A 57671-nucleotide genomic window follows, 5' to 3' on the forward strand; every position below is an offset into this window, starting at 1 on the left:
GCGCTTCGACCTGTCCGTCCCGTCCAACCGCGCCCGGCTCGACGCCGTCGAGCGGCTGGCGAAGGTCGCCGACGAGGCCGGGCTGACGATGATCCAGCTCGCGCTCGGTTTCGTGACCGCGCATCCCGCGGTGACCAGCGCGATCATCGGTCCCCGGACGCTGGACCACGTGCACTCGCAGCTCGCCGCCGCGGACACCGTGCTTCCCGCCGACGTCCTGGATGCCATCGACGCGATCGTCGCGCCCGGCGTCGACCTGGCCGCACACGAGAAGTTCGACACTCCGCCCGCCCTGCTCGACCCGGCGCTGCGCCGCCGCTGATCGCTCCTCCGAGAACGGCGAGGCCCTCCGGGTCCGGAGGGCCTCGCCGTCCGTCCGGAGGTCAGGGCGTCAGGGCCCCGATGGCGTCGTACACGCCCTCGACGACCGATCCGAACTGCGGGCCCATCACGTACAGCCCACTGGTGCCCAGGGGCTCCTTGAAGGAGATGACCGAGATCTGGGTGCCGGTCCCGGTCGACGAGTCGTAGTCGTACAGCATCGGCCCGCCGCTCGCCCCCTCCGTCAGCGTGCACCACAGACCGTGGTCCTGCAGGCCGGGAACGCCGCCCGCACCCGTGCTGCCGGTGCCGGCCACGTCGCCGAAGCTGGAGCCGGCGCACACCGCCGGGGAACGGCCGCCGTAGTACTGACCGAACTGGGGGTTCGGCCCCTGCGGGTAGCCGAACGCGGTGATGTTCTGGTTCGCCGGCGCGTTGAACGCCACGTGCTGGGATCCGACGACGTCGGCGAGCCTGCTGCCCGGGTGCTGCGGATCGGCGACGGTCATGGCCGCGACGTCATAGCCGAACGCGTTGAGATCCAGGCTCTCGGTGTCCCGCCCGGCCTGACCGCGCGCCCAGTCGTCCCAGTACGGGGTGGTGTAGACGTGGCCGGCCACCCAGACGCCGTACGGCGCCGCCTGCGACAGCGACGTGTCGGTACCGGTGGCGCCGTGGTCCGTGATGCCGACGTAGCCCGGGATGAAGATCCACTTGGACATCTGGACGCTCGTGTACGAGGGATCGCCGGTCTTGGAGAGGACGTGCGACGCCTCGGTGCAGTGGCCGGCGGACATGATCGTGCTCCGGTTAGCGCTGTCCACCGAATCGGCCGAGCAGACGCCGGTCCAGCTGTCGGTGGTGGTTCCGCCGCTCACCGTACGGGTGAAGGCGGTGACATCGACCCAGGGGTCGTCCGGGTCGGCCGGCTGGGGCAGCTTTTGGCCCAGATAATTGTAGTCGCCGGGCTTGTCGTTGGAATCGCTCTGGGTGGGCGCCGTGCCGGTCTCCACATAGAAGAGCTTGCCGGCGGTCTTGGCGATCGCGCCCGTACCGGTGTAGAGCTTTCCGGCGTCCCCGGCGTCGGGCACGTTCTCCCGCTTGTTCGGCACCTTTCCCGCGTAGTCGGTGTGCTCCTTCGTGTCGTTGTTGGCCGTGTACGCGGCGGCGCCGAAGGGCCGCTGGAGTTTCGCGGCGCTGTCGAGATTCGGGCCCAGCCAGAATCGCAGCGTCGCCAACTGGTCGTCGGTGGTGGTCGCCGCGCCGTCCAGCGCCCGGTAGACGGAATTGTCGTCGGCGTGTGCGGGTGGCGTGGCGAGGGTGAGTGTCGTCAGGCCGGTGGTCATGAGCAGGGCGGCGATCCGAGGGATCCTTCTCATTCTGCGCTCCCATCTCCTGGTGGGGCGCACGCTAATCACCGTACGGCGGGCCGGTAATGGATCCGCGCCCAACAGCGCGTGGGGCATCTTGTCCGATTTACCAGTCCCCGGAACGTATCCGGTATGTCACCGCAGGTGGAATGTTTGGTATTGGAGATAAATGTCCAGCATCATCGATGCATGACGCGGGCCTCCCGGCTGGTACCTCTCGACGAACTCGCGGCGCTCAGCCGTACGACGCTCCGCCGCGTTCGCATCCCGGATCCGTATCTCCCCGTCCGGGGAGTGGTGCTGCACACGGTCGGCGACCCGCCTCCGGAAGGGGATCTGCTGGTGCTCTGCGCGACCCCGGAGGCCGGGCTTCCCGGCTGCGCCGGGGTCGTGGTCCGCGAGTCCGCGGTGAACGCGGCGCTGGCGCACGCCTCGGGGAGCTGTGCCGTCTTCGCCGTGGCCGACAGCGCCCGCTGGAGCGACGTCTATGACCGCGTGCGGTGGGCGGTCGGCGAGTCGTTCGGCAAGCTCGCCGAGCACGACGCGTTCCACCTCGCCGACGCGCTGGCCACGGCTCTGGGCGGGGCGGTGGCGATCGAGGACGCGCGCCGCCGGGTGGTGGCGTTCAGCACCGTGCCCGGTCAGCCGGTCGACGAGGTACGGCGCAAGGGCATCCTCGGCCGGCAGGTGCCCGAACACGTGGAGCGGGAGAAGTGGTACGCGCGGCTGTGGCGCAGCTCCGGCGTCTGCGAGTTCACCGACGGTACGGAGAGCGCGGCCCGGCTGGCGATCGCGGTACGGGCCGGCACCGAACCGCTCGGCTCGATCTGGGCGGTGGGCAACCGGCAGGTGCTCTGCGCGGACGCCGACGACGTCCTGACCGCCTCGGTCGACGCGGTCGCGGCCTGCCTCATGCACCAGGACCACTTCGCCGACCGGGGCCGGGAGACCCGGGCGTGGCTGCTCGGCCGGCTGCTCGGCTCGGACGCGTCCGAGCTCGACTTCACCCTCCCCGGGCCCTCCGTGCTCGTCGTGCTGACGAGCGACGACGAGGTGGGCGAACGGGAGCTCCTCGACACCCGGCTCGCGGACGTGCTGAGCCTGACGGCTCACCGCTTCCGCGGCGTCGGGCTCGCCGCCGTCCTCGACGGCCGGGTGTACGGCCTGCTGCCGGTCACCGAACGGGACCGGCTGGAGTCCTACCTGAACGGCGTCATCTCGCGGGTGACCCTGCCCTCCGGCCGCGTCGGCGTCAGCGACCCCATCGAGCGGGCCGACGAGCTCGCCGTCGCCCGCCGCCGCGTCGACCGGCTGCTGACCCTGCGGCACCGGCCGAGACAGAGCGGCGTGGAGATCATCCACGCGAGCGCCGAACGGGACAGCCTCGTGCTGGCCGAGCTGGCCGACGCCGTACGCGGGCTGGAGGCGCTGCGGGGCGGTGTGATGGGCCGGGTGATCGCGCACGACGGCGAGCACGGCACCGCGTACCTGCCGACGCTACGGGCCTGGTTCGAGACGTCCGGTGACGTGCCGGCCGCCGCGGCGCGGCTGCACATCCACCCGAACACCTTCCGGTACCGGATGACCCGCGCGGCCGAGCTGTTCGGCCTGCGGCTGGATCGCCCGGACGAACGGTTGCTCCTCCACCTCCAGCTCCGCCTTGCCGAGCTGTGACCGGAACCCGCCGCGCGGGCAGCGGAGTGCCGGACGCCGGCCGGATCTCGCTTTTCACCTTCCCGCGAAGAGTCACCACCCCGATCTTGGCGGGCGGCACAGTCCGCAACGTGCATCTTGTGCCCAGATGACAAAGACACCCATGCCTACCGGGCACAATGCTCGCGGCATGCTGTCGGTGCCCCGAGGAGAGCTGGTATGAAACGACTCGCGGCGACGTCCATCGTCGCCTGCTCCACGCTGGTCCTGGCCGCGTGTTCCTCCGGCGGGACCAGCGCCGGGAACGGCGCCGTGGTCAGCGGAGCGACGTTCACCATGGCGACGGCCGGCGATCCGGGCTCACTCGACCCGTCCACGGCCGTGCAGGGCAACACCAACCTGCTGCTCTCGTTCGCCTACGACACGCTCGTACACACCGACCAGAACAACAACATCGTCTCGGGCCTGGCCACGAAGTGGTCGGTCACCCCGAACGCGGTCACCTTCACCCTGCACCAGGGGGCCACCTGCTCCGACGGTTCGGCGGTGACGCCCGACGTGGTGGCCAAGAGCGTCAACCACACGGTGGATCCGAAGACGAAGTCCCCCATCGTCGGCGTGCTCGTGCCGGCCGACGTCAAGGCCACCGGCGACAACGCCAAGGGCACGGTGACCCTGCGCACCAAGAAGCCCAGCCAGTTCCTGCTGCAGAGCGCGGTCGCCATATTCATCGTCTGCGGCAAGGGGCTGGACGACCCGAAGACGCTGGCCGGCAAGACCTCCGGCTCCGGACCGTACGAGCTGACCGACTCGGTGCAGGGCGACCACTACACGCTGGTGGCGCGCAAGGGCTACACCTGGGGCCCCGGGGGCAGCGGTACGGGCGACAAGGGGGTGCCCGCCAAGGTCGTCCTGAAGATCGTCGCCAACGAGTCGACCTCGGCCAACCTGCTGCTCGGCGGCCAGCTCAACGCCGGCATCTACACCGGCGCCGACCGCAGGCGAGTGGAGCACGCGCCCGGCGTCCTGACGAGCACGCTGCCCGACGGCAACGGTGAGTTCTTCTTCAACCAGAACGGCGGGCGGCCGGGCGCCGACCCGGCGGTGCGCCAAGCCCTGGCCCGCGCGGTCGACCTGGACCAGCTCGCCAAGGTCGACACCCAGGCGACCGGCAAGAAGTCGACCGGGATGACCACGCTGTCGCCGCGGCCGTGCAAGGTGGACAGCGTGTCCGGGCACCGGCCGTCGTACGACCCGGCCGCCGCGCAGGCGGCCCTGGACGCCGCCGGATGGAAGGCCGGGCCGGACGGCGTGCGCGCCAAGAACGGCAAGAGGCTGAGCATCCGCGTCGTCTACGACAACGACTTCGGCCCCGGCACCCAGGCGGGCGCGGAGTTCATGGCCGACGCGTGGAAGAAGATCGGCGTGGCCGTCGACCTCAAGGGGATGGCGGACGCCGCGTGGAATGACGTGATCTTCAAGAGCGGAGACTGGGACGTGTCGGAGGTACCGATCGGGGTGAGCCTGCCCTCGCAGCTGCTGGCCTACCTGTCCGGGCCGACCGTGCCCAAGGGCACCAACTTCGCCGGCATCCACAACGACCGCTACGACAAGCTCACCGCGCAGGCGGCCACGGGCTCCGTCGCGAACGGGGCGTGCACGACCTGGGCGCAGGCCGAGTCGGCGCTGTTCGACGACTACGACGTCGTCCCGGTCGCCGAACGGACCCAGCTCGTGGCCAGCAAGAACGCCAAGGTCGTGATTCCCGGCGGGCTCGCCCAGCCGACCATGTTCCGCATGCTGAAGGGCTGACCGGTGCCGGTTGTGCGCAGAGTGGTGAGGTTCGTCGTCTCGATGGCGGTGCTCCTGGTCGCGTCGTTCGCGATGATCCACCTCATCCCCGGCGACCCCGTGCGTGCCGCGCTCGGGCCGACCGCGCCCGCCGCGCTGGTCCAGCAGCGCCGGGCCGACCTGGGCCTGGACGACGCACTTCCGGTGCAGTTCGGCCGTTACCTCAAGGAGGTCTTCACCGGCCGCTTCGGCACGTCGTTCATCTCGCGCCAGCCGGTCGACCAGATCATCGGAACGCGGCTGGTGAACACGCTGGAGCTCGCCGCGGTGGCCACCGCGCTGGCGCTGCTCATCGCGATCCCGCTGGGCATGCTGCTGGCGGTCCGCACCGAGAACGGCCGGCACCGGGGCAGTGAGCTGACCTTCACCGCGGTCACCGGCGCGGTGGCGGCGGTGCCGGAGTTCCTGCTCGGGGTCGGCCTGGTCGTGGTGTTCGCGGTCGCCCTGCACTGGCTGCCACCGGCGGGCCGGGCGGGGCCGGACTCCTACGTCCTCCCGGCCGTCGCGCTCGCCGCGGGACCGGCCGCGGTGCTCGCCCGGATGGTCCGCGTGGAGACCCTGCGCGAACTGGGCAAGGACTACGTGCGGATGGCGCGGGCCAAGCGCCTGCCCGCGCTCCGGCTCTACGCCCGGCACCTGCTGCCGAACACGCTGACCGCCGCGCTGACCGTGGGCGGCATGGTGCTGGCCTCGCTGATCGCCGGCACCGTCATCGTGGAGAACGTCTTCGCCTGGCCCGGCCTCGGATCGAAGATCACCGAGTCGGTGGTCTCCAAGGACTACCCGGTCGCGCAGGCGGTCATCCTCATCTACGGGGCGTTCGTGCTGACCGTCAACCTGCTCGTGGACGTGGCGCTGGCGGCGCTCGATCCGCGCTCGGAGATCGGGCGGCGATGATGCGACGGATCCTGCGCTCCCCCGCCGGGCTGGCCGGCGTCGTCCTGGTGACCGCGCTGATCGTGCTGGCCGTCGTCGCGCCGCCGATCTGGGGCGATCGCGCGGCCCGGATCGACGCCGCGGAGATCCTCCAGGGCCACTCGCCGGGGCACCCGCTCGGCACCGACAGTGTGGGCCGGGACATCTTCGCGCGGGTGCTCGTGGCGACGCGGCCCTCGCTCGTCCTCGCGTTCCTCGCGACCCTGATCGGCGTGGTGGTGGGCGTACCGCTCGGCGCGCTGCCCGCGGTGCTCGGCGGCCGGGCCGGCCGGTTCCTGGCGAGCACCGTCAACACGCTGGTCGCCGTTCCCGGCCTGCTGCTGGCCATGTTCACCAGCGTCGTGCTCGGCCTGGGCGCGCGCGGCGCGGTCATCGGGATCGGCGTCGCGACCGCGCCCGTGCTGGCGCGGCTCACGCTCACGCTCACCTCGTCGGTGGTCGGCTCCGACTACGTCGCCGCCGCGCGAGTGCTGCGCGTCCCGCGCGGGCGCATCCTGACCCGGCACATCCTGCCGAACGTCGCCGAGCCGCTGATCCTCAACATCACCATGATCATGGGATCCGCCCTGCTCGGGCTGGCCGGGCTCTCCTTCCTCGGCCTGGGTACCCAGCCGCCGAGCTACGACTGGGGCCGGATGCTGTCCGAAGGGCTCGGCCGGGCGTACGTGAACCCGGAGGTCGCCCTCGGCCCGGCCGCCGCGATCATGCTCGCCGGAATCGCCTTCAACCTGCTGGGGGAACGTCTCGCCCGCCTCGCCGCCCGTGAGACGGCGCCGGCCGGTCGGGCGGCGTCCGCGGTCGAGGAGCCCGCCGCCGACCCGGCCCCCGAGGGGACGGGCGACATCCTGGAGCTGGACGGACTGTCCGTGACCTTCCCCGGTGCCGGCTCCGCGGTGCGGGACGTCTCGCTCCGGGTGAGCTCGGGCGAGGTCGTCGGGGTGGTGGGCGAGTCCGGCAGCGGAAAGAGCCTCACCGCCCAGGCCATCGGCGGGCTGGTGCCCTATCCCGGCACGGTGCGTACCACCCGCCACCGCCTGGACGACCGCGATCTCGACACCCTCGACCGGGCGGAGCGGCGGCGGCTGCTCGGCACCACGCTGGCGATGGTCTTCCAGGATCCGATGGCCTCGCTCAACCCCGCGCTGCGGGTGGGTACGCAGCTCGCCGAGGTTCCCCGGGTACACGCGGGCCTGTCCCGGACGGCGGCGCGGCGGCGGGCGATCGACCTGCTGGGCCGGGTGCGGATCTCCGATCCGGCCCGGCGCGCCAGGCAGCGTCCGCACGAGTTCTCCGGCGGGATGCGGCAGCGGGCCACGATCGCGATGGGCCTGATGGACAGCACCCGGCTGCTGATCGCCGACGAGCCCACCACCGCCCTCGACGTCACCGTGCAGCGGCAGATCCTCGACCTCATCGGCGAGGTGAGCGCCGACAACGGCGCCGGCGTGCTCTTCATCTCCCACGACGTCGCCGTCGTCTCCCAGATCTGCGACCGGGTCGTGGTGATGTACGCGGGCCGGGTGGTGGAGGAGCTGCCGGTCGGCGATCTGACCTCCGGGCCGGCCCACCCGTACACCCGGGCGCTGCTCGCCTCCCTGCCCGACATGAACACCGACCGCGACCGCCCGCTGGCCACGATTCCCGGCCGTCCGCCCGGCCCGGGCGAACTGCCCACCGGCTGCGCGTTCGCCCCACGGTGCGCGTACGCGACCGACACCTGCCACGAGGAGCGGCCCTCGCTGGAGAACCTGCCCGGCGGCCGCCGCCTGGCCTGCTGGCACCCGAGGTCCGGGCCGGTGGGCGCGGAACACGTGCACGACGAGGAGGACGGCCGGTGAACATCGTCGACCTGACCGTGCGGTACGGCTCCGCGACCGCCGTCGACCGGGTGAGCCTGGAGATACCGCCCGGCACCACCGTCGGGCTCGTCGGCGAGTCGGGCTCGGGCAAGTCGACGCTGGCCAAGGCGATCGTCGGCCTGGTGCCGATCGCCTCGGGGCGCATCGACGGGGTCGATCCCCGGCGCCGCCAGATCGTCTTCCAGGACCCGTACGGCTCGCTCAACCCGCGGATGACCGTCGGCGCGTCCGTCGCCGAGGGCCTCGGCCTGCCCCGCGCGGACCGCGCCGCCGAGGTACGGCGGCTGCTCGCCCAGGTCAACCTGGATCCCGCGCTCGCGGACCGGTACCCGCGGGAGCTGTCGGGAGGTCAGCGGCAGCGGGTCGCGATCGCCCGCGCCATCGGCGCCCGCCCGGAACTGCTCGTGGCCGACGAGATCACCTCGGCGCTGGACGTGTCGGTGCAGGGCGCGGTGCTCAACCTCATCCGCGAGCTGCGCGCCGAGCGCCGCCTGTCGGTCCTGTTCATCTCGCACAACCTCGCGGTGGTGCGGTACGTCGCGGACATCGTCGCCGTCATGCGCGCCGGCCGCCTGGTGGAGGTCGGGCCGACCGACCAGGTGGTGGGGGCGCCGCGGGACGAGTACACCCGTGCGCTGCTGGCGGCGGTGCCCAACCTCGGCGGACGACCGGCGGTGACCCGCTGAGGGTGCGTCTCCGAGCCCACCGTTTCAAGGCCCGTCTCGGAACTCTCCTGTCCTGCCACGGACGGGAGCCCTGAGACGGGCATCGCCGATCAGCGCCGGGCGCCGGGTCCGACCGGCCACATGTCCACGATCTTGCCGTCGGAGACGACGGTGATCTCCCGGCCGAGGTTCACCGCCGTGCACACGTGGTTCGGCACCACCCGGACGAGGTCGCCCACGGCGGGCGGGCGGCGCAGGCCGCGGACCACCGCGTGCTCCTCGGTGAGCGCCGCGACCGTCGCCTCCGGCGCCTCGGCGATCCAGCCGTGTCCGGTCAGCCAGGCCGGCCGGTCGCTGGACAGCGCCTTGGAACCGGCGTCGAGTACCGCCTCGCCCGCTCGTGGCACGCTCACCACGCGGGCGGCCACCACGAGGGCGATCTCGTCCTCCGGCACCGCGGCCAGGTGCATCTGCTGCCGGTCGCCGAAGACGTACGTGCCCGGGCGCACCTCGGTCAGCGGATGGGCCAGCCCGTCCAGCGCGGTGGGGGTCGAGCCCCCGCTGAGCACCGGGGGCCGGTCGAGCAGCCAGGTGAGGACGGCACCGGCGGTGGTGAGCGCGGCGCGCTCGTCCGCGGCGGCTCCGGGCACCTGGCCGGGCGAGGTGTAGGCGTGGCCCGGGTGGCAGAACGCCCCCGCCACGTCGAGCCCGATCCGCAGGCAGTGGGTGACGAGATCGCGTATCCGGTCCGGTGTCACCCCGCTGCGCCGCCCGCCGCAGTCGACCTCGATGAGCACGGTGAGCGGGTGGTCCGCGCCGCGGATCGCCGCGGCGAGCTGGTCGGCTCCCGTGACGCTGTCCACGCCGACGCGTAGCTCGACACGCTCGTGCAGCGCGCGCAGACGTGCGGCGCGGTCGCCGCCGGCCCAGCAGGGGTAGGCGATGAACAGCCGGTCGCAGCCGCCGTCGGCGAACAGCTCCGCCTCGTCCAGGGTGGCGACGGTCAGCCCCCGCGCCCCGTGCGCGAGCTGGCGGCGGGCGAGCGGGACGCACTTGTGCGTCTTGGCGTGCGGGGTCAGGTCGATGCCGGCGGCCTCGGCCCGGCCGGCCATGCGGGCGAGGTTCGTCTCCAGCCGGTCGACGTCGACCACGAGCGCGGGCGTGTCCAGCTCCGGGATGGGCATCACGCGGCGGCTCCCGCGCGCCGCAGCCGCCGGCCGGGTCTCGCCTCGGTGAACCGGTCGTCGTGGAGCACGACGGTCCCGTTGACGGTGACGTGGCGGACGCCCACGGCGTAGCTGTGCGGCCGGTCCCAGGTCGCGGTGTCGGCGACCCGGTCCGGGTCGAGGACCACGATGTCGGCGTACGCGCCGGGACGCAGCCGGCCCCGGCCGGACAGCCGGAGCGTGTCCGCGGGAAGGCTGGTCATCCGCCGTACCGCCTCGGTGAAGGAGAACAGTTTCCGCTCCCGGCAGTAGTGTCCGAGCACCCGGGCGAACGTGCCGTAGGTGCGGGGGTGGACGGCGTCGTCGGTCCAGGGCGGCTCGGCGGGTTGCGCCATCGCGTCCGAGCCGATGCCCACCCAGGGCCGGCGCAGCCCGAGCTCCAGGTTGGCGGGGTCCACGAAGAAGAAGACGCCCTGGATCCAGGGGTCGCGGGCGACGACCTCCAGCAGCGCCTCGGCGTCGTCCATGCCCCAGTCCGCGGCGAGCTCGTCCAGGCGCCGGCCGCGTGCCGGGGTGCCGTCGCGGAGGTCGCGCGGCAGCAGCACTCCGGAGCCTCCGCCGGAGGCCAGGAACAGGTTCTCGAACTCATCGGACTCGCGGCGCAGGTCCGCGGCCATCGCCGCGCGCCGGTCCGGATCCGCCAGCCGCCGGGCGAGCCGGGCCGGGCCGCCGTCGTGGTAGCGCGGAGGGATGCAGGCGGACAGCGGGTTGCCGCCCGCCTCGTAGGGGTACATGTTCGCGCCCACCGCCCGGCCGTCCGCGCGGGCCGCCTCGATCCGCTCGACGGCCTGGGCCATCTTCGGCCAGTTCTTCCGGCCGGCCGTCTTGAGGTGGAAGACCTCGGCGCGCACGCCGGTGCGTTCCCCCAGCGTGAACAGCTCGTCGAGGCTCTCCAGGAACCGGTCGCCCTCGCTGCGCAGGTGCGAGATGTACAGGGCGTCGTGGGCGGCCAGCACCTCGGCGAGCGCGATGAGCTCGGCGGTGCCGGCGTACCGTCCCGGCGGGTAGATCAGCGCGGTGCCCACGCCGAGCGCGCCGTCGGCCAGTTCCTCGGCCGGCACGCCGCGGACCCGGTCCAGTTCGTCCGGCTCCAGGGGGCGGTCGGCGAATCCCGCGCCGAGGTAGCGCAGGTTGGCGCCACCGACGAAGGAGGCGATGTTCGTGGCGACACCACCGGCCGCGATGGCGTCCAGGCCGTCCGCCAGCCGGGCGAACTCCGCCCGGCCCGGCGACTCGTAGATGTCGCGGAGGTAGTCCGCGTAGCGGGCGTCCGCGGGGCCGGGTGAGTCGCCCTCCCCGGAGACCTCGGTGGTCACTCCCTGCCGGATCTCCGAGGCGACGGAGCCGTCCTGCTGAACGGTCAGCCACGAATGGCTGAGGACGTTGATGAAACCGGGCACGACGGCGAGGCCGTCCGCGTCCAGCGCCACGGCATCGTGCCCGGCCGGTGCCGTACCGATCTCGACCACCCGGTCACCCTCGACGAGCACATCGGCGCGGACTCCGGGCCGGCCGTCCCCGTCGTAGACGGTGCCCCCGCGTATCACCATCGAAAGAGCCACCCGCCCAGCGTGACGGCCGCGCTCCCCGATGGCTTCGTACGCCGCCACCAATGCGCGGGCCCCCCTCTGGTGTGCGGGAACGATGCGCCGATCACCGTCCGTTCGGTGAAGTATGTTCATGACGACTGAGCTGAGCGCGCTCATCGAGGCCGAGATGGAGCGGTTCGGGGTGCCCGGCGTCGCGGTGACGGTCGTCGCCGACGGCGCGGTCGTGCTCTGCGACGGTTTCGGCCTGCGCGACATGGCCGGCCGGCGCCCGGTGACGGCGCGCACGCTCTTCCCGATCGCGTCGGCCACCAAGACGTTCACGGCGGCGCTGTGCGCCCTGCTGGTGGACGAGGGGGTGCTGGCGTGGGACCGGCCGGTCCGCGGCTACCTGCCCGGATTCCAGCTGGTGGATCCGGCGGCGACCGAGGGGCTGACCGTCCATGACATGCTGTGCCACCGCTCCGGGCTGCCCCGGCACGACCTGCTGTGGTACTCCGCGGCCGGGGAGACGACCCGTACGGAGCTGGTCGAGGCGCTGCGCCACCTGGAGCCCAGCCGGGGATTCCGGGAGACCTTCCAGTACAACAACCTGTTGTACGCCTGCGCCGGGGAGATCGCCGGACGGCTGTGCGGCGGCTCGTACGAGAGCGTGGTGCGCAAGCGGCTGCTCGACCCGCTCGGCATGCACCGCACCAACCTCTCGATCGCCGAGACGGCGGCCGACGATGACGCCGCACGGGGGTACGCGGCGCCGGCGCCGGGCGAGCCGGTCGCCGAAGTGGAGTACGCCCCGCTGGGCCCGATCGCGCCCGCCGGCGCCATCAACTCCTGTGCCGAGGACCTGGGTCCCTGGCTGATGACCCTGCTGGGGCGCGGGGTCGGCGATCGGCCGCCGCTGCTGTCCGCCGACGTCCTGACCGCCATGCGCACCCCGGCGATCTCGCTGTCGGACCCGTCGCTGTTCCTCGTCGGCGACCCGGTCGGGTACGGCCTCGGCCTCATGATCGAGGACTACCGCGGCCACCGGGTGGTCTTTCACGGCGGCAACATCGACGGTTTCTCCAGCCAGGTCGCGGTGGTGCCGGAGGCGGGCTGCGCGGTCGCCGTGCTGGCCGGCCGGGAGGGGACCGCGCTGCGCGACGCGCTGCCGCACGCGATCCTCGACCGCCTGCTCGGGCTGGATCCGCGGCCGCACGGCGCGACCCTGCTCGCGCGGGAGGAGGCGGTGCTGCGCGGACACGCGCAGGGGCGGGAGCGGCTCGTCACCGGCTCGGCCGCGCTGCCGCCGGTCCGCCCGCTGCGCGACTACGCCGGCCGGTACCGCGACCCGGGCTACGGCGAACTGGTCATCACCGAGTCCGGGGACGGCCTGGACGGCCGGTACCGGGCGCTGGCCGGCCCGGTGGTCCACCGGCACCTGGAGGTGTTCAACCTCATGGTCGACCTGCTCGGGGTGGCGACCCCGCTGCCGCTGCAGTTCTTCCACGACCTCGAGGGCGAGGTGACGGCGGCGGCGCTGTCGCTGGAGGAGGCGGTCGCCCCGATCCGCTTCGAGCGGGTGCCGGAGACCGGCCACCTGACCGGGGAGCTGCTCGACCGGCTCGCCGGAACGTACCGGCTCGGCCCGCTGACCGCGACGGTCGGCCGGCGCGGGCCGGACGGGCTGACGGCGAGGATCGGCCCGGGTGTCCCCGCCGAGCTGGTGCCCGTGCGCGATCTGATCTTCACCATGAACGGCGGCCGGGTGGAGTTCACCGACGACGGCCGCCTCCTCACCAGCGCCGGCGACTTCACCCGCGACCCATGACCGAGCGGAGCAAGGGAATCAGAAACGTGCACCAGTGGTCACGGCAGGGGGTCTCATGACCGCCCCTCTCGACGCGGCGCTCAGCGAGGCCGCCCTGGTCCGTGACCTGACCGAGCTGATCGGCCGCCCGGCGGAGGCGGACGCGCTGCGCCTCACGCACCGGCTGGCGCGGCGGCTCGGTCTCGACGCCGAACTCCACGAGGAGGACCTGGCCGAGCTGCGGCGGGCCGAGGGGTACCCGGGAGAAGAGGTCGAGCGGGACTCGTTGCAGTCCCTGTTCGTCACGGTCCCCGGCCGGGACCCGGGCGCGCCGCGCCTGGTGGTCAACGGCCACGTCGACGTGGTCCCGCCGGGTACGGCGCCGTGGACGCACCCGCCGTTCTCGGCGACGGTCCGCGACGGCCGGGTGTACGGGCGGGGCGCGGCGGACATGAAGGCCGGCGTCGTCGCGGCCCTGCACGCGCTCGCCGCGGCGCGTGAAGCCGGTGGCCCGCCGGGAGACGTGGTGCTCCAGGTCGTGGCGGGTGAGGAGGACGGCGGGATCGGCGCCTTCGCGGCGCTGCGCCGGGACGCCGACTTCGCGGGCTGCGTCATCCCCGAACCCACCGGCGGCGCCCTGGTCTGCGCGACGGCGGGCGCGCTCACCTTCCGGCTCCGCCTGACCGGCCGGGCGGCCCACGCGTCCCGCCGCCTCGACGGCGTCTCCGCGCTCGACCGGTTCTGGCCCGTCCACCAGGCCCTGGCTGGGCTCGAGGAACGGCTCAACGCCGACCGGGGGCACCCGCTGATGGCCGGCCAGGCGCTGCCGTACCCGCTGTCGATCGGCCGGCTCACCACCGGCGAGTGGTCCTCGACCGTCCCCGACGAGCTGGTGTGCGAGGGCCGTCTCGGCGTCCCGATCGGCCGCACCCTGGCCTCGGTGCGCGAGGACTTCGAGGCCGCGGTACGGCAGGCCGCGGCGGGCACCGGGCCGCCGCCGGAGGTGACCTGGAGCGGCGGCCAGTTCGCCCCGGCCGAGACCCCGGTCACCCACCGGCTGGTGGAGTCCGTGCGGCGCCACGTCGCCGACGTGACCGGCCGCCCCGCGACGCCCGTGGGCGTCCCGTACGGCACGGACCTGCGGCTGTACGCCGCTCGTGGCATTCCCGGCGTGCTGTACGGGCCGGGCGACATCGAGCAGGCGCACGCGGTCGACGAGTACGTGCCGGTGGCGGACATCCTGACCACCGCCCGGGTCCTCCTCCGGCTGGCGCTCACCTTCGGGTCGACCGGCTGACGGCGGTGCGGACGGCCGCACCGCCATCCGGAGGACGACGGCCGCACGCACCGCGTGGCCGTCAGGCCGTGCCCGCTACAGCAGCGTGCGCCAGTAGTACCAGAACCGGTTGAGGATCAGCAGCGCGATGAGCACGTACCAGGCCAGGGGCACCAGCCAGTGGTGGCGGGCGACCGTCCGGACCGCCGGCCGCCACGCCCCCGGGACCGGTATCACCCCGCGCTGAACGTTGTGCAGCGTCGTGTACCAGAACACCGGGATCGTCGCGGCCCACACCAGCATGCAGTACGGGCATACGGCGCCGATGTGGTAAAGCGTCTGGTCGATCAGCCAGTGCACGAAGACGGCTCCGAGCACGACTCCCGCCTGGAGCCCGAGCCAGAACCAGCGGCGGAAGGCCGCGCCGGCGAGGAGGGCGACGCCGATGACGATCACGGCGGAAAAGCCCGCGATGCCGAGAAACGGGTTGGGGAAGCCGAAGGCGGACGCCTGCGGCGTGCGCATCACCGAACCACAGCTGATGATCGGGTTGATGTTGCAGCTCGGCTGGTAGTCCGGGTTCTCCAGGAGACGGATCTTCTCCAGTGTGAGGATGCCCGAGGCGGCCAGGCCCAGCGCTCCGGCGAGCAGCAGCAGCCAGGCCAGCGGGCGGCCTCCGGGCACCGGGCCCGGAGGGGCGCCGGCCGCCTCGTGGGCGCGGGTGGCCGGGGAGGTCGACGTGGTCACGAGCCCTCCTTCGTCGGGGAGGGTGACCACAAGGGCGTGTCTTCGATTCCCTCGCTTCGCTCGATCATGACGCGATCCCCGGCTACCGCGAGCCGCCGGAGACGGACCGCTGGATGAGCGCGGTGTACTCCGCCGGCGGGATCGGATTCCCCGTGGCGTCGAGCACGGCCAGGGTGCGGCCGTTCAGCTTCAGCGTCGGAGTGCTGTCGACCCCGCTGCGGGTGAAGGCGTCACTGACCCGGTGCGCCCAACCGGCGTAGGTGCCGTCCTTGACGGCCTTGACGAAGGTGGGCGTGGTCAGGCCGGGTACCTTCGCGGCGAGGGCGAGCAGGTGGTTCCGGTCGGCGAACGCGTCGGTGCGTTCGTCGGGCTGGTCGGCGTACAGGACGTCGTGGAACGCCTTGAATCGCGCCGTGCTCTCGTTGAGCGCGGCACCGGCCGCCTGCAGCGCCTCCATCGAACCGTGGCCGCCCAGGTTGCCGTCCAGGAACGTCCCCATGTGGTACCTGATCTTGTAGACGCCCGTGTCGGCGAACCGCTGGATGGCCTTGCCGTCGGTCCTCTCCAGCTTGCCGCAGTACGGGCAGCGGAAGTCCTCCCAGACGTCCAGGGTGTTACGTGCCGTCGCCCTGCCGTAGACGATCAGCGTGCCGTCGGCTCCGGAGGCGTTCGCGGGCACCGTCACCTGGCCGTCCTGGGCGCCGCCGTTCGCGGTGCCGATCGCGAGGGCCGTTCCGCCGCCGAGCAGGATCGCCGTGATCCCCGCGGCGATGCCGGCCCTGCGCCACCGGGCGCGTGTCCGCCTCCGCCGGAGCTGTTCGGCACGCAGGCGCGACCGCGCGGACCGCCCGTCGGGCCGGGAGCCCTTCGTCCTGTTCTCGTTCTTGTTCTTGTTCTTGGTCTTGTCGCTCATGGCCGTCCTCGGCTCGAAGAGGTGAGAAAGGGACACATGGCCTGAGCGGGAAACCCGCGCCTGGCAGGCGGACGGTTTCCCCGAGGGACCGCCGGGCGGACCTCGCCCGTCGCGAGCGGGGCCCGGAGGGCACGCCGCAAGGCGAAGACGAGAGTCAGCCTGGGTTCGGCCGATCGCCGACGTGACGCCGAGGCGCCTCCCTGGGCGCCGTGCGGCGAGAGTCTCGGGCGGTCTCTCAGCAGGCCGGAGCGAGAACCGGCGGGCCCCGGCGGGCCGACGTACGCCGCAGCACGTACCGCGGACCGGGGCACGGCCGCTCCAGCGGCGGCACCCGCCACGCGGGCGGCAGAGGAGCCGGAGCCGGGGCGGTGAGCAGTGCCGACAGTGCCGTCAGCCCGGTCCAGGTCAGCGCCGCCGCCGCGCGCAGCACCACGAAGACGGCCGCCTCACCGCGCCGCAGCCACGCGGCCATCACGAGGGCGACGACGGTGTGCAGCGCCAGCAGCAACAGGACCTGTCCGGCGGCGAGAACGGCCAGCGAGTGCGAGGGAGAGGCCGTGGCGGCGCCGAGCAGGCCGGGCCGTACGGAGCCGCCACCACAGACCAGCAGCCCCGGCCAACCGCCGGAGCCCGCGCCCGGAACGCCGACGGCACACCGCTCCTGCACGCTGTTGAACAGCGCGTTCAGCGCCAGCTCGGCCGGGACCAGCATGGCCGCGATCTGCAGGAAGCAGCGCTCCGCGCCGGTCAGCAGCAGCGCCAGGACGAAAACGGCGGCACCGGCGAGCAACAGCGTGTCCACCGGCATGGGCCTGCCGGTCACGACCAGCCGGCCACCGGCGGACAGCAGCACCGACAGCACGGTGAACACCACCGCGCGTGACGCCCGCAGCCCGGAGCCCGCCCTCATGGGGCGAGTATGACATCACGGACGAACATCCAGAAGACCGGGATCCGATGCCGGAGATGCCCCGGTACGGCACTGCCGACCTGAGCCGACGCCCCCTGTCCGGTGTCCGATCAGAGCACCGCCAGCCCCACCGCGGTCTGAATGACGATGGCGAACACGCACACGACCGCGACGTAGGCCATGATCCGCTGGTTCGGCTCCACGTAGCCCTGTTCCGGCGACGAGGGCGGTGACGTCGTCTTGCGGTGCGAGGGCGCACCGTGGCCGTACCTCGGGCGCAGGCGGGCCAGCGAGCCGCGCCCGGGCAGGTGCCACAGGGCGTCCGTCTTGAGCTGCTGGTGGCCCGCGACGTTCGTGCAGGCGTACAGGCGTCCGCGGGCGCCGTTGCGGCACGGGTCGCCGTCGCGCGTCGCCACGCCGCACCTGGTCGGGCAGAAGCACAGCTCGTACATGCACCAGACCAGCACGGTCAGCGCCCACAGGCGCCACGTGCCCGTGTACAGGGCTAAGGCGCCCAGCGCCGCGATTCCCGTCCACCACGCCGACTGCGCCTGGCCGCGGGTTCGTTTCGCCATGACCATCCTCTGCGTGCGGTACCCGTCTGGCCCCCCGCCAGCAAAGCACCCTCGTGGCGCGGCGGAGCACCCCGTGACCGGAAGAGGTGAAAACCCATCACATGTGGCATATGAGACAGGAGGAACGAGGCTGACGGTGTAATGCAAGCGACGGCACGGCGGCGAGCGAGCGGGAAGGATGACCTCCATGGAGTGGACGGTCCACGGACGGCGGGCGATCTACGAGAGTTCGTGGATCAGTCTCGATCTGGTCGACGTCGAGCTTCCGGACGGCAGCCGCTTCGAGCAGCACGTCGTACGGATGGCGCGGCCCGTTGCGGCCGTCGTGGTCCTGGACGAGCGCGACCGCGTGCTGCTGATGTGGCGGCATCGGCACGTCACCGACACGTGGGGCTGGGAGATCCCGGCCGGGCGGATCGAGGAGGGCGAGACCCCCGAGGAGGCCGCGGTGCGCGAGGCCGAGGAGGAGACCGGCTGGCGGCCGGGGCCGCCGCGGCTCCTCGTCGTCTCACAGCCCTCCAGCGGCTCGGTCGACTCTCGCCACCACATCTTCCGCGCGGACGGCGCCGAGCACATCGGGCCGCCGACCGACATCACCGAGGCCGAACGCATCGCCTGGGTGCCGCTCTCGGAGGTCCGCGGCCTCATCACCGAAGGGAAGATCGTGAACGGCCCGACGCTGATCGGCCTTCTCCACGTGCTCTCCGATCCCGGCCGGACGGCCCGTCCCCCCGGCGTACCGGACTGATCGTCACGCCGCGTCACGGACGATCGGCCCCTGGGGCGGATGCGGTTCGTGGTGAGAACCTCCTCGTGGTCGCGGAGGATTACCGGCGCCGGGGCGCGGGCACAGCCTTGATGGAGGCAGCCGAAGAACGGGGCCGGGCACGCGGGGCGGTCGTCGCGGTGACGTACACCCACTCCGCTTTCGGTTCCGTTCCACGAAGAGCGCGTGGGTTACCGGCGGCAGGCGGCGCTCCCGCCGAAGCCGCACGAGCGCGGGTGATCTTTTCAGTCCGTGCCCGATGAATCATGATCAATATGCCTGGATCTCTTGGGCATAGCGGTCAAACCCATAGTTTCGCGCACGGGCGGCTACCTCGAATGACAGACGCGTCACGGCCGTGGCGCGTACGGTCCATAGGAAGGCGAGCCAACCATTCGAGGAGCCTCCTTGGACACGGTTCAGCAACTGCACGACATCTCGGATAGCGACGTCGCGGAATGGCATGACGTCCTCGCCGCGTCGGTGGCCCGTGACCTGCCCGGCGAGCCGATGCCCACGCTCGACCACGTGCACGGCGACCTGACCACCCCCGGTGTGGACAGCCGCGACCTGCGGTGGGCCGTCCGCACCGCCGGCATGCTGACCGGGGTCGCGCGGCTCCGCCTCTTCGACGGGCCGGGGCGCGACCACCTCGGCCAGTTCACGATCGACGTCCATCCGGACCACCGGCGGCGCGGCATCGGCTCACGCCTGCTCGAGACCGTCGCCCACGCGGCGCGCCGGGAAAAGCGCCGCAGCCTCGTCGTCGAGGCCTCTTCCGACACCCCTGGCGTCGCGTTCCTCGACGCCAAAGGGTTCACCTGCGTGCTCTCCCTCAGCCTGCTCCTGCTCAACGTACGCGAGGTGAGCGGCATCGCGGAGATCGTGCACGCCGAGCACCCCGGCTACCGCCTGACGCGCTGGCTCGGCGTCGTACCCCACGATCTGGCCGACACCTTCGCCACCGCGAAGTCCGCCATGGGCGACATGCCCGCCGGAGACATGGACACCACGACCACCTGGGACGCCGACCGCGTCCGCGACATGGCCGAAGTCGTGGAGAAGCGCGGCGACACCCTCCTCACGGTCGGCGCCCTGCACGGCGACAAGATCGCCGGCTTCACCGAGCTGGTCATCCCGGTCGGCGACGGCACCCGGGCCATCCAGTCCGACACGGCCGTGGTGCCCGAGCACCGCGGCAACGGGCTCGGCCTGTGGGTCAAGGCCGCGATGCTCGACTGGCTGCGCGCCGAGTGGCCGGCGGTCGAGGAGATCGAGACCGACAACGCCGAGGACAACGAGCACATGCTCGCCGTCAACGAGCGGCTGGGCTTCCGTCCGCTGCGCAAGACACGGCAATACCACTACGACCTGTCGGCATCTCGGCCCTGAAGGAGTCGGGCTCGCAGCTCTGGTCCGCCATCTGGCGGGTACCTTTCAACCTGGACGCGGTTCCCCCGGCCGTGTACGACCGGAAGGACTCGTTGGGAGCCGCCGCCCGCGCCACGGCCTTCTCCTGAGCTTGACGGTCTACAGTTACGGAGAGTTCAGGGAGGCACAGGTGCTGTACTGGTTCATGTCCACCGTCGTCCGGCGGCTTCTCAAGATTGTGTTCCGGCCGGTGGTCGCGGGCCTGGAGAACGTTCCGGCCGACGGTCCGATCATCTTCGCCAGCAACCATCTGTCGTTCGTGGACAGCGTGCTGATCCCCCTCGTCATGCCCCGCCGCGTCACGTTCCTGGCCAAGGCCGAGTACTTCGAGAGCAGCATCCTCGGCGCGTTCCTCAGCTCGATGGGCCACATCCCCGTGCCGCGCACGGAGCAGCGGGCGGCCGTCGCCGCGCTCGACATCGCGCTCAAGACCCTCGACGAGGGCAACGCCTTCGCCATCTACCCCGAAGGCACCCGGTCCGAGGACGGCCGGCTCTACCGGGGGCACACGGGCGTGGGCTGGCTCGCGTTGAACGCCCAGGTGAGCGTCGTCCCGGTCGCCGTACGCGACACGCAGCGGATCATGCCGGTCGGCGCCCGGCTGCCGCGCATCATCCGGCCGGGCGTGACGTTCGGCAAGCCGATCGACTTCAAGCCCTTCGCCGACATGCCCCCCGCACGCGGCCGCCGCGCCCTGGTCGACGAGATCATGCGGGAGATCCAGAAACTCTCGGGCCAGGAGTACACCGGCACCTACAACGAGCGCTCCAAGGTCTCCGCGGCCTAGGGCGCGTCTCAGGTGTCGTCCTGGGCGTCGACCAGGGCGAACATCGCGTCCGCGAACCGGCGGGTGAGGCGGGCCAGCTCGGTACGGTCACGCTCGCTCCAGCCGACGAAGACCTCGTCGAGGACGCGTCGCCGGCCCTGGTTGATCGCCTCGACCACGCGGTGGCCCTCGGGGGTGACCGTCGCGGTCTTGATCCGCCGGTCGTGCGGGGCCTCGTCACGGCGGATCAGGCCTCGTCGTTCGAGCCGGGCCAGTGAACGGCTGGCCTTCGGGTGGTTCTGCTCGGCGAGCTCGGCCAGCTCCACGACCCCGATCGGCCCGCGCAGGTCGATGTGGACGAGGTAGCGGACCAGGTCCAGGTCCAGGTCGACGCCGGCCCGGTCGAGGATCAGCGCGAAGAAGCGCGGGCGTGAGACGCGCCCGAGCATGCCGAGCCAGACGTCGTAATAGTCCTCGGCCTCCCCCATCCCGTTCATTATGCACGGGTTTGGTGCTACGGTTCGATTCCGTTCACAGTGAACGGAGTTGGGGAGTGCCCATGGAGACGATGCGCGCCGCCGTGCTGCACGGGATCGGCCGGACGCCGCGCTGTGAGTCCTTTCCCGCACCGGTGGCCGGCGAGGACGAGGTGGTCGTGACGGTCACCGCGGCGGCGCTGAAGCCGTCCGACCGATGGATGGCCGCGGGCGTGCACTACGCCCCGTCGGTGTTCCCCACGGTCGTCGGGCTGGACGGCGTGGGCCGGCTGCCCGACGGAACGCGGGTGGCGTTCTTCGGCCTCCGGCCGCCGTACGGCGGGATGGCCGAGCGGACTCTCGTACGGTGCGGGATGTGGCTGCCGGTGCCCGAGGGCGCCGACGACGTCATGGCGGCGGCCGTGCTCAACCCGGGCGGCGCCGCGTGGAAGACCGTCGTGGTGGAGGGCGACGTGAGGGCCGGGCAGACCGTCCTCGTGCTCGGCACCACCGGGGCGTCCGGCCGGATCGCGGCGCAGCTGGCCAAGGGCCGCGGCGCACGCGTCGTCGCGGCAGGACGCGACCAGCGCGTCCTGGACGAGCTCGTGGCGCGTGGCGTGGACAGCGCGATCAGGGTCGACCGCCCGCACGACGAACTGGCCGCGGCGATCGCCGCCGAAGGCCCGTACGACCTGGTCGCCGACTACCTGTGGGGCGCGCCGGCCGAAGCGGTCTTCGCGGCGCTCCCCCGCACCCGGCCGGCCGCCGAGCGGACGCGCTACATCCTCGTCGGCATGAGCGCGGGCGAGACCGCGTCCCTGCCCGCCCTCGCGCTGCGCCGGGCGCCCGTGCAACTCGCCGGCAGCGGCGTCGGCGGGCCGACGTCCATCGCCGACGCCGCGACCGGCTACGCGGAGGTGCTCCGGCGGGTCCGCGCGGGCGAGATCACGCTCGACGTCGTACCGGCGCCGCTGGCGGACGTGGAGGCGGTCTGGCCGAAGGCCGGCAGCGACCGGCGCACCGTGTTCGTTCCGTAGCCGTGATCGAGCGTCAGGTCGCATTCCGGCCAGCGCGCACGTCGGCGGGCGGCCATTCTCGACGTCATGAACGACATCGAAGGCAAGGTGGCCCTGGTCACCGGGGGTAGCCGGGGCATCGGCGCGGCCGTGGCCGTACGGCTGGCCGAGGGCGGGGCCGACGTCGCCCTGACATATGAGCGCGAGACCGAGCGCGCGGACGCGGTGGTCGACCAGGTCAAGGGCGCCGGCCGCCGGGGGCTGGCGATCCAGGCCGACAGCGCGGACGTCGCCGCGGTCACCGCGGCCGTGGACACGACCGTCGCGACGTTCGGCCGGCTCGACATCCTGGTCAACAACGCGGGGGTCTTCCTCGTCGGGCCGCTCGACGACCTCGGTCCGGCCGAACTCGACCGTACGCTCGCGGTCAACGTCCGGGCGCCCTTCGTGGCCTCGCAGGCGGCGGCGCGCCACATGACCGCGGGCGGCCGGATCATCAGCATCGGCAGCAACATGGCCGAACGGGCGGTGTTCCCCGGGTTCACGCTCTACGCGCTGAGCAAGACCGCGCTCATCGGCATGACCAAGGGGCTGGCCCGCGACCTGGGCCCCCGCGGCATCACCGCCAACCTGGTCCATCCCGGTCCGACCGACACCGACGCCAACCCCGCGGACGGCCCGAACGCCGACACGATCCGGAGCTTCACCGCCCTGGACCACTTCGCCGAACCGCGCGACATCGCGGCCACCGTCGCCCACCTCGCCGGTGACGGCGGCCGGTACATCACCGGAGCCGCGATCAACGTCGACGGCGGCTTCACCGTCTGACGCCCATGTCGATGGCGGTGCGTGTCCGCAGTGGACGCGCGCCGCCCGGCGCCCTCAGAACGTCACAGCGGCTGCTCGAACCAGACGACCTTGCCGGTCGAGGTGCGCTGGGTGCCCCAGCGTTCGGCGAGGGCGGTGACCAGTTGCAGGCCGCGGCCGTTCTCCGCGGTCACGTCGGCGCGCCGCAGCGTCGGGAGTTCGTACCCGTCGTCGCGGACCTCGCACAGCAGGGAGTCCGTACGGATCAGGCGGAGCCCGATGTCGCCCGCCCCGTGGCGTACGGCGTTGGTGACCAGCTCGCTCACCAGGAGCTCGACCGTGTCGGCCAGGTGGGACAGCCGCCAGGTCGCCAGGGCCTCCCGGACCAGCTCGCGCGAGTGGCGCACGCGGACCGGGAGCGCGTCGAACGTCCAGGAGATCACGTCGTCCTTGGGTATGCCCTTGAACCGCACGGTGAGCAGCGCGATGTCGTCGTCGCGCGGGCGGCCCGCGCCGAAGCCGTCGATCAGCGTCTGGCACACGCTCTCCAGGGGCTGCGGCGGGCCGCTGAGGTATTCGCGCAGCGCGGCGAGCCCGACGTCGATGGCCTGGCCCCGGCGTTCGACCAGGCCGTCGGTGCAGAGCACGAACTGGCTGTCGTCCTCCACCTCGAACTCCGCGGTCTCGAACGCGACGCCGCCGACGCCGATCGGCGCGCCGGAGGGCACGTCGAGCAGCTCGCTGTCGCCGAACGGCGAGACCAGCACCGGGGGCAGGTGCCCGGCGTTGGCCACCTCGCAGCGCCGCGCCACCGGGTCGTAGACGACGTAGATGCAGGTCGCGATGTACTCGTCGCCGAGCCGGCAGGCGAGGTCGTCGAGCTGGCGCAGCAGCCGGCCCGGCGGCAGATCCTGCGCGGCCAGGGTGCGTACGGCGGTGCGGAACTGGCCCATGATCGCCGCCGAGGTCATGCCGTGGCCCATGACGTCGCCCACCACGAGCGCCAGCCGGCCGCCCGGGAGCGGGATCGCGTCGAACCAGTCGCCACCGACGCGCACGGTCTCGTTCGCCGGGACGTAGCGGTAGCAGATCTGCGCCCCGGCGACGACGGGCGGGGTGTCGGGCAGCATGGTCTTCTGCAGCTCTCTCGCCGCCCGGCTCTCGCGCCGGTAGAGCCGCCCGTTGTCCACGCAGACCGCCGCGCGGCGGCAGAGCTCCTCGACCATCGTCACGTCGAACTGGTCGAACGCGGGCCGGTCGGGCCGCCGCAGCAGCGTGAGGTTGCCCAGCGCGGTGCCGCGGGCGATGAGCGGGGAGACGAGGAGCGCCCGTCCCTGCAGCAGTGGCCGGAAGTCGCGGTCGGCGAAACGGGCCGACATCCGGCGCGCGAACCGCTCGCTGACCTTCGGCACGCTGACGCTGTGCCCGGTCAGCAGGCTCTGGGTGAACGGCGTGGCGGCCGGCAGCCGGAGCTTCTCCCCGCGCGGCACCAGGTCGTCCCAGCGCCCGTACGCGTCGTCGTGGCTCACCGCCACGCGTACGGCCGTGGGCGACTCGTCGGGGGTCAGCGGGGGCAGCTCCTGGTCGGAGACGATCGACTCGAGGAGCTGGACGTCGGCGAAGTCGGCGAATCGCGGCACCAGCGCGGTGCACAGCGCCGCCGCGGTCTGCACCGGGTCGAGCGTGTCGACGATCCGGGAACCCGCGTCATTGAGGAAGTCGAGCCGGTCCTGGGCCGCCGACCGGTCGAGCGCCCGCGCGGGCACCGCCGGGCGCCGCGGCTCGCCGACCTTGGTGATGCGCTGCTCGGGCGAGGGCGGGGTGCCGAAGTAGGCCGCGAACGGCAGCCGCGCGGTGACACTGACGTTGACCGCGGGATAGCCGCGGGTGAGGACCTGGCGGACGATCGACTCGGCGGCTCCGGGCGGCATGGCCGGCAGCATCTCGGTCAGCCGCCGGCCGAGCATCGACGGGTCGGCGCCGCCCGGGGGCAGGAGAGTCGGCTCGACGCGGAGGAGGCGTACGCCGCTCTCGCTGGTCAGCGGGGTCGGAGAGGGCGCCTTGACGAGGACGTCGCCCAGCGCGAGGCCGGGCCCGCCGTCGCGCAGCCGATTGGCGTCGGCCGCGATCGCGAGGACGCGCGCCCGGTCGGGGCCGCTGAGCGGATAGACCCACCACGCGACCTCGCGGAGCGTGCCGTCGTCCATGGCCGGCACCAGGAAGGCGCCGGTCCAGGCGTGCCGGATACGGGAGCCGCCGGGCTCGAACGCGTCACCGTGCTCCTGCGGCATCCGCAGGAGCGTACGCAGCGGGCGGCCGGCGGCCTCGTCCTGGGCTAACCCGAAGATCTCGACCGCGGCGTGGTTCCAGTGGGTCACGTGGCCGAGGTCGTTGAGGAGGACCACGGCCATGGGGGCGAGCCCGAGGAGATGCTCGTGCAGCAGGCGGGGTGAGCCCGCGCCCGCGGGACGAGCGAGGCCATAGCGACGTTTCACCGGCAAGGACACCTCCCCGAACGGGCGCTTCACACAGCCCCCTGCACCCGTTGTGAGTGGCACGCTACAGACCGCGCGGCATATTCGCCTCGGTTTTCGCGCCAACGTCATGAGACCGGCCAGGCCACCGGGCCAGGCGAGTCCCGCCAGGCCTTTCTGGCACCGCGGAACCCGTTCCGCACCACACGCGCCCTGCCCGCTGAGTGTGCGCTCATTCAGGCGCCGTCCTGGTAGCGTTCGCGGCGAAGCCCGAGGTGGAGGAAGCATGCCCGGCTCGATGCGCGACCGGATCCTGGCGGCGGCCGTCTCCGTCATGCGCGAACGCGGGGTCGCGCAGACCACGACCAAGGAGATCGCTCGCGTCGCCGGGGTGGCCGAGGGCAGCATCTACAACCACTTCGCCGACAAGGCCGAGCTCGTCGCGGCGTCCATGACCGAGGTGGCCGGCGGCATCCGCGACGCTCTCACGCGCCTGTCGCAGCGGGTCGGCCGAAACTCGGTGGAGGACAACCTCGCGGAGTTCGCCGAGGCCCAGATCGTCTTCTTCACCGACCTGTTGCCGATCACCGGGCCGGTGCTGGGCGACCACGACCTGCGCGCGTGGTTGCGCGCCGGCGGCCCGCAGACGTCGTCGCACGGCGAGCCCGCCCCGGCTCCGGTTCTCGGCCACGCCGCGGTGATCGCCTACCTGGAGGCCGAACGCGACGTGGGGCGGCTGGCCGCCTGGGCCCGGCCGCCCTACCTCGCCGCCCTGCTGATCGGCGCGTGCCGGCAGTACGCCTTCGTACGGCTGCTGACGCCGCCCGAGACCATCACCGAGGTCGCGGGGCTGCCCGCCGACCCGGCGGAGTACGCCCGCGACGTCGCGCACACCGTCATGGCGGGCCACCACGCCCGCCGCGCCCGTCCGCGGTGAGCGCGGCGGTCAGCACGCGGCGCGAGCCCGTTCCGCCTACCCGGAGTGGTCGGCCGGGCGCCACAGGTGCCCCATCTCCACGCCCGGTCTTTTCATGTTGTTCCAGGTCACGTACGATTTGTGGTGGAAGCGCCGGAAGGTCGCAACTTCCGGACCAGCACAGACCGTGACCAAAACCACTTTTCACGGGTGGCGTATCCGCGTTAGAATCGTTTCTCGCGGCCAAACGCCGCGAATCGGGCGTAAGACCGCCCCGGCGCCCTCCAGCACGGCCCGCTCCCTCGGGCCTCTGGTCGGCGACCATGTCCGTTTCCCTTGGGCGATGAAGCCGACAGCCGCACAGGGTCCCGCTCTGTGCCCGGAGTCCGTACCTCCGTCCGTGCCCCCGACCCGGCTCGGCTCCGGTCCCTGACAACCGCAGGGCGAAGGCTCGCCCAGCTCAGCACCCTTACGGAGCGAGTATGACCACAGCGGCACCCGCAGCGGGCCGCCAGGACGACGAGCGCTACGAGCGCGACGTCAGGCCGCTCATCGACCCGCTGTACGCCAGCGCGGTGCGTATGACGCGCAACCCCACTGACGCCGAGGACCTCGTGCAGGAGACCCTCGCCAAGGCCTACGTGAACTTCCACCAGTTCGAAGAGGGCACGAACCTCAAGGCCTGGATGCACCGCATCCTCACCAACAACTTCATCAACACCTACCGCAAGAAGCAGCGCGAACCCCAGCGCGCCGGCACCGAGGAGATCGAGGACTGGCAGCTCGCCCGCGCCGAGTCGCACACCTCGACCGGCCTGCGCTCGGCCGAGCACGAGGCGCTCGACCGGCTGCCCGACTCCGACGTGGTCAAGGCGCTGCGCGCGCTCGCCCCCGAGTTCCGTACGGCCGTCTACCTGGCCGACATCGAGGGCTACCCGTACAAGGAGATCGCCACGATGATGGGCACGCCCATCGGCACGGTGATGTCGCGGCTGCACCGGGGCCGCCGCCAGCTCCGCGAGCAGCTGCAGGCGTACGCCCCCCGCGTGAGCATCGTACGCGCCGCGTGACCCCCGTGGTCTCTCAGGAGGACTGGACGCGGAGATAGCCGGTGAGCTGCTCGTAACGCTGCCAGCCCTCCTGTTGCCTTCCGTCGCCGAGGGCGTACCACATCGCCGGCGACCGCGTGTCGCCGATCCGCTGCCCGGGCACGCCGGGCGGCCCCGGCGCGACGCCGCTCACGGCCAGGCCGATCGGCGCCGCCGGCCCCACCCAGCGCGGCCCGGTGGTGAGATCGGTCAGCCCCGGGCTGAGCTGGACGAAGCACGAGACCAGCGGAAACTCCGCCGCCAGCGCGCCGACGACCCTCGACAGCGACCCGACCGGCGTCTCGCGCGGGTCGGCGTAGCCGATGACCAGCGTGACCGCCTCCTCGGCCGCGTCGCCCACCTGTGAGAGCAACATCGTGCCGACCACGGGCCGGCCGGCTCCCCCGCCCACCACGGTCAGCCAGATCGCGGACGAGACACGTGAGCCGAACATCTCGCCCAGGTCCTCGAGCCGCCACACGGCCGTCGCGGGCTCGGAGGTGCCCCATCCGCCGGGCGCCTCCCCCGTGAGCGACCGGCACAGCTGCTCCGCAGCCCCGCCGATCGCACCGCCCTCCGGGTGCCGTACGCGGAAGGTCAGCGTCAGCTGGGCGCCGACCGGCCCGGCCGGAGGCGTCGTGTAGTTCGGCGCGTACGCCCGCGCCTGCGGGTCGACCACGAAGGCCTCGCCGTCCCACAGCAGCGGCACGCCCGTGAGCCCGTCGTAGTGGCCACCGTCGGCGCGGACGACCCAGCGGCTGTTCGGCCCGGTCAGCACGAGCCGCAGCGGCATCGTGATCCGCGACTCGGGTGATGTGACGACCTGCAGGCCACGGCCGGTCTCGCTGCACAGCCGCAGCCCCTCGGCGAGCCAGGTGGTGAACGGCACGACCGGCCGCTCCTGCAACACCACCATGGCCTTCGGGGTCAGGGCGTCGACGGCGGGGTGGGTCACCGGGACTCCACCGGGGGCCAGACCGCGCCGCCCTGCCAGTGCACGAGATCGTCGGCGAACCTGCGCGCGACGCGCCGGGCCTCCGGCAGCCCGGCCGCGGCCCGTATCTCCACCCACCAGACCGGCAGCCGCACCCTGTCCGCCATCTGCGGGCCGAGCAGGCGTGCCACCTCACCGGGTACGCGCACCAGCTCCGGCGCCTCGATCGAGACCAGGAGCCGTCCCTCGGAGTCGTAGAGATGGCGGGCACCGGGACCGGCCTCTCTCATCCGCAGCGCCTCGCCGAAGGCGATCATGCCCTCCACGACCGTGGGGATGTCGGGCTCGTTACGCACCAACGCGACGACATCGCTGGTCAAAGCCACGAACCTCCTCTGTTCTGGTCGAGGTCAGGCATCGACGGCCCGGGCGAAGGCCTCGACCGCGACGCGTATCGCCGCGGCTCTCGTCTCCTGTCCGATCCGGGCGGACTCTACCGCCGTTCCGGTCGCGAGGTGACGGTCGTAGGGCATGTGCACGACCGGCATGCCGCCGCCGCTGAGGAGCTGCGCGGCCCGCGTCAGGTCGGCGTCGACGTGCGGCGTGTGCGTGACGAAGGCGATCACGGTACGGCTCAGCAGGTGCTGGTAGCCGTTGCGGGCCTGCCACTCGAGAGCACCGCGCGCGCTGAGCGCCCCGTCGACCGTGCCGGGCGTCACCATCACCTGCGCGTGCGCGTCGGCGAGGATGCCGCGCTGCAGTTCCGCCAGCAGGCCGGCGCCGCAGTCGATCACCAGGGCCGCGAAGTAGCGGCTCATCTCGCTCGCGACGGTGTTGAAGGTGGGCAGGTCGAGCGCCTGGGTGATCTGCCCGTCCGCGGTTCCCGACAGCACCCAGAGCCCCTCGGCCGTACGCCCGAGGAAGGACGCCATCTCCTCGAAGCCCCGCGGCCGGGCTTCGGCCAGGTCGTGCAGTGACCGCTCGGCACGCACGCCGAGGCGCAGCGGCAGTGAGCCGAGGCCGGAGTCGGCGTCGACGGCGAGCACGCGATCCTGGCGGTACTGCGCGAGCGCCGTGCCGGTGAGGCCCGCGATGGTGGTCTTGCCCGCGCCGCCGCGGATGCTCGTCACCACGATGTGCCGGCAGGAGGGCACCGGACGGTTCAGAACCCTCTCCACATCCGCGGTCCTGCGGATCTCACCGGCGGCGGCGGTCCCCATCGCCCGGCGCACCCCGCGGGACATGCGCCGCATCAGCGGATCGCCGTGGACCGACCGGCGTACGAGGTCCTGCGGCGCCGGCCGGCCGGGGGCGGGCTGCGGCGGTGCCGAGCCCGCCGGCGGCCCGGGGTCGCGCTGCCAGGCCTCGGCACCGGAGTGTTCCCACGCCTGAGGCGGCTGCTGCTGCGCCGCGTCCTCCGGCGGCGGCTCGGTGCCCCACGGCGTCTTGGCGACCAGGCCCCAGTGGGTCTGGGACGCCAGCTCCCACGCCGACGCCGGGTTGGGGCCGGCGTCCTCCTGCTGTTCGCGTGCCTGGTCGGGCCAGCCGCTCGCCGCCGCCTCGTCGCGCGGGTTCTCCGGCGGCGCGGGCGGCTGCTCCCACGTGGGCGGACTCCAGGTGGCCCGCTGCGCGGCGGACGCGTCATCGCCGGGCCCGGGCGCGGGCGGCCGGGCGGTGTTCTGCTCGCCGCCCGGGAACGCGCTCGGGGGCGTGGCGGGCACCTGCGCGGATGGCGGCTCGGCCGCGGCCGGATCCGGCGCGGGCTCCACCTGCGGTCGCGGTTCGTCCCACAGCGTCATGGGGGGACCGGCGGGCGGCCGGTCGTCACTCGCACGGGGAGCCGCGCTCTCGCGGTTCGGCGGGGGCTGAGCGGGCGGGGGCTCCGGCTGTGGTCTCGGCTCGTGCTGTGGTCTCGGCTCGTCCCACCGCGTCGCGGAGGGTGTGGGGGCCGGCCGGTCGTCGTTCGGACCGCTTTCCCGGTCCGGCGCGTGCCGCGCCGGTGGCGGGGGCTGAGCGGATGGTTCGCGCGGGCTTTCCGGGGGCGGCACCGAGTGGCCGTCCGTGGGTGCGGACGACGTGCCGGAATCGGGAGTTACCAGGCCGGACAGTGGCATACCGAGCTCGGCAAGCACGGTGGCCTGCCAGTCAGGCTCGGACAACGTCTTCCCCTCGGCGCGCAGCAGGCTGACAACACGGATTGCTCCCGATCCTATCGGCGTAAGTCCCCTCTGGCCTCCACAAACGGCACCCCATCATGATTACCGTGCGAGATCGATGCGCTACAGTATGCGACTGAGGAGCCGCCGAAACAGGCGGTCTTTTTCGGGGGGAAAAACCGACATGCGACGAATATTGGCTACTTCCATAGCCGCGGCCATTCCAGCCATGCTTCCGGTAAGCGCGGTCCACGCCTATTCCAAGCCGGCGCCTCCGCCCACGGCGAGTGGCCATTCCAAGGTCCGCACTCACGGTCACGGGCGCACTTCGCACGGCCGGCCCGTCTCCGAAGGAGAGACGCGCGACCGGCCGGTGAACGACGTCAAGGTCGACGCGGACGACGGCGGCGGCCCGTCCCGCTCGCAGGGCGACAGCGGTCCGCGGAACGCCGCGCCGGAGCACGGCCGCGCCCACGGCGCCACCGGCTCGCACGGCCGGCCGTCGCGTTCCAGCCACAGCAGGCCGGACTCACGGCCGGGCACGGGCGCCGACAGCTCCTTCGCCGACGCCGACGACCCCGCGCTTCCGCCGGAGGCCGCCGAGGCGATCAAGGAGGCCGACGAGCTGCAGCACTCCGCCGGCCAGGCCGCCGGCCAGGGCAACGGCCAGAGCAACAACCAGGGCAACAACCAGGGCAACGGCCGGCCCAACACCGCGCCGAACTCACCGCAGCAGGGCTCACCGCAGCAGGGCTCGCCGCAGCAGGGCTCGGGGCCCGAAGGCGCCACCGGCGCCGCTCCGGCACAGCCCCGCGGCACGAGTCGCGGCGCGACCCGTCCGCAGGGCCCGATCTCCGACCGGAACACCAACAACCGGAGCACCAACAAGACGTCGGGCCGCAGGCCCGGCCGGGCGCGCGTTCCGCAGCAGATGCCGGTCGCGTTCTTCAGCAGCAGCCCGGCGACGCAGGGCTCGCGCCTGGTGCTGCACACCAGCGCCGGCAACGCGCCCGCGCGCACCGTCACGCTGCAGTGCTACCCGACCGGTGGCACGCACCCGAAGGCCGCCCAGGCCTGCGCCGACGTCGCCCGAGCCGGCGGCAACCTGGCGCAGATGCCCGCCAACACCAAGCCGCAGGCGTGCTTCATGATCTACTCGCCGGTGACGGTCACCGCGCAGGGCCAGTGGCATGGCCAGGCCGTTCGCTACACCAAGAAATTCCCGAACAGCTGCGTGATGCGCGACAAGACGGGTTCGGTCTTCGACTTCTAGGAGAGAGGCTCCGGGCGGCCTCTCAGCCGGGCTCGATGAAAGGTTCGAATAAGAGCCGCACGCCTGGGTAAGCGGGCGCTTGACGGACGAAGGGAGTCGGTCATGGCGTCGAAGGTTCACCGGCCGGTGCACTGCCGGGTGCATGAGGTCATGACGCCGAGACCCGTCTCCCTTCCCCTGGACGCTCCGCTTACCGAGGCGGCACGCCTGATGCGCGACGAGGACGTCGGCGATGTCCTCGTCACCCATGACGGCCTGCTGTGCGGCCTGCTGACCGATCGCGACATCGTCGTGCGCGCGGTGGCCGAGGGACGAGACCTGTCCGGCACACGCCTCGCCGACGTCTGCAGCGCGGGCATCGTGACGGTCGGCCCGGATGAGGCCACCGAGGTCGCGCTGCGCATCATGCGCGATCGCGCCGTCCGGCGGCTGCCCGTCGTCGAGGACGGCCGGCCGGTGGGCGTCGTCTCGGTCGGGGACCTGACCCCCGACCGAGACGAGGCCTCCGACCGGAACGAGACCTCCGACCGGGACAAGCCCCCCGACCGAAACGAGACCTCCGACCGGGACAAGCCCCCCGACCGAAACGAGACTCCCGGCCGAAACGAGACTTCCAACCGGAACAAGCCCCCCGACCGAGACGGATCTCCGATCGAGACGGAAGACCTCGCCTGACGAGGTCCCCGGCCGAGACCATCGCACCGGCCGGACCACATCCTCCGCGCTCGCCCGCTGACGGCGGTCGACCCACCGGTCCCGCTGGACACGCCCTCACCGGCCGTCCGTACTCCCGGCGCGGGTGAACGGCTCCCGGCCCCGCACAGCGGGTTACCGTGAACCCGTGACGTTCGAACCGCAGATCAGTAGCGAGCTGGCGACCCAGGTGGCCCGCCTCGGGCTCGTACACGAGGCGTCCGCGACCGTGGCGCTGCGGCGCGTCACCGAGCTCGCCACCCGCGCCGTCCACGGATGTGCCGGCGCCACCGCCGTACGCTGGAGCACGGGTGACGCGTCCGAGCCGCTCGACCAGGCCGGCACCCACCCCCACCTGGCGTACCTCAGCGAGATCCAGTGCGCGCGCCGGACCGGTCCCATTCACGACGCGGCGCGCAGCGAGACGCCGGTCTTCTGCGCCGACACACTCGCCGAGACCCGCTGGCCGGACTACACGCCGCTCGCGCTCCAGCGCGGCGTCCGGTGCTTCGCCGTCACCGTCTACCGCACCGGCCCCGTGATCGTCACCCTCACGATGTACGGCGTGGTGCCCGGGGCGCTCGACCGGCGCGAGCTCAGCCTGGGCGCCCTGCTGGCCGCCCAGGGCGGAGCCGCGGTGTCGAACACCCGCCTGTACGAGGACGCGCACCGCACCGCGACCCAGCTGCGCCAGGCGGTCGAGGCACGCTCGATCGTCGACCAGGCCAAGGGCGTACTGATGCACGCGATGGGCTGCGACGCGGACACCGCGTTCGCCGAACTCAAGCGCATCTCCCAGACCCGGCACGTCAAGCTCACCGCGATCGCCCAGCGCATCGTCTCGGGCCATCGCACCGAGGCCCGGGAACGCCGTTAGCCGGGACCCGGAAACACCGTTAGCCGGACATTCGCCCGCTTTCGACGGCGGAGCTAGAGTGATACTCCTATCCACCGGAGGGAAGCATTCCCGAACAGCGACAGCCCGAGTCCCTTCGCCCTGAGGCACTCCGCTCCGAGATCGCCGCCCTGGAGGGCCGGGCCGGGGAGTTGCGCAGCGCGGCGTTGCTGCCGGACGCCGACCGGGGCGCGCTGCTGGACGCCGCCCTGACCGACCTCGACCGCGCGATGACGGCGCTGCGGACGGCGGTGGCCGACCAGAGCTCCATCCAGGCGAAGAACGAGGTGGCCGACGGCGAGCGGCGGCTGCTGCGCACCGTCTTCCAGGACGCGCCGGTGCCCCTCTTCCTGCTCGAACGCGACGGCACCGTGCGCCGCGTCAACCGCCAGGCCGGAGCGCTCCTCGGTTCCTCGGCCGGTTACCTCACCGGCAAGCCGTTCCCGACGTTCTGCGACCTGGCGACGCGGGCGACGGTCGGCTCGCACATCGCCGGGGTGTTCCACTCGGGCCGGCGGCGGCGCTCACGGGTGCGGCTCCTGTCGGGTCACGGCCCGGTCGAGGTCGATGTGACGTTCGCCCGCATCTGGGTGAGCGGCGAGCCGGACCCGCTGGTGGTCGCGGCCACCAGCCCCTCGACGCGCGAGCCGGCCGCGCAGGACCTGCCGCAGCAGGCCACCGCGACCCACGACGCCGTGGCCACGGTCGTCCACCGCATGGACGTCCTGGCCACGGCCACCGGCATGCTTCTGGACGACGACTCCTTCACCGAGTCCGTCGCCGTGCGCCGCTGTGCGCGGCTGCTGGCCGCCGAGCTGGCCGACTGGGTCCTCATCGACCTCGAACGCGACGAGCGGCTCCTGCGGCAGGTGGTGATCGGCCCGGACGACGAGCGCAGCACCGAAGTCGCCCGGACGCTGGAGGACCTCGACCCGGCCCCGGACACGCTGCCGGCCACCGTCCACGTTTCGGGCCGGTCCGTGCTCCAGGCCCACCTCGACGATCTGGGCGTCCTCGGCACGAGCCCGGCCGGGCCTCCGGTGTGCGGGCTGATCGAGGCGTCTTCGCTGATCTGCGTGCCGCTGGACGACGGCGAGCGGTGCCACGGCACCCTCACGCTCGCCGTCTCCGGCGAGCAGGGCCCGTTCGACCTGATGGACCTCGGCCTGGTCGAGCGGCTCGCCCGCAACCTCGCCCTGGTCATCCGGGCGGGGCGGCGCTACCGCCGCCGGGCGGTGGCCGCCGAACGGCTGCGCGCCGGCCTGCTGCCCCGCGAGCTGCCGGCCGTCCCGGGCGCGGAGGTGGCGGGCCGCCACCATCCGGCGACTCGCGACACCGGCTTCGGCGGCGACTTCTATGAAGTGTTCCCCACCGGCTCGGGCTGGGGCATGGTCCTCGGCGACGTGTGCGGCAAGGGCGAGGACGCCGCGGCGGTGACGGCCACCGCCAAGAACGGCATCCGGCTGCTCGCCCGCTGGAACCCCAAGCCGGCCGAGGTCCTGTCGATGATGAACGACGCGCTCATCGACGACGAGCGCTTCGTCACCGCCGTGATGGCCTACCTCGAGCCGCGCGACGGGGGCATGGCGATGACGGTGGCCAGTGCCGGGCACCCGCCGGCGATCCTGGTCCGCCGTGACGGCGTCATCCGTACGACGAGTGGCGGCGGCCTTCCGCTGGGCCTGTTCGAGGACGACTTCGGGGTCGGCGTCGAGCAGCTCGACCTGGAGCCCGGCGACACGCTGTTCCTCTACTCCGACGGCGTGCCCGAGGTCGCCGACCCGTCACAGACCCGGTTCGGGCACGAGCGCCTCATCGAGATCCTCGCCGCTCACGGCGACCAGCCGCTCGCCGACCTCGTACTGGCCGTCGAGACCGCCCTGCTCGACTTCTCCGGCGGTGACCTGCGCGATGACGTGTCGATGCTCGCGTTCCGGGTGACCGGCTGACCGCCGCCCGTTGATCTTTTTTCGACAAGATCCGCGTGTTCGGGTTTAGACCGGTGCCCGGCAGGTAAAGGGAGAATCAGGTAACCGTGCCTAAGACGCAGGCACACCACGGGAGGGCGGCATATCCGCCCTCGACTTCCGGAGGGTGTGCATGCGTACTTCCAGCCTTTTCGTTCCCGGCCTTTCCGCCGGCGCGAGGCTGACGCACGCCTTCTCCTCCTCCACCGCCGACGCGGACGTACGTCCGGCGGCGGGGCGCACGCTCACGTTCTCCTTCTGCCCCGTGACGCGGCGCTCATATCTCCCCCTCTGCCGTCCCGACGCCCTGCCCCAGCCGGCCGGGCGGGGCCCGTCTCGGGCGGCCGCGCAGACGAACCCCCACCTCAGGGATATTCAGGAGTCAGCCCGATGAACATAGTCATGGTCTCCGTTCACACCAACCCCGTCGCCACGGAAGCCTCGTCCCACGAAGGCGTTCGCGTCCACGTCGCCGAGTTGGCCCGCGAGCTGGGCCGCCAGGGACATCGGGTCACCATCTACACGCGCCGCGACGGCCTCGGTTCCGGTGACCGGGTCCGCCTCGCGCCGCACGTGAACGTGGAGTTCATCTCCGCCGGGAACGCCCTGCCGATGCCCGAGCAGGAGGTCCTCCCCCATATCCGTGAATTCGCCGACAAGCTCGCCAAGCGCCTGGTCGCGAACCGGCCCGACGTCATTCACGCACACCACTGGCTGAGCGGCCTCGTCGCGATGTCCGCCGCCGAGGGCCTCGACATTCCGATCGTCCAGAGCTTCCACGGCCCGGCCTCCCTCCGCGGACGGGCCGCCGGCGAGGTCTCCCCGGCCCGCCTTCGCGTGGAGCGGGCCATCGGCCGCGGCGCCGACGCGCTGATCGCGACCACCGAGACCGAGTGCACCGAGCTCACCCGGCTCGGCGTCACCCGCAAGCACATTTCCTGCGTGCCCTCCGGGGTGGACAGCGAGCGGTTCACGCCGCAGGGCCGCGCCCTTCTCCCCCGCGGCGAGAAGCCCCGCATCGTCATGCTGTCGCGGCGGTTCGCCGAGGACGGCGTGACCACCGTCATCAAGGCGCTGGCCCGCATCCCCGGCGCCGAGCTGGTCGTGGCCGGCGGGCCGGCACCCGACGAGCTCGACGGCGACCCCGGCGTCCACCGGCTGCGGATCGCGGCGAAGGAGGCCGGCGTCGACGACCGGGTCACCTTCCTCGGGCGGGTCGACCCCGCCGACGTTCCCGGCCTGCTGCGGTCGGCGGACCTGACGGTCAGCCTGCCCACGTACCAGTCCTTCGGCCGGGTGCCGGTCGAGTCGATGGCGTGCGGCACGCCCGTGGTCGTCACGGCCGTCGGCGGCCACCTCGACACGGTGATCGACGACGTGACCGGCGTCTACGCCCGGCCGGGCCGCCCGGCCGAGCTGGCCAAGCGGATCCGCGGCCTGCTCGCCGAGCGCACGCACCTGACCGCCCTGGGGATCGGCGGCGCCGACCGGGTCCGGGCCCGCTACTCCTGGGAGCGGATCGCGAACGAGACCCTCAAGGTCTATGAGTCCACGATCCCGGCCTCCGAGCCCGAGCAGGACACGCACGAGGAGGAGAACCTGGAGCTGGCCATCGCCAGCTGACGCCCCGTACGCGCACCGGCCCTCCCGCTCGCCCGCGGGAGGGCCGGTGCGTATGCGGGCTCTCAGCCCGGCACCCTGACAGGGCAGGGGCCCGGGCGGTCTCTCAGTAGGAGCGGCCGTACAGGATCCGCTTGCCGTACGCGGACGGCTCGCCGCAGCGGAAGCAGACGCCGTGCTCCTCGGGCGCGTCGGTCGGGATGACGCGCGGCGTCGCCGCCGTGTCGGCCTTGATGGCGTCCTCGCAGTCGGTGCGGCCGCAGTGGAACACGCGCGCCCAGCCCTGGGAGACCTGCTCCGGGAAGGCGTCCCAGCTCTCGACGTCGGCGGTGTGCTCGTCGCGGAACCGCTCCGCGCGGGTGTAGAGGAAGGCCTGGAAGTCGTCCAGGATGCCGGGCATCAGCTCGGCGGCGCGGTCGAGCGGGATCTGCTCCTTGCCCTGGTCGCCGAGGCGGCGGGCCAGCGTCACCACCCCGCCGTCGAGGTCGCGCGGGCCGATCTCGAGCCGCACCGGGACGCCGCGCAGCTCCCACTCGTTGAACTTGTAGCCCGGACGCAGCTGCGGCCGGTCGTCGACGTGCACCCGGACCCCGGCCCGCTTGAGCTCACCGGCCAGGTCGCGGGCGGCCGCGGCGGTGCGCTCGGCGGCGTCGTCGCGTCCGATCGGCACGATCACCACCTGGTACGGCGCGATCCTCGGCGGCAGCACGAGGCCCTTGTCGTCGCCGTGCGTCATGATCACGCCGCCGAGCATGCGGGTCGACAGGCCCCAGGACGTGGTGTGGGCGTGGACGAGCTTGCCGTCCTCGTCCTGGTAGGTGATGTCGAAGACCTTGGCGAAGTTGGTGCCGAGGTAGTGGGACGTGCCGGACTGCAGCGCCCGGCCGTCGCGCATCATGCCCTCGATCGTGTAGGTGCGGACCGCGCCGGCGAACCGCTCGCTCGGGGTCTTCTCACCCTCGACCACCGGGATCGCCGCCAGCTCCCGCGCCAGGCCGGCGTACGCGCCGAGGGCCCACATGGTCTCGCGCATCGCGTCCTCTTCGTCGGCGTGCGCGGTGTGGCCCTCCTGCCAGAGGAACTCGGTCGTGCGCAGGAACATGCGCGGACGCAGCTCCCACCGCACGACGTTGGCCCACTGGTTGAGCAGCAGCGGCAGATCGCGGTGCGACTCGATCCACTTGGCCATGTACTCGCCGATGACGGTCTCGGAGGTGGGCCGCACGACCAGCGGCTCCTCCAGCTCCTTGCCGCCGGCGACGGTCACGACGGCCAGCTCGGGCGAGAAGCCCTCGACGTGCTCGGCCTCGCGTTTGAAGTAGGACTCCGGAATGAACATCGGGAAGCAGGCATTGCCGTGCCCGGCCTCTTTGATGCGCCCGTCGAGGTCGGCCTGCAGCAGCTCCCACATCCGGTAGCCGTACGGCCGGATGACCATGGTGCCGCGCACGGGGCCGCGGTCGACGAGCTCGGCCTGGATGACGAGTTCGTTGTACCAGGCGGAGAAGTCTTCAGACTGAGGAGTGACACCTTCCCGACTCACGCTGCCGAGCGTACCGGGCCCGGGCACCGCATGTGGACGACGCGCCTCGGGTGAGGCCCCCTTATGCCCTTCACACGGCCGGGCGGTCTAGCGTACAGAGCGTGCCAGACGAGCCCACGCCCGAGGCCGAGTCCTCGGCGGAGAACGATGCCGAGTCCTCAGCGGAGAAGGAACCCCGGAAGCGCAACCGGTCCTTCCTTCGCGAACTGCCCATCCTCATCGGCGTCGCACTCGTGCTGGCGCTGCTGATCAAGACGTTCCTGGTGCAGGCGTTCTTCATCCCCTCCGAGTCGATGGAGCGCACCCTGCACGGCTGTCCCGGCTGCACCGGCGACCGGATCCTCGTGGAGAAGATCAGCTATCGCGTGGGCGACCCGCAGCCCGGCGACATCGTGGTCTTCCGCGCTCCGCCCGCCTGGGAGCCGGAGACACGCGTCGCCAAGCCGACGAACCCGGTCCGCCGCGCGATCAACTGGGTCGGCGCGGCGTTCGGCGTGCCGCAGCCGAACGAGAAAGACCTGGTCAAGCGGGTGATCGCCGTGGGCGGGCAGACCGTACAGTGCTGTGACGCGCAGGGCCGGGTGATCGTCGACGGGAAGCCGCTGGACGAGCCGTACGTCTACCAGGACGACCACCGGCGGTTCGGGCCGATCAAGGTCCCGCCCGGGCGGCTCTGGGTCATGGGCGACCACCGCTCGGACTCGGCGGACTCCCGCTTCCACCTCGACGACGGCCACAGCGGCACGGTCCCGGTGGGCAACGTGATCGGCCGGGCCTTCGTGATCATCTGGCCGCCCTCGCGCTGGAACAGCCTCCTGTCGACCCGGACGTGACGACCGCGTGGGCGCTGGCCGCGATCACGGTCGCGGCGGTCGCGGCGGCCCTGTGCCTGTCCCGTCCGGGCCGGACGGGCGGCGGCGGGCGGCTCGGGCATCCCGCGGCCTGGCTCGGGGGCGTGACCGCGCTGATCTACCTGAACCAGGTGCTGTTCACCGTCTACGTCATCCGGGTCCGGCACGGCGATTCGTCGTTCGTCGCCCGGTACCTGCCGTCCGGCTGGTTCGCCCTGGCCCACGGCCCGGTGATCGACGCGGTGGCACGGCACTTCCCCCACCCCGGCGTGCTCGCGCCGAGCGTGCTCCGCGTCCAGGCGTTCTTAGAGCTGCCGTTCGTCCTGCTCGCCTATCTGACGGTCTGCCGGTGGTTCTCGGCGCCGGTGTACCGGGCGGCGCTGCGGCTCGCCTGGCCGGTGTCCGCCGCGTACACCGCGACGTTCTGCCTGATCGAGTGGTCGCTGCGCAACCCGTACACCGTGGACGACATCGTGATCCGCATCGCGGCGGCGCTCGTCGTGCCGCTGCTGATCACGCGTCTGTCCCCCGGAGCGGAGAGGCCGGAGCCCGGCGTGGCGGGGCTGCTGGTGTTCGCCGTCAGCGCGATGGCGTTCGGCCTGCTCGTCCTGGTGGTGTACGACACGGCGCTGCTGTACGACCTCGGCGATGTCGGGAGGCGGCTGCCGGTGGCCCTGGCCGCGCTGGGAGTGCTCGCCGCGGCGCGTGCGGCGGCCCGTCTCGGCCCCGGACGCGCCGCCGGCCCGTGCGTCGACTCGGTGGCGCGGTCGTTCGGGTGGTTTCTGGTGCTGTTCTTCGTGCCCGCGCTGCCGGTGCGGTACGGCCTGATCGCCGGGTCCGGCCACGTCTCGGCGGCGGCCGGCCTGGTCATCGTCGGGGCGGCGGCCTGGTACGGCGTCCGGGAGGCGCTCACGCGGGGCGGCGTGTCGCTGCTGGGCTGGGTGGTGCGGATGGGCGCCACCGTGGCCGCCGGGATCTGCGGCGCCGCCGTCGCGCTCCTGGCTCCCACCGGACACACCGAACTCCGGCTGCTGGAGGTGGCCGGGGCGTTCTTCGTCTGCGCCGTCGGCGCCTGCGCCCTCCTCGACCCGCCGGCCGGACGCGCCGGTTCCTGACCGCGCCGCCGCACCGGCCGTGGCGGGCGTGGCCCGCCACGGCGTACAGGAGCTGTCAGGCGTGCAGGGGCCCGACGTCGATCCGACCCGCGCCGTTCACCGGACCGCCGGTCCAGGGCGCGGCGTTGGTGCCGTCGTCCGCCGGCATGGTGAAGATCAGTGACACGGGCACGAAGGGCGTCCCGCCCACGACCGTCCAGTGCAGGTCGAGATGGCCCACCACTCCTGGAGCGATCGTGATGGCCGTACTCGAACCCGGGGCGACGGCGTCCGTCGGCAGGGGCCTGCCCTGCGCGCCCAGGAACTGGAAGTTGGTCAGATCGTCGCTGAGGACGCACGTCCTCCCGCCGTAGGCGGTGAAGTCGAGCGTGGAGTAACGCTGTCCGGCGCCCGCCTGCACAGGGCCCAGCGACGTGGTGAAGTCGGTGATCTTGCAAGGGGGTGCCACGTCGGCGGCGGCGTGGGTGGTGGTGGCCGCGCCGGCCACGCACGTGGCCGCGACCCCTGCGGCCATGAGAGCGAGAGTCGATTTCGCGCTTGTCACTGCTGTGCCTCATTCCTTCGCGCGGGGAGGAATGCCGAGCGCCCCCGATGTCGACGCCCGGCTGGAATCAGCCGGCTAAGGAATAGGACGTCGAGGGGCCGGAGAAAGTTGACTTCTCCCGACATCTGGAGAATGCGACGTCCTCCGGCCGGCCGGCGCGAAAAATCGCTTGGGCGCCTCCTGGCGATGGCCCAGACTTGGCCGGTGTGGGCCACATCGAAGTCGCGCATCTCGACCACGCCCTGCCCGACGGGCGGGTCCTGCTCTCCGACGTCTCGTTCCGGGTCGGCGACGGGTCGGTGGCGGCGCTGGTCGGGCCCAACGGCGCCGGCAAGACGACCCTGCTCCGCCTGGTGGCGGGCGACCTGGAGGCGCAGAGCGGCTCGGTCGTGCGCAGCGGCGGCCTCGGTGTGATGCGGCAGTTCATCGGCAACATCCGCGACGAGTCGACCGTGCACGACCTGCTCGTGTCCACCGCGCCGCCGCGTGTACGCGACGCGGCGGCGGCGCTGGAGCGGGCCGAGCTGGCCATGATGGAGCGCGACGACGAACCCACCCAGCTGCGCTACGCCAAGGCCCTCACCGACTGGGGCGACGCCGGCGGGTACGACGCCGAGGTGCTCTGGGACTCCTGCTGCGTCGCCGCCCTCGGCGCGCCCTACGACCGCACCCGCTACCGCGACGTGAAGACCCTGTCGGGCGGCGAGCAGAAGCGCCTCGTGCTGGAGGCGCTGTTCCGCGGCACGGACGAGGTGCTGCTGCTCGACGAGCCCGACAACTACCTCGACGTCCCGGGCAAGCTGTGGCTGGAGGAGCGGCTGCGGGAGACGCGCAAGACGGTGCTGCTCGTCTCGCACGACCGCGAGCTGCTCGCGCGCGCCGCACGGCAGATCGTCACGGTCGAGTCCGCGACCGTCTGGACGCACGGCTCCGGCTTCGCCACGTACGCCGAGGCGCGGCGCGCGCGCAACGAACGGCTCGAGGAGCTGCGGCGGCGCTGGGACGAGGAGCACGCCAAGCTCAAGGCCCTGGTCCTGATGTACAAGCAGAAGGCCGCCAGCAACGCCGACATGGCCTCCCGCTACCACGCGGCGCAGACGCGGCTGCGCCGGTTCGAGGAGGCGGGGCCCCCGGAGATCCCGCCGCGCGACCAGAACCTCAAGATGCGCCTGCGCGGTGGCCGTACCGGCAAACGCGCCGTGATCTGCGAGGGACTGGAGCTGACCGGCCTGATGCGGCCGTTCGACGCCGAGATCTGGTACGGCGAGCGCGTCGCGGTACTCGGCTCGAACGGCTCGGGAAAGAGCCACTACCTGCGACTGCTGGCCGGCGGCGACGTGGCGCACACGGGCGTGGGCCGGCTGGGGGCGCGCGTCGTGCCGGGGTTGTTCGCCCAGACCCATGCCCGGCCGGACCTGCGGGGCCGCACGCCGGCGGAGATCCTGATGACCGAGCACGCCCGGCTGCGCAACGAGGCGATGTCCGCGCTGTCCCGCTACGAGCTGAACTTCTGCGGCGACCAGCCGTTCGAGACGCTGTCGGGCGGGCAGCAGGCACGGTTGCAGATCCTGCTGCTGGAGATGAGCGGCTGCACACTGCTGCTGCTCGACGAGCCGACCGACAACCTCGACCTGGCCAGCGCCGAGGCCCTGCAGCAGGGGCTGGAGGCCTACGAGGGCACGGTGGTGGCGGTCACGCACGACCGGTGGTTCGCGCGGTCGTTCGACCGGTTTCTGGTGTTCGGCGGCGACGGCACCGTGTACGAGACGGCCGAGCCGGTGTGGGACGAGACCCGCGTCGACCGCCCGCGCTGACCGACCGCCCGCGCCCGCGGATCATTCCTCGCCGGCCGGCGGCCCGGATGTCAGCCGACCGGGGCCAGATCCAGCTCGATCTTGACCTCGTCCGCCACCCTGAGCTGGCCGAACAGCGCGGAGTAGGGCTTGATCCCCCAGCGCGACTGGACGACGGACGCCTCGGCGGTCAGCCGCTCGCCGGAGATCCGGCCGTGCACGGTGACGGGCCGGGTGACATCCATGATCGTCAGCTCGCCCTCGACGGTGAACGCCGCGGGCGTGCCCGCCACGCCGGTGGACCGGAACCGGATCACCGGGTGGGCACGCGTCTTCAGGACCTTCTCGCGGACGGTCTTGACGATCTCGATCCGGTCGGCCGCGGTGAGCGGCACGACACCGCCGCCGCCCTCGACGACCTCGAACGAGGCGGGATCGATCTCGGCGGTCACCACGGAGGCGGACGGATCGTCGAGGTCGATGACCGCCTCCCCGGACCAGCGTGCGGCCTCGATCGTCAGATCGTGCCCCGCCCGGCGGCCGAGCCCACTCCGGCCCGTGCGCAGCCGGAGCGTCCCCGATGCGGGACCCAGTGCGTACGTGCCGCTGGTCAGCGCCATAAGCACCACATTACGACCTGGGCGACGGCCGCGCTGAAGGCCTGGTCGCGGATTCCCCAGGCCTGCTCCGGGTCGCTCTGCACCTCGGTCGGCGTCGACCGTACGGAATTGAGGATCTCGACCGCGCGACGCAGGGACAGTGGCCGTCTCGTCGGTACTGAAACGGGGTTCCGCCCCATTTCCGGTCTCGGGCCCTGCTGACCGAGGTCTTCCCGACCCGGCACCGGCCCGCCGGGAGATGGCCCACGCGCCGGGCATCGAGACGACGACCTTCGAGCAGTGGGCTCACGGGGAGGCGCGGGCGGACCAAGGCCGGCCGGGAGGGCCCGCGCCTCGCGTCGGTACGGGTCTACGGCCCTCAGTGCTCGGCGAGCAGCCCGATGGCGCGGACGATCTCGCCCAGCGTGTGGAACTCCTGGCCCTCCGGCAGCCCGGAGACGGCGTCGACGACCGAGTCGGGGGCGCGGCGGGACCGCAGGTGGGTCAGCAGCCGTGCCCGGTCGGCGGGGAACACGGTCGGTGGCAGGTTCCGGGTCAGCGCGGCGCGACGCGCGACGTCGGCGGGTGACATGCCGCGCGGTGGCGTCCGGTGGCGCTCGGGCGAGGCGTCACCGCCTCCCGGCCGGCCCTCCCGGGCGTGGCCGGCGCCGTTCCTGCTCAGGCTCTCGGTCTCCTTGTGCAGGTAGTCGTCGCGGACCGGACCCTGCTTGTCGCTCTCGCGGTGCATAGACCTCACCTTTCGCGTAGCCCTCTCAGGCGCCCCCACGCGCTGGCGTTCCGGACCGACCTCCTTCGGGGCACGACAGCGAAACGGAGCGCCGAAATGCTCCACCTGACACCGGGCGGTCGCCGCGCGACCCCCTGTGAGCCGCCGTACCCGAGCCGGACGGAAGCGAACCCTCACGCCCCTCCGGCCGGCGATCGCGCCCACCCGATCAAGCGCTCGGCCGGTCCGCCCCGGCCGGGGGCTCGGGCAGAGGCCGGCGGCTGGGCGCGGCGACCTCGGCGGGCCCGAAGACGGCCAGCGCGGCACGCCTCTTGGTGATCTCCACCGGACCGTCGGCCGTGCCCGGCTCGCCGTCGCAGGCGAGGCGCAGCGAGCCCTCGGCCCCGCCCACGCTCAGGGAGGTGGTGCGCCAGGTCTTGTAGTCGGGCATCAGGTGCAGGTGCCCGACGAGCAGCGCGGCGACGGCGCGCGCCTTGCCGATATGGCGCCTGGCGCCGATCAGGCGTACGTCGAGCAGGCCGTCGGCCAGGTGCTCGCGCCAGGTCGGGGCGACACCGTAGGAGCCGTACCGGCAGTTGCCGATGAAGGCGAACCACACGCGCAGCCGCCGCCCCTCGACGTACACCTCCGTCGGCTCGGTGTGCCGCAGGACGCGGATCGCGGCCACCGCGAGCGCCGGCCACTTGCCCAGGCGGCTCTCCATGCGCCGCCGCAGGTCGACCAGCTCGGTGTACGCGCCGAAACTCGCCGTGTTGAGGAACACGCGCCGTCCCGCGCGGGCGACGTCGACCCGGATGACGGCGCCCGACCGGTAGGCCTCGACGGCGTCCTTGGCGGTCTCCAGGCCGATCGCGCGGGCGAAGTGGTTCAGCGTGCCACCGGGGATCACCAGCAGCGGCAGACCGCGGTCGAGGGCGACCTCGGCCCCGGCGTTGATCGTGCCGTCGCCGCCGCAGACCCCCAGCACGGTCGCCCGGTCCGCGGCGTCGCCGAGCGCCTTGCCCAGGTCCTCGCCGGCCTCGACGATCTCCGCCTGCGGCAGCTCGGCGCGGAGCAGGCTCGTGGCGTCGCCGCCGCCCGCGTCGTTGTTGATCACCACGACGACGCCGGCGCCGTCGGGTGAGATGCCCTGGACGGCTTCGGCGGGCATCGACCACACGGCTCCGGCGGGCGCGGGACGGGTGGGCCAGACCAGCCGGGTCGTCGCGGCGGCCACCGCGCCGAGCGCCAGGCCGGCCATGACGTCGCCCGGGTAGTGCGCGCCGGTGTAGACGCGGGAGAAGGCCACCCCGGCGGCGGCCGCAGCCACGGGAAGCACGACGGACGCGGGCGCCTCCAGCGCCAGCGCGCCGGTGAAGGCCGCGGCCGCCGCCGAGTGCCCGGAGGGGAAGGACGGGGAGGTCGGCAGCCGCCACCGCACCCGCGCCGCGGGGAGCGCGGTGCCGCGCCCGATGCTCGTCGGCAGGCCGGCCAGCTCGATCAGCGGACGGCGGCGGCGGAACATCTGCTTGCCCACGAGGTTGGCGATCGGGCTGGTCAGGCTGAGCGCGAACACGCCGCGCAGCGCCGCCCGGCGCAGCCGTGGCTGCCGCGTCAGGGCCAGTCCGCCGACGACGCCCAGCCACAGCAGGGAGTGGTCGGCGGCTCTGGACAGGCGAGGGAGGACGTACTCGAAACCGCGGAGTCGTGCCGCGGCCACCGCGTCGAACGCGCGCTGGTCGAGCCGGACCGCTCGTTGCAACAGGGGCATGCGAGCCTCTATCCCCCGTCGCGGTCAAGATATGTCGGGGGTTATCCAAGGTCAGTGGCGTCGGCGGCGGCCGTCGGCACACCCGGGCTCGGTATCCCGGTTACAGCCCGATCACGCCGAAGATCACATTCTCGCCATGCATCTCACTGAACGTCGATGCCGGGGCTCTGTCTGCAATAGGCTCATCCGCATGAGTCACCCGGAACGGCTCGGAGCCTCGGGTGGCGGACCGGCGCACGCGATAGCCGAGCCCCCACAGCTCAACGGGCATCGTTCGCTGGCCGAGTTCGCCACCAAGCAGGGGCTCAAGCAGAGCGCCGCCCGCCCCCCGATGGGCTCGTACATCAGTCAGCTCTGGCAGCGTCGTCACTTCATCTGGGCGTTCGCGTCGGCCAAGAACATCGCGATGTACACCGAGTCGCGCCTCGGTCAGGTGTGGCAGGTCCTCACACCGCTGCTCAACGCGGCGGTGTACTACCTGATCTTCGGCCTGCTGCTCGGTGTCAGCCGCGGCCTGCCGCACAACACGTTCATTCCGTTCCTGGTCTGCGGTGTCTTCATCTTCACCTTCACCCAGCGGTCGGTGCAGACGGGCGCCAAGTCGGTCGGCGACAACCTGTCGCTGATCCGCGCCCTGCACTTCCCGCGGGCCAGCCTGCCGCTGGCGTACACCATCATCGAGCTCCAGCAGTTGCTCGTCTCGATGGTCGTGCTGTTCGTCATCGTGCTCGGCTTCGGCGAGCCGCTCACGCTCGACTGGCTGTTGCTGGTCCCGGTCCTGATGATGCAGGTGCTGTTCAACGTCGGGATGAGCCTCGTGCTCGCCCGCATCGGCGCGTTCAACCGCGACATCCAGCAGCTGCTGCCGTTCATCATGCGGACCTGGCTCTACTTCTCCGGCATCATCTACAGCCTGTCCGGGCTGATGAACTCGTCCAAGATCCACGCCCACCCGTGGATCGGGAAGGTCCTCGAGGCCAACCCCGGATACGTCTACGTCGAGCTGTCGCGCCTTGCCATCCTCGACAGCTACCGGGGCTACGTGCACGAGACGCTGCACGAGCAGACGAATCACCTGTGGTGGTACGGCCTGGGTTGGTCGGTCGTGGTGTTCGTCATAGGGTTCTGGTTCTTCTTCCGCGCCGAGGAGAGGTACGGCCGTGGCTGACGTCAAGGAGAAGCTCAAGGTGGCCGAGCAGCCGGCGCCGCGGGTGACCATCGACCAGACCCGCGAGCCGATCGTCGTCGTCGACGACCTGCACATCAAGTACCGGGTGTACGGCGCCGGCGGCAAGGGCAACGCCGCGAGCGCCTTCATCCGCGTGCTGCGCCGCGAGCACCGGCCGACGATGAAGGTGGTCCACGCGATCCGCGGGCTGTCCTTCGTCGCGTACAAGGGTGACGCGATCGGCGTCATCGGCACCAACGGCTCGGGCAAGTCGACGCTGCTCAAGGCCATCGCCGGCCTGCTGCCGCCGGAGAGCGGCGGCGTGTACACCTCCGGCCAGCCGTCGCTGCTCGGTGTGAACGCCGCGCTGATGAACGACCTCACGGGCGAGCGCAACATCATCCTCGGCTGCCTGGCCATGGGCATGACGCCCGAAGAGGTCAAGAAGAAGTACGACGAGATCGTGAAGTTCGCCGGGCTCAAGGAGGGTTTCATCCAGCTGCCGATGCGGGCCTACTCCTCCGGCATGGGCTCGCGGCTGCGGTTCGCCATCGCCGCGTCCAAGTCACACGACGTGCTGCTCATCGACGAGGCGCTGGCCACCGGCGACGCGAAGTTCCGGCGCAAGAGCGCGAAGAAGATCGACGAGCTGCGCAACGAGGCGGGCGCCGTCTTCCTGGTCGCCCACCAGCTCGACTCGATCCGGGAGATGTGCAACCGGGTGCTGTGGATCGACGAGGGCAGGATGGTGATGGACGGCGACCCCGACACCGTCGTCGACGCCTACACCGAGGCCACCGGCAAGTAGTCCTCTCTTCCGAAGCCGTTCTGAAGCCCGAGCCCGGGAAGGCTCGGGCTTCACGCTTTGTGAGCCGCCGATCACCGGAAGAGCAGGTTTGGCGAACGAGTTTCCGGGCCGCTCCGGGCGGTGCCGGAACTGCCCCTTTATGACGGCCTGCCGCCGATCTACCTTCGAGGGAGACGCTCCTTCCCGAGAGAGGCCGGGGGTTGGCACCGAGCAGCGAGCAGCCCGGCGGGCATGGTGGCCGGCACCGCCGGCGAGCGGGCCGGCCGTGAGGCGCCGCGACGAGGCGGGCACGGCGGCGAAGGCGGTCGAGGCCCGTGGCCTCGTCAAGGTGTACGAGGGGCGCCGTGACCGGCAGGTCCGCGCGCTCGACGGGATCGACGTGTCCTCGAACCAGGGTGAGTACCTGGTGTTGCTCGGCCCCTCGGGCTGCGGCAAGACCACGCTGCTGCGCACCATCGCGGGCCTGGAGCGGCCGACCGAGGGCGAGGTGTACATCGGCGGCCAGCTCGTCAACGGGCTGCCGCCGAGGATCCGCCGGGTCGCGATGGTCCTGCAGTCCTACGCCCTGTATCCGCACAAGACCGTCCACAGCAACATCGAGTTCCCGCTGAAGGCCGAGAACGTCCCGCGCCACCTGCGCGAGCGCAAGATCCGCTGGGCGGCCGAGCTGCTCGGCATCCCGGACCTGCTCGGCCGCAAGCCCCGGCAGCTGTCCGGCGGTGAGCGCCAGCGGGTCGCGCTGGCCCGTGCCCTCGTCCGTGAGCCGGCCGTCTTCCTGCTCGACGAGCCGCTGTCGGGGCTGGACGCCAAGCTGCGCGCCACCACCCGCGACGAGCTCAAACGCTTCCAGCGGCAGATCGGCACCGCGACGATCTACGTGACGCACGACCAGGAAGAGGCGATGGGGCTCGGCGACCGCGTGGCGGTGCTGGACGCCGGGCGGCTGCGCCAGGTCGGCACGCCCCGCGACATCTACGACGAACCGGCCGACACGTTCGTCGCGACGTTCGTCGGCTCTCCCCCGATGAACCTCGTGCAGCGCGCCGACCGGCTCGTCGGCTTCCGGCCCGAGCACTTACTGCCGGCGGAGAACGTCGCGTACGACTCCCGCGTCACCATGCCGCTGCGGATCGAGCGCATCGAGTACCTGTCCGGCGACCGGCACGTGTACGGCGCGGTGACGAGGATCGGCGCGGAGACGCGGGTGATCGCGCGGCTGCCCGCCACCGTCATCACGCCGCTGACGCCGGGCGAGACGCACGAGTTCGCGGTGCCGGGTGACCGGCTGCGCTTCTTCGACGCCGAGTACGGCATCCGTACCGCGCCGGTACGGATCGGCGGTTGAGCGGCACGCGGGCGCGCGCCGGTGACCGGGCGCGCCTCACCGACCGCGAGGGCTTCTTGGCCTGGGCGTTCCTGCTGCCCACGGTCGTCTACCTGACGGCGCTGGTGGTGGCGCCGTTCGTGCTGACGGTGGCGTTCGCGTTCTCGCGCTCGACGGGCGACGCACCGTCGTACCGGTTCGCCGGGCTGCGCGACTTCCGCACGGTGTTCGGCGACGACGTCTTCTGGCGGTCGCTGCTCGACACGCTCGCCCTGACCGGCGTGGCGATCGTCCTCGTCGTGGTCCTCGGGACGGCCCTCGCGCACGTCCTGCGCGCCGGCTTCCGCTTCCGCCGCACGGTGCGCACGCTGGTGCTGCTGCCGTGGACGACACCGGTCGCGCTGTCGGCGATCTCCTGGCGATGGCTGCTGGGTTCGGCCGGGGTGGACCGGATGCTGCGCGCCGCCTCCCTGCTGCACGGTGGCGGGTCGCCGCTCGATCGTACGGGGCCCGCCGCGGTCGCGGTGGTCGCCGTGCACGTCTGGCGGCTGACGCCGCTCGCCGCCGTCATCGTGATGGCCGGGCTGAACTCCGTGCCGCACGGCGTGTGGGACGCCGCCCGTCTCGACGGGGCCGGCGTCTGGCGGCGTTTCTTCGGCGTGACGGTGCCGCTGACCCTGCCGGTGACCGCGGTGGCCGGGGTGTTCACGGCGGCGATCACCTTCGCGGACGTGGCCGTGGTGCGGGTGCTGACGGGCGGCGGGCCGCACGACTCGACCCAGGTGCTGCCCACGCTGGCGTACCTGCGCGGCGTCGAGGGCGGCGACATCGGCGCCGGGGCGGCCGCGTCCCTGTTCCTGCTTCCGCTGTTCCTCGCCGGTGCGGCCGTGGTGCTCCGCGTCGTACGGCGGGCGGAGGCGGACCGGTGAACGGGCTGGCGGCGCGCACGGCGGCGCGGGAGATGCTGCGCCAGCGACGGCTGGCGGCCGTGCGGCAGGCCGGGGTGCGCGTGACGGTCTACGCCGTCGCGGCGGTGGCCGCGCTGGTCTGCGCGGCGCCGTTCCTGTGGAGCCTGGTGACCGCCTTCGAGCGTGGCGTGCCCGGCGCGCGGCACCGGCCGACCACCGAGCACGTCCGCGCCCTGTTCCACTCGACGCGGTTTCCGGCGTTCGTGGTGAACACCCTGGTGGTCGGTGGTCTGGTCGTGGTCGTCACGCTGGCGCTCGCGCTGCCGGCGGCGTACGCCCTGTCCCGGCTGCACCGCTCGTGGGGCACCCGGGCGGGGATCGCGATCCTGCTGGTGTACCTCGTGCCGCCGCCGCTGCTGTTCCTGTCGCTGTCGCGCGTGGTGGCGACGCTGGGCCTGGCCGACTCGATCTGGTCGCTCGTCCTCATCCACCCGACCGTGACCGTGCCCGTGTCGGTCTGGCTGCTCGCGGCGTTCCTGCGTGCCGTGCCGGTCGACCTCGAGGAGCAGGCGATGGTCGACGGGCACAGCCGCTTCGGTGCGTTCGTCCGCGTGGTGGCGCCGCTGGTGCTCCCCGGAGTGGCGGCCGTCGCCGTCCTCACCTTCACGCTGGCCGCCGGGGAGTTCACCTACGCGCTGACGTTCATCTGGTCGGACGCGAACATGCCGGTGAGCACCGGGCCGCCCGTACGGCTCGGCGGCGGCGACCCGATGCTGTGGCGGTCGATGCAGAGCGGCGCGGTCTTCGTAGCCGTGCCGCTCGCGATCGGGTGCGGGCTGTTCCTCGACCGGTTCGTCACCGTACTTACGGACGGCGCGCACCGGGACTGACGGCCGCCCCCGGGCCGGTCAGGCCTCCACGACGCGCGGGCCGCCGTCGGCGGTCCGGCGGGCCACCGGGGCCATCCACACGTAGTACAGGGCCGAGGCGACGATCAGGCCGATGATCCAGGAGATGTCGGCGCCGCCGAGGTGCTTCACCAGCGGCCCGGTGAAGAACGTCGAGCTGACGAACGGGATCTCGACCACGACGCCGATCACGTACGCCCCGATGGTGCGCCAGTTGAACCCGCCGTACACGCCGTCCGGGCGGAAGATCGCGTCGATGTCGTACCGCTCCTTGCGGACGAAGTAGAAGTCGATCAGGTTGATCGCCGTCCACGGGATGAGGAAGTACGCCAGGAACAGGATGAAGTTCTCGAAGTTGTGCAGGAAGTCGGCGCTCGCCACCAGGGCGACGACCGTGCCCACGACGGCGGCGAGCAGCACGAAGGTCAGCCGCACGCCGGCGTTCATCCGCATCGGGCGCAGCGCGGTCAGCGTGGTGGTCGCCGACATGAACATGCCGTAGAGGTTCAGCACGTTCACCGCGACGATGCCGAGCACGATGATCAGTGAGAACGGCCAGTGTGGATCGGCCAGGCCGACCACGAACGAGACGGAGCCGCCCTCGAAGGACTTGGCCGCCACCGCGGCGCAGATGCTGCCGAACGCCATCATCCAGACGGTGCCGAGCACGCTCCCGGCGTAGGTCCACCAGAACGCCGCCCGGACCGACGTGTCCTGCGGCAGGTAGCGGGAGTAGTCGGCGACGTACGGCGCGTAGGTGATCTGCCAGGTCGCGGCGATCGCCACCACGAGCAGGAACGTGCCCGCCCCGACGTGCCCGGAGTGCCAGACCCGGCCCACGTGGTGCCCGGTCAGCAGGCGGTAGGTGAGGTAGAGGAAGCCGACCGCCGCGATGAGGCTGACCCACTGCTCGTACTGGTGGATCAGCCGGTATCCGTAGGCGGCGAGCACCGTGCAGACCGCCGACACGATGATCGTGGCGGGTGTCCGGCCGATCCCCCACCAGTCGGCGAGCGCCGAGCCGCCGAGCACCGCGCTGGTCGCGAAGAAGCCGACGTACATCAGGACGACGAGCAGCAGCGGCAGGATCGCCCCGTAGAACCCGAACTGCGCGCGACTCTGGATCATCTGCGGGATGCCGAGCTTGGGTCCCTGCGCCGAGTGAAGCGCCATGAAGATCGCGCCGAGCAGGTTGCCGATGACCAGGGCGACGATCGCCCAGGGCAGCGGAAGCCCGAGCACCACGCCGAGCGCCCCCGTCACCGCGGTGGTGACCTGCATGTTCGCGCCGAACCACACGGTGAAGAGCCGCCACACCGACCCGTGCCGCTCCTCGGGCGGGACGAAGTCGATCGACCGTTGTTCGACCCCGAGGGCCCCGCCCTGTCCGGCGCTCTGGGTACCGCCGCCGACCTGCTGTTTCGTCATGCGCGCACTCTCACGCTCGCGTCAGCCGTCCCGCAAGAGCCCTCCCGGGCGAACTGTCTGAGATGCGAGACAACGGCGCGAGCCGAGCTCACCGCGGCGGCGCGGGCTCCGCTCACGCCTCGCGCCGGTGGAACGCCTCGAGGATGTCCCATTCCTCCTCCGACAGCCGCAGGGCGCCCGCAGCCACGTTGGCGGCCAGGTGGTCACGGTCGCCGGTGCCCGGGATGACCAGCACGTGCGGTCCGCGGTGCAGCGCCCACGCCACGCGCACCTGCGCCGCGCTCGCCCCGTGCGCCCGCGCGACGGCCAGCACCTCGTCGGCCTCGGCCCCGCGCACGCCCGCCTGCCCTCCGGTCCCGGCGATCGCATAGAACGGCACGAAGGCGACCCCCTGCTCTTCGCAGACGCGGACGAACTCGCCTGTTCGGGGCGTACTCCGAGGCCGTACATGTTCTGCACGCAGACCACCGGCGCGATGGCCTGGGCCTCGGCGAGGTGGTGCGGCCGGACGTTGGACAGGCCCAGGTGGCGGATCAGCCCGGCCTCCCGGAGTTCGGCCAGCGCACCGAAGCGCTCGGCGATCGAGTCGGTGCCGACGATGCGCAGGTTGACCATGTCGAGATGGTCGCGGCCGAGCTGGCGCAGGTTCTCCTCGACCTGGCCGCGCAACTGGGCGGGCGTGGCGTGGGGCGACCAGGCGCCCGACGGGTCGCGCCACGGTCCGACCTTCGTGGCGATCACGAGATCGTCCGGGTACGGGGCCAGCGCCCGATTGATCAGCTCGTTGGCGGAGCGCAGCGAGGAGAAGTAGAACGCGGCGGTGTCGATGTGGTTCACCCCGAGCTCGATCGCGTGGCGCAGCACAGCGATCGCCTCGTCGCGGTCGCGGGCCACGGCGTCGGGTGCGAACGCCTCTCCGGTCTGGGGCAGCCGCATCGCGCCGAACCCGATCCGGTTGACTCGCAGGTCGCCGAGGGTCCAGGTTCCCGCGGCCGCCGCGGGCATCGTCTCTGAAGTCACGCGGGGATGATCCTCACGAGGTAGCCTGCCGGGCAATTGATTCCGAAATACATGAATCTCGGGGGGACTGTGCTCGCTGAGCTGACCTTCTCGGTGAGCGATCTGGTGGAGATGCGGTTCGCCCGCTCACCGATGTGGGAGGTCGGGCCGAGCAACCGGCTGCTGCGGTCCGGATCCGCGCACCCCGTGCACCGGACCTGGGCCGAACAGGTACGACCGCGGCTGGCGGGCGCAGGCCTCGACCGGGGATGGCTCGCCGAGCTGATCCCGCCCCGCGGGTACGTTCCCGACTTCCTCAACCCGGCCCCGGCCGGGCCGGCTCCCACCCTGGCGGACGAACTGGCCCGCATTCAGGCCGCTCCCACCGCCCGCGTACGCCAGGATCTGGACCGGCTGAAGAGCGAGCGGGGACGTCTCGGCCCCCGGCTGACCCGGCTGTACGCCGACCCGCCGGCCCACCTGCCCCGGGTCACGGAGGAGATCGAGGCGTACTGGGAGCTGGCGCTGGCCCCGTACTGGTCACGGATCCGGGCGGTGCTCGACGCGGACGTCTTCCACCGTGCTCGCCAGGTCGCCGAGCAGGGCGCGAGTCGCCTCCTGAGCGATCTGCACCCCTCGGTGAGCTGGACCGACGACGCGCTGCGGCTGGCCCGCCGTCAGCGGCCCCTGTCCCGTAGCGCCGCGGGACAGGGGCTGGTGCTGATCCCGTCGGTCTTCACCGGGCCTGAGCTGTTCACCCTCATGTCGCCGCCTGATCCGCCGCAGCTGGCCTATCCCGCGCGTGGCACCGGCACGCTGTGGCGGCCACGGTCGGTGACCGGGACCGCCGCCCTCGCCGCCGTACTCGGCCGATCGCGGACCCTCCTGCTGGCCGAGCTGGAGACTCCGGCCTCCACCACCGAGCTCTCCCGGCGGACGGGACTGTCACCCGCCGGGGTCTCCCAGTGCCTCACGGCGCTGCGCGACGCGGGCCTGGTCAGCGCCCACCGCGCCGGCCGCTCGGTGCTCTACGCCCGGACCGCCGCCGCCGAGTCCCTCCTCGCGGCCCCCACCGACCGGTGAGCACCCGGCCTGGGCGTACCGGCGGAAGTGTCAGAGCCGGGGCGTACGGTGCGCGGCATGACGACATGGGCGGAGTTCGAGGCGAGGGCACCGGAGCTGGCGACGCTCGGCGAGGCCCGGTTCCGCGCCAGCGGGCTGGTGCTCGTCGGCACGTTGCGGGCGAACGGCTGGCCGCGCATCACCCCGGTCGAGCCCAGGCTCGTCGACGGCGAGTTGCAGCTCGGCATGATGTGGCAGTCGCTGAAGGCGCTCGACCTGCTGCGCGACCCGCGGTGCACGGTGCACAGCACCACCTCCGACAAGGACGGCACCGAGGGCGACTTCAAGGTGTACGGCACGGCCGAGCACGTGACCGATCCCGCACGCCGCGAACGGCACTGCCAGGTGACCGAGCAGGAGATCGGCTGGCGGCCGGCCGACGACGAGTTCCACGTGTTCTCGATCGACATCCAGGAGGTCGCCTACGCCCTCTTCGCCGGCAATGAGGACGACCCGAAGATCTATTCCTGGCGTCCGGAGGGTGATCTTCGGCGGCTGCACGTGCGGTCCTGATAGGACTGGGGTAAGCGTCCGGCCGACCGGGTCACCCGGCCCGCGTGCAGGGGGCCGGACGCGCACCAACCGCGATCCCAGGAGGTTGCCATGGTCGGCAGGCCGCCCCTTCCGCACGATTTCCTTCCCCCGGTCGAATCCTTCTCGGTGACCAGCGACGACATCGCGGACGGCGAGCGTCTATCCAACGCCCAGGTCTTCAACGACTGGGGTTTCAGCGGCGACAACATCTCGCCGCACCTGAGCTGGTCGGGCTTTCCGGCCGAGACCAAGAGCTTCGCCGTCACCTGCTTCGACCCCGACGCGCCGACGGGCAGCGGCTTCTGGCACTGGGTGCTGTTCGACATCCCGGCGTCGGTGACCGAGCTTCCGTCCGGCGCGGGCGGCGGTGACTTCAAGGGCCTGCCGCAGGGGGCCGTGCACGCGCGCAACGACTACGGCAACAAGGAGTTCGGCGGCGCGGCTCCGCCTCCGGGCGGCCCGCACCGCTACGTCTTCACCGTGCACGCGCTGGACACCGAGTCCCTGGGCCTTCCCGCCGACACCGCGCCGGCGGTGGTGGGCTTCAACGTCACGGCCCACACGCTGGCCCGCGCCCAGATCGTGTCGGAGTACGAGAGCTGACCCACCGGCGGTACGGGCCCGGCGCCCGCACCGCCCGGCAGGCCGCCGTACGAACCTGATCGGCGCCGGTCACGTCCGGACGTGACCGGCTCTGTCGGAGGGCGAGGCCGGGGCACCGGCCCCGGAAAGGTTTCCGGGGCCGTACCTGTCCGGCACGGCCCCGAAACCAAGCCCCGGCGGCGCACCCCCCGGGACCCATGTGACCCGCGGGCCGGCTCCCCAGCCCCGTTGGTCACCTCCGGACCCCCAGGGACGCCGACCGTCGTCACATCTGGACCTGGGCCGCCGTTCACACACCGGCCCAGGCCATCTCATGATGGACGGCGGCGCCATCGTTCCGCTTCGCTTCCGCTATCGGTCGGGTCGGCCGATCCGATGCCGCGCGCGGAGGGACCGGTCAGATCGACGGACCGGCCGCCACCACATCGTGCGCGCTGGTGTCCCCACCCACGACGACCCCCTGGAAGGGGAACCGCTCGGTGCCGAACGCCGGCCTCAGGTCGGTCAGCCACTTGGCGGTGGGGTCGTACTTGGCGAAGAAGGGCTTGTTCACGAACTCCGGGTCGCGGCACTGGGTGAAGTGCAGGACGAAGACCTTCTCTCCGCCGATCTCCGCGATGCCGTCGACGCAGACCTTGCCCGGCGTGGCGGACATGGACGGCCCGCGGACCGTACGGCAGAGGCCGGAGACGTTCTTGTAGGCGTCACGGAACACCTCGTAGGCGCGCTCGAGCGTCACCGCGAAGTAGTCCTGCGGGCCGGTGTCCCGTTCGATGAACATGTAGTACGGCACCATCCCCATCCGGAGCTGGCGGCGCCACATGGTCTCCCAGGTCCCGGAGGAGTCGTTGATCGTACGGATCAGCGGGGCCTGTGTGCGGATGACGGCCCCTGTGTCGCGGATCCGGCGGACCGCCTCGGAGACGATCGACGGCTCCAGCTCCCGCGGGTGCGTGAAGTGGGCCATGAACGCGAGATTCTTGCCGGCGTTGGTCACCTGCTCGAACAGGCGGAGGGTGTCGTCGGCGTCGGGGTCGGTCACCCAGCGCTGCGGCCAGTACGCCAGAGCCTTGGTGCCGATGCGGATCGACTCGAGCTGCTCGACCTCGAGAAGGGGCTCGATGTAGCGGCGCAGCACCGGCTCGCCCATGATCATCGGGTCGCCGCCGGTGAACAGGATGTTGGTCACCTCGGGGTGGCTCTCGAGGTACCGCTTGAGCCGGCCGATGTCGTCGGCCGCCATCTTCAGGTCGGGTTCGCCCACGAACTGGGCCCAGCGGAAGCAGTACGTACAGTACGCGTGACACGTCTGGCCCTGCTTGGGGAAGAACAGCACCGTCTCGTGGTACTTGTGCTGCAGGCCCGGCATCGGCTCCTCGCGGAGGCTCGGGATGTTGAGCTGCAGCTGACCGGCGGGATGAGGGTTGAGCCTCATCCGTATCTGGTGGGCCAGGGCCTCGATCTCCGCCTTGGGAGCGTCTCGCCGGATGAGGTCGGACAACCGCGCGACGTCCTCGGAGGGAAGCATGTCCTCTTGGGGGAAGACGAGCCGATAGATCGGATCGTCCGGAGCGGCGGACCAGTCGATCAGCTCGTCCAGGACGTAGCTGTTGGTACGGAACGGCAGAACCGTCGCGACCGCCCTGGTGCCCAGGCGCTGCTCGGCGGTCAACCCGGCGCGGGCGGTGAGCTCATCCAGGTGTTTCGCCGTGAAGGCGCGGAATCGGCGGCCGGTGGTTCGCACAGCGGCCGGCGCCGCGTCATTGACCAAGGTCACGTGTTGTTACTCCTTTGACATCGAGGGAAAGCGTGCGACGCGCCGCATCCGCCCAGGCGGACATGCGGACGCTCGCCGGCAGGTTGTTTCAACTCCTTCGCACTCGACTACGGCGCCGCAGGTCGCGACGCCTCAACGCTCCCCGCCCCATTGAACCCTGAATCTCCCGTTTCTTACGAATCTGATACCCGTACGGGTGCTTATCGATACGCGGACACAAGGGCCACTGACCT

The 57671-nt window shown here is 72.2% G+C and carries 52 protein-coding genes and 1 pseudogene (1 of these 53 running past the window's edge); 32 read left to right on the forward strand and 21 right to left on the reverse strand.

Features of this window, described 5'->3' with window-relative positions; genetic code table 11:
* Window positions 1–322: the final stretch of an aldo/keto reductase gene (locus tag ABEA10_RS06525; protein ID WP_345458688.1), read on the forward strand. The gene continues 698 nt to the left of window position 1, outside the view; only the last 322 of its 1020 coding nucleotides appear in the window; the start codon falls outside the window, past its left edge; the stop codon is at window positions 320–322.
* Window positions 323–383: 61 nt separating this feature from the next.
* On the opposite strand, the gene ABEA10_RS06530 is transcribed toward ABEA10_RS06525, so the two are convergent.
* Window positions 384–1700, reverse strand: coding sequence for a hypothetical protein (locus ABEA10_RS06530; RefSeq protein WP_345458690.1), 1317 nt, complete (start codon window positions 1698–1700; stop codon window positions 384–386).
* A 180-nt stretch (window positions 1701–1880) separates the two neighbouring features.
* Between ABEA10_RS06530 and ABEA10_RS06535 the strand changes: the two genes are divergently transcribed.
* From ABEA10_RS06535 to ABEA10_RS06555, 5 genes are all read left to right on the forward strand, one after another.
* Window positions 1881–3365 (forward strand): PucR family transcriptional regulator, encoded by a 1485-nt coding sequence (locus tag ABEA10_RS06535; protein WP_345458692.1) that lies wholly within the window; start codon window positions 1881–1883, stop codon window positions 3363–3365.
* Between the two features lie 198 nt (window positions 3366–3563).
* Window positions 3564–5156, forward strand: a complete 1593-nt coding sequence (locus tag ABEA10_RS06540) for an ABC transporter substrate-binding protein (protein WP_345458694.1) — start codon at window positions 3564–3566, stop codon at window positions 5154–5156.
* A 12-nt stretch (window positions 5157–5168) separates the two neighbouring features.
* Window positions 5169–6092: an ABC transporter permease gene (locus ABEA10_RS06545; RefSeq protein ID WP_345458696.1), complete on the forward strand. Its 924-nt coding sequence runs from the start codon at window positions 5169–5171 to the stop codon at window positions 6090–6092.
* The gene (locus ABEA10_RS06550) at window positions 6089–7969 is read left to right on the forward strand and encodes a dipeptide/oligopeptide/nickel ABC transporter permease/ATP-binding protein (RefSeq protein WP_345458698.1); all 1881 of its coding nucleotides are present in this window, start codon (window positions 6089–6091) and stop codon (window positions 7967–7969) included. The genes ABEA10_RS06545 and ABEA10_RS06550 overlap by 4 nt, the downstream gene beginning before the upstream one ends.
* Complete coding sequence (locus ABEA10_RS06555) at window positions 7966–8676, forward strand: ATP-binding cassette domain-containing protein (protein WP_345458700.1); 711 nt, start codon at window positions 7966–7968, stop codon at window positions 8674–8676. Before ABEA10_RS06550 ends, ABEA10_RS06555 begins: the two co-directional genes overlap by 4 nt.
* Before the next feature lie 89 nt (window positions 8677–8765).
* Here ABEA10_RS06555 and ABEA10_RS06560 read toward each other — a convergent pair whose 3' ends face one another.
* Window positions 8766–9839 carry an alanine racemase gene (locus ABEA10_RS06560; RefSeq protein WP_345459007.1) on the reverse strand — a complete coding sequence of 358 codons (1074 nt, stop codon included), beginning with the start codon at window positions 9837–9839 and terminating at the stop codon, window positions 8766–8768.
* Window positions 9839–11443, reverse strand: coding sequence for an N-acyl-D-amino-acid deacylase family protein (locus ABEA10_RS06565; RefSeq protein WP_345458702.1), 1605 nt, complete (start codon window positions 11441–11443; stop codon window positions 9839–9841). Before ABEA10_RS06565 ends, ABEA10_RS06560 begins: the two co-directional genes overlap by 1 nt.
* 118 nt (window positions 11444–11561) lie before the next feature.
* On the opposite strand from ABEA10_RS06565, the gene ABEA10_RS06570 reads away from it, so the two are divergent.
* Window positions 11562–13238: a serine hydrolase gene (locus ABEA10_RS06570; protein WP_345458704.1), complete on the forward strand. Its 1677-nt coding sequence runs from the start codon at window positions 11562–11564 to the stop codon at window positions 13236–13238.
* Window positions 13239–13293: 55 nt separating this feature from the next.
* Entirely contained in the window at window positions 13294–14514 is a 1221-nt protein-coding gene (locus ABEA10_RS06575) for an ArgE/DapE family deacylase (protein WP_345458706.1), read from the forward strand.
* A 75-nt stretch (window positions 14515–14589) separates the two neighbouring features.
* Here the strand turns inward: ABEA10_RS06575 and ABEA10_RS06580 are convergent, their stop codons facing one another.
* The 4 genes from ABEA10_RS06580 to ABEA10_RS06595 form a co-directional block, all read right to left on the reverse strand.
* Window positions 14590–15240, reverse strand: a complete 651-nt coding sequence (locus ABEA10_RS06580) for a vitamin K epoxide reductase family protein (RefSeq protein WP_345458708.1) — start codon at window positions 15238–15240, stop codon at window positions 14590–14592.
* An 82-nt stretch (window positions 15241–15322) separates the two neighbouring features.
* The gene (locus ABEA10_RS06585) at window positions 15323–16153 is read right to left on the reverse strand and encodes a thioredoxin domain-containing protein (protein WP_345458710.1); all 831 of its coding nucleotides are present in this window, start codon (window positions 16151–16153) and stop codon (window positions 15323–15325) included.
* Between the two features lie 235 nt (window positions 16154–16388).
* Window positions 16389–17063, reverse strand: a complete 675-nt coding sequence (locus ABEA10_RS06590; protein ID WP_329243260.1) for a hypothetical protein — start codon at window positions 17061–17063, stop codon at window positions 16389–16391.
* 110 nt (window positions 17064–17173) lie between these two features.
* The gene (locus tag ABEA10_RS06595) at window positions 17174–17638 is read right to left on the reverse strand and encodes a hypothetical protein (RefSeq protein ID WP_345458713.1); all 465 of its coding nucleotides are present in this window, start codon (window positions 17636–17638) and stop codon (window positions 17174–17176) included.
* Between the two features lie 187 nt (window positions 17639–17825).
* Between ABEA10_RS06595 and ABEA10_RS06600 the strand changes: the two genes are divergently transcribed.
* The 4 genes from ABEA10_RS06600 to ABEA10_RS06610 all read left to right on the forward strand — a co-directional run bounded on the left by ABEA10_RS06600 (window position 17826) and on the right by ABEA10_RS06610 (window position 20622).
* Window positions 17826–18386, forward strand: coding sequence for an NUDIX hydrolase (locus ABEA10_RS06600; RefSeq protein ID WP_345458715.1), 561 nt, complete (start codon window positions 17826–17828; stop codon window positions 18384–18386).
* A 65-nt stretch (window positions 18387–18451) separates the two neighbouring features.
* Window positions 18452–18667, forward strand: coding sequence for a GNAT family N-acetyltransferase (locus tag ABEA10_RS51025; RefSeq protein WP_425550876.1), 216 nt, complete (start codon window positions 18452–18454; stop codon window positions 18665–18667).
* 145 nt (window positions 18668–18812) lie between these two features.
* Window positions 18813–19796 (forward strand): GNAT family N-acetyltransferase, encoded by a 984-nt coding sequence (locus ABEA10_RS06605; protein WP_345458717.1) that lies wholly within the window; start codon window positions 18813–18815, stop codon window positions 19794–19796.
* A gap of 169 nt (window positions 19797–19965) precedes the next feature.
* A complete protein-coding gene (locus ABEA10_RS06610) occupies window positions 19966–20622 on the forward strand; it encodes a lysophospholipid acyltransferase family protein (RefSeq protein ID WP_345458719.1) in 657 nt (218 codons plus the stop codon).
* Window positions 20623–20630: 8 nt separating this feature from the next.
* Here the strand turns inward: ABEA10_RS06610 and ABEA10_RS06615 are convergent, their stop codons facing one another.
* A complete protein-coding gene (locus ABEA10_RS06615) occupies window positions 20631–21089 on the reverse strand; it encodes a MarR family winged helix-turn-helix transcriptional regulator (protein WP_345458721.1) in 459 nt (152 codons plus the stop codon).
* 71 nt (window positions 21090–21160) lie between these two features.
* On the opposite strand from ABEA10_RS06615, the gene ABEA10_RS06620 reads away from it, so the two are divergent.
* Window positions 21161–22114, forward strand: coding sequence for a quinone oxidoreductase family protein (locus ABEA10_RS06620; RefSeq protein ID WP_345458723.1), 954 nt, complete (start codon window positions 21161–21163; stop codon window positions 22112–22114).
* A gap of 66 nt (window positions 22115–22180) precedes the next feature.
* Window positions 22181–22921: an SDR family NAD(P)-dependent oxidoreductase gene (locus tag ABEA10_RS06625; RefSeq protein ID WP_345458725.1), complete on the forward strand. Its 741-nt coding sequence runs from the start codon at window positions 22181–22183 to the stop codon at window positions 22919–22921.
* Window positions 22922–22983: 62 nt separating this feature from the next.
* On the opposite strand, the gene ABEA10_RS06630 is transcribed toward ABEA10_RS06625, so the two are convergent.
* Window positions 22984–25395 carry an ATP-binding SpoIIE family protein phosphatase gene (locus ABEA10_RS06630; RefSeq protein WP_345458727.1) on the reverse strand — a complete coding sequence of 804 codons (2412 nt, stop codon included), beginning with the start codon at window positions 25393–25395 and terminating at the stop codon, window positions 22984–22986.
* 265 nt (window positions 25396–25660) lie between these two features.
* Here ABEA10_RS06630 and ABEA10_RS06635 point away from each other — a divergent pair, with 265 nt between their 5' ends.
* On the forward strand, window positions 25661–26311 hold the full coding sequence (locus ABEA10_RS06635) for a TetR/AcrR family transcriptional regulator (protein WP_345458729.1): 651 nt from the start codon (window positions 25661–25663) through the stop codon (window positions 26309–26311).
* A 461-nt stretch (window positions 26312–26772) separates the two neighbouring features.
* The gene (locus tag ABEA10_RS06640) at window positions 26773–27360 is read left to right on the forward strand and encodes a sigma-70 family RNA polymerase sigma factor (RefSeq protein ID WP_345458731.1); all 588 of its coding nucleotides are present in this window, start codon (window positions 26773–26775) and stop codon (window positions 27358–27360) included.
* 13 nt (window positions 27361–27373) lie between these two features.
* Here the strand turns inward: ABEA10_RS06640 and ABEA10_RS06645 are convergent, their stop codons facing one another.
* From ABEA10_RS06645 to ABEA10_RS06655, 3 genes are read right to left on the reverse strand one after another with little or no spacing between them, the layout of a single operon-like run.
* Window positions 27374–28333, reverse strand: coding sequence for a DUF6177 family protein (locus ABEA10_RS06645; protein WP_345458733.1), 960 nt, complete (start codon window positions 28331–28333; stop codon window positions 27374–27376).
* Window positions 28330–28698 carry a hypothetical protein gene (locus ABEA10_RS06650; RefSeq protein ID WP_345458735.1) on the reverse strand — a complete coding sequence of 123 codons (369 nt, stop codon included), beginning with the start codon at window positions 28696–28698 and terminating at the stop codon, window positions 28330–28332. Before ABEA10_RS06650 ends, ABEA10_RS06645 begins: the two co-directional genes overlap by 4 nt.
* 24 nt (window positions 28699–28722) lie before the next feature.
* The gene (locus tag ABEA10_RS06655; RefSeq protein ID WP_345458737.1) at window positions 28723–30111 is read right to left on the reverse strand and encodes a nucleotide-binding protein; all 1389 of its coding nucleotides are present in this window, start codon (window positions 30109–30111) and stop codon (window positions 28723–28725) included.
* 730 nt (window positions 30112–30841) lie between these two features.
* Here ABEA10_RS06655 and ABEA10_RS06660 point away from each other — a divergent pair.
* The 5 genes from ABEA10_RS06660 to ABEA10_RS06680 all read left to right on the forward strand — a co-directional run bounded on the left by ABEA10_RS06660 (window position 30842) and on the right by ABEA10_RS06680 (window position 36919).
* On the forward strand, window positions 30842–31741 hold the full coding sequence (locus ABEA10_RS06660) for an SSI family serine proteinase inhibitor (RefSeq protein ID WP_345458739.1): 900 nt from the start codon (window positions 30842–30844) through the stop codon (window positions 31739–31741).
* Window positions 31742–31843: 102 nt separating this feature from the next.
* Window positions 31844–32416, forward strand: coding sequence for a CBS domain-containing protein (locus ABEA10_RS06665; protein WP_345458741.1), 573 nt, complete (start codon window positions 31844–31846; stop codon window positions 32414–32416).
* 166 nt (window positions 32417–32582) lie between these two features.
* Window positions 32583–33311: an ANTAR domain-containing protein gene (locus ABEA10_RS06670; protein ID WP_345458743.1), complete on the forward strand. Its 729-nt coding sequence runs from the start codon at window positions 32583–32585 to the stop codon at window positions 33309–33311.
* 170 nt (window positions 33312–33481) lie between these two features.
* Entirely contained in the window at window positions 33482–35278 is a 1797-nt protein-coding gene (locus ABEA10_RS06675; RefSeq protein WP_345458745.1) for a SpoIIE family protein phosphatase, read from the forward strand.
* Window positions 35279–35686: 408 nt separating this feature from the next.
* Window positions 35687–36919 (forward strand): glycosyltransferase, encoded by a 1233-nt coding sequence (locus ABEA10_RS06680; protein WP_345458747.1) that lies wholly within the window; start codon window positions 35687–35689, stop codon window positions 36917–36919.
* A 103-nt stretch (window positions 36920–37022) separates the two neighbouring features.
* Here the strand turns inward: ABEA10_RS06680 and proS are convergent, their stop codons facing one another.
* Window positions 37023–38459 (reverse strand): proline--tRNA ligase, encoded by a 1437-nt coding sequence (proS, locus tag ABEA10_RS06685; protein ID WP_329243311.1) that lies wholly within the window; start codon window positions 38457–38459, stop codon window positions 37023–37025.
* Window positions 38460–38560: 101 nt separating this feature from the next.
* On the opposite strand from proS, the gene lepB reads away from it, so the two are divergent.
* A complete protein-coding gene (lepB, locus tag ABEA10_RS06690; protein WP_345458750.1) occupies window positions 38561–39292 on the forward strand; it encodes a signal peptidase I in 732 nt (243 codons plus the stop codon).
* Complete coding sequence (locus ABEA10_RS06695) at window positions 39289–40425, forward strand: hypothetical protein (RefSeq protein WP_345458754.1); 1137 nt, start codon at window positions 39289–39291, stop codon at window positions 40423–40425. The genes lepB and ABEA10_RS06695 overlap by 4 nt, the downstream gene beginning before the upstream one ends.
* Window positions 40426–40480: 55 nt before the next feature.
* Here ABEA10_RS06695 and ABEA10_RS06700 read toward each other — a convergent pair whose 3' ends face one another.
* A complete protein-coding gene (locus tag ABEA10_RS06700) occupies window positions 40481–40939 on the reverse strand; it encodes a DUF4232 domain-containing protein (RefSeq protein ID WP_345458756.1) in 459 nt (152 codons plus the stop codon).
* 236 nt (window positions 40940–41175) lie between these two features.
* Here ABEA10_RS06700 and ABEA10_RS06705 point away from each other — a divergent pair, with 236 nt between their 5' ends.
* A complete protein-coding gene (locus ABEA10_RS06705) occupies window positions 41176–42783 on the forward strand; it encodes an ABC-F family ATP-binding cassette domain-containing protein (RefSeq protein ID WP_345458758.1) in 1608 nt (535 codons plus the stop codon).
* Window positions 42784–42833: 50 nt separating this feature from the next.
* Here ABEA10_RS06705 and ABEA10_RS06710 read toward each other — a convergent pair whose 3' ends face one another.
* From ABEA10_RS06710 to ABEA10_RS06720, 3 genes are all read right to left on the reverse strand, one after another.
* On the reverse strand, window positions 42834–43382 hold the full coding sequence (locus ABEA10_RS06710) for a YceI family protein (RefSeq protein ID WP_345458760.1): 549 nt from the start codon (window positions 43380–43382) through the stop codon (window positions 42834–42836).
* A gap of 358 nt (window positions 43383–43740) precedes the next feature.
* Window positions 43741–44109, reverse strand: coding sequence for a DUF2795 domain-containing protein (locus ABEA10_RS06715; protein WP_345458762.1), 369 nt, complete (start codon window positions 44107–44109; stop codon window positions 43741–43743).
* Between the two features lie 208 nt (window positions 44110–44317).
* Window positions 44318–45859: a bifunctional phosphatase PAP2/diacylglycerol kinase family protein gene (locus tag ABEA10_RS06720; protein WP_345458764.1), complete on the reverse strand. Its 1542-nt coding sequence runs from the start codon at window positions 45857–45859 to the stop codon at window positions 44318–44320.
* Window positions 45860–46049: 190 nt separating this feature from the next.
* Between ABEA10_RS06720 and ABEA10_RS06725 the strand changes: the two genes are divergently transcribed.
* The 5 genes from ABEA10_RS06725 to ABEA10_RS06745 all read left to right on the forward strand — a co-directional run bounded on the left by ABEA10_RS06725 (window position 46050) and on the right by ABEA10_RS06745 (window position 50957).
* Window positions 46050–47027 (forward strand): ABC transporter permease, encoded by a 978-nt coding sequence (locus ABEA10_RS06725; protein WP_345458766.1) that lies wholly within the window; start codon window positions 46050–46052, stop codon window positions 47025–47027.
* Window positions 47020–47835: an ABC transporter ATP-binding protein gene (locus ABEA10_RS06730; protein ID WP_345458768.1), complete on the forward strand. Its 816-nt coding sequence runs from the start codon at window positions 47020–47022 to the stop codon at window positions 47833–47835. Before ABEA10_RS06725 ends, ABEA10_RS06730 begins: the two co-directional genes overlap by 8 nt.
* 265 nt (window positions 47836–48100) lie before the next feature.
* On the forward strand, window positions 48101–49180 hold the full coding sequence (locus ABEA10_RS06735; protein ID WP_345458770.1) for an ABC transporter ATP-binding protein: 1080 nt from the start codon (window positions 48101–48103) through the stop codon (window positions 49178–49180).
* The gene (locus tag ABEA10_RS06740) at window positions 49177–50088 is read left to right on the forward strand and encodes a carbohydrate ABC transporter permease (protein WP_345458773.1); all 912 of its coding nucleotides are present in this window, start codon (window positions 49177–49179) and stop codon (window positions 50086–50088) included. Before ABEA10_RS06735 ends, ABEA10_RS06740 begins: the two co-directional genes overlap by 4 nt.
* Complete coding sequence (locus ABEA10_RS06745) at window positions 50085–50957, forward strand: ABC transporter permease subunit (protein ID WP_345458775.1); 873 nt, start codon at window positions 50085–50087, stop codon at window positions 50955–50957. Before ABEA10_RS06740 ends, ABEA10_RS06745 begins: the two co-directional genes overlap by 4 nt.
* Before the next feature lie 18 nt (window positions 50958–50975).
* Here ABEA10_RS06745 and ABEA10_RS06750 read toward each other — a convergent pair whose 3' ends face one another.
* The 3 genes and pseudogenes from ABEA10_RS06750 to ABEA10_RS06760 form a co-directional block, all read right to left on the reverse strand.
* Window positions 50976–52403: a purine-cytosine permease family protein gene (locus ABEA10_RS06750; protein ID WP_345458777.1), complete on the reverse strand. Its 1428-nt coding sequence runs from the start codon at window positions 52401–52403 to the stop codon at window positions 50976–50978.
* Window positions 52404–52515: 112 nt separating this feature from the next.
* On the reverse strand, window positions 52516–52782 hold the full coding sequence (locus ABEA10_RS06755; protein ID WP_345458779.1) for an aldo/keto reductase: 267 nt from the start codon (window positions 52780–52782) through the stop codon (window positions 52516–52518).
* 119 nt (window positions 52783–52901) lie between these two features.
* Window positions 52902–53408 (reverse strand): annotated as a pseudogene (locus tag ABEA10_RS06760) (aldo/keto reductase); the annotation flags it as partial.
* A gap of 84 nt (window positions 53409–53492) precedes the next feature.
* Between ABEA10_RS06760 and ABEA10_RS06765 the strand changes: the two are divergent.
* The 3 genes from ABEA10_RS06765 to ABEA10_RS06775 all read left to right on the forward strand — a co-directional run bounded on the left by ABEA10_RS06765 (window position 53493) and on the right by ABEA10_RS06775 (window position 55661).
* Complete coding sequence (locus tag ABEA10_RS06765; RefSeq protein WP_345458781.1) at window positions 53493–54485, forward strand: ArsR/SmtB family transcription factor; 993 nt, start codon at window positions 53493–53495, stop codon at window positions 54483–54485.
* A 57-nt stretch (window positions 54486–54542) separates the two neighbouring features.
* A complete protein-coding gene (locus ABEA10_RS06770) occupies window positions 54543–55037 on the forward strand; it encodes a pyridoxamine 5'-phosphate oxidase family protein (RefSeq protein ID WP_329243355.1) in 495 nt (164 codons plus the stop codon).
* A 90-nt stretch (window positions 55038–55127) separates the two neighbouring features.
* On the forward strand, window positions 55128–55661 hold the full coding sequence (locus ABEA10_RS06775; RefSeq protein ID WP_345458787.1) for a YbhB/YbcL family Raf kinase inhibitor-like protein: 534 nt from the start codon (window positions 55128–55130) through the stop codon (window positions 55659–55661).
* Between the two features lie 397 nt (window positions 55662–56058).
* Here the strand turns inward: ABEA10_RS06775 and ABEA10_RS06780 are convergent, their stop codons facing one another.
* A complete protein-coding gene (locus ABEA10_RS06780; RefSeq protein WP_345458790.1) occupies window positions 56059–57438 on the reverse strand; it encodes a KamA family radical SAM protein in 1380 nt (459 codons plus the stop codon).
* Between the last annotated feature and the right edge of the window lie 233 nt (window positions 57439–57671).

Source organism: Actinoallomurus oryzae (assembly GCF_039541955.1).
Lineage (GTDB): Bacteria > Actinomycetota > Actinomycetes > Streptosporangiales > Streptosporangiaceae > Actinoallomurus > Actinoallomurus oryzae.

Coding starts and splice junctions, on each gene's coding strand:
- ABEA10_RS06775 (WP_345458787.1), top strand. CDS start 55,128: ATGGTCGGCAGGCCGCCCCTTCCGCACGATTTCCTTCCCCCGGTCGAA.
- ABEA10_RS06570 (WP_345458704.1), top strand. CDS start 11,562: ATGACGACTGAGCTGAGCGCGCTCATCGAGGCCGAGATGGAGCGGTTC.
- ABEA10_RS06625 (WP_345458725.1), top strand. CDS start 22,181: ATGAACGACATCGAAGGCAAGGTGGCCCTGGTCACCGGGGGTAGCCGG.
- ABEA10_RS06665 (WP_345458741.1), top strand. CDS start 31,844: ATGGCGTCGAAGGTTCACCGGCCGGTGCACTGCCGGGTGCATGAGGTC.
- ABEA10_RS06590 (WP_329243260.1), bottom strand. CDS start 17,063: ATGAGGGCGGGCTCCGGGCTGCGGGCGTCACGCGCGGTGGTGTTCACC.
- ABEA10_RS06640 (WP_345458731.1), top strand. CDS start 26,773: ATGACCACAGCGGCACCCGCAGCGGGCCGCCAGGACGACGAGCGCTAC.
- ABEA10_RS06725 (WP_345458766.1), top strand. CDS start 46,050: ATGAGTCACCCGGAACGGCTCGGAGCCTCGGGTGGCGGACCGGCGCAC.
- ABEA10_RS06540 (WP_345458694.1), top strand. CDS start 3,564: ATGAAACGACTCGCGGCGACGTCCATCGTCGCCTGCTCCACGCTGGTC.
- ABEA10_RS06600 (WP_345458715.1), top strand. CDS start 17,826: ATGGAGTGGACGGTCCACGGACGGCGGGCGATCTACGAGAGTTCGTGG.
- ABEA10_RS06575 (WP_345458706.1), top strand. CDS start 13,294: ATGACCGCCCCTCTCGACGCGGCGCTCAGCGAGGCCGCCCTGGTCCGT.
- ABEA10_RS06560 (WP_345459007.1), bottom strand. CDS start 9,839: ATGCCCATCCCGGAGCTGGACACGCCCGCGCTCGTGGTCGACGTCGAC.
- ABEA10_RS06750 (WP_345458777.1), bottom strand. CDS start 52,403: ATGACGAAACAGCAGGTCGGCGGCGGTACCCAGAGCGCCGGACAGGGC.
- ABEA10_RS06535 (WP_345458692.1), top strand. CDS start 1,881: ATGACGCGGGCCTCCCGGCTGGTACCTCTCGACGAACTCGCGGCGCTC.
- ABEA10_RS06550 (WP_345458698.1), top strand. CDS start 6,089: ATGATGCGACGGATCCTGCGCTCCCCCGCCGGGCTGGCCGGCGTCGTC.
- ABEA10_RS06620 (WP_345458723.1), top strand. CDS start 21,161: ATGGAGACGATGCGCGCCGCCGTGCTGCACGGGATCGGCCGGACGCCG.
- ABEA10_RS06720 (WP_345458764.1), bottom strand. CDS start 45,859: ATGCCCCTGTTGCAACGAGCGGTCCGGCTCGACCAGCGCGCGTTCGAC.
- ABEA10_RS06655 (WP_345458737.1), bottom strand. CDS start 30,111: ATGACGCTGTGGGACGAACCGCGACCGCAGGTGGAGCCCGCGCCGGAT.
- ABEA10_RS06710 (WP_345458760.1), bottom strand. CDS start 43,382: ATGGCGCTGACCAGCGGCACGTACGCACTGGGTCCCGCATCGGGGACG.
- ABEA10_RS06585 (WP_345458710.1), bottom strand. CDS start 16,153: ATGAGCGACAAGACCAAGAACAAGAACAAGAACGAGAACAGGACGAAG.
- ABEA10_RS06715 (WP_345458762.1), bottom strand. CDS start 44,109: ATGCACCGCGAGAGCGACAAGCAGGGTCCGGTCCGCGACGACTACCTG.
- ABEA10_RS06680 (WP_345458747.1), top strand. CDS start 35,687: ATGAACATAGTCATGGTCTCCGTTCACACCAACCCCGTCGCCACGGAA.
- ABEA10_RS06635 (WP_345458729.1), top strand. CDS start 25,661: ATGCCCGGCTCGATGCGCGACCGGATCCTGGCGGCGGCCGTCTCCGTC.
- ABEA10_RS06700 (WP_345458756.1), bottom strand. CDS start 40,939: ATGGCCGCAGGGGTCGCGGCCACGTGCGTGGCCGGCGCGGCCACCACC.
- ABEA10_RS06595 (WP_345458713.1), bottom strand. CDS start 17,638: ATGGCGAAACGAACCCGCGGCCAGGCGCAGTCGGCGTGGTGGACGGGA.
- ABEA10_RS06615 (WP_345458721.1), bottom strand. CDS start 21,089: ATGGGGGAGGCCGAGGACTATTACGACGTCTGGCTCGGCATGCTCGGG.
- ABEA10_RS06770 (WP_329243355.1), top strand. CDS start 54,543: ATGACGACATGGGCGGAGTTCGAGGCGAGGGCACCGGAGCTGGCGACG.
- ABEA10_RS06530 (WP_345458690.1), bottom strand. CDS start 1,700: ATGAGAAGGATCCCTCGGATCGCCGCCCTGCTCATGACCACCGGCCTG.